Raw genomic sequence first — 43,090 nt, 5'->3', positions numbered from 1 at the left:
GCCCCCACCGTTGTCACCGCCGCCGTTGTCGCCCCCGCCGCCGTTGCCGCCGCCAGGCGTGCCCGGCTCGTCATCCCAGACGTTGCAGTTCGGCTGTGCCGGTGGGCACTCGGCACCCGGGTCGGCCGCGCTCGCCGACAGCACCGGTGCGGTCACCAGCATCAGGGCCAGGGCCAGACCGAAGATCACCAGCCGGTTGCCAGCGATCCGGTGGCGCCGACGCTGCGGCCGGGCCGGGGCGCGGTTGCTCCGACCGGCTGGGTTGTGGGTGCTGCGGCGGGCCAGGTCGCGGTCGTTCCGGCCGGCCGGGCGGATGTCGGCCGGGGTCAGCACGGCTGGTCCTGGTAGGCCGCGCCGGCGCTGATCCGCCAGCGGCCGTCGGGATGGCGGGTGGCGGTCGCGGTGGCCAGGTGCCGGGTGCCCCGGGTGCCGGGCACGCCCTTGCCGCCGTCGAGGTAGACCAGCCGGTAACCGGTGGCGTCCACGCAGTCCTGGATCTCCACTGTGGGCGGTGTGGCATCCAGCGCCACCGAGATCACAGTGGGGTCGGAACGCAGCGTGCCCACGCTGACGGCGCCGTGCTCGCGGGCCTGTTGCAGGTTGAACCGGACCCGGGTCAGCAGCGGATCGGCGAGGAACCGGGTGAGGTCCGGGTGGTGCGGGTCGCTGCGCTGGCTCGCCGTACGGGAAGCGGCGAGGTATCCGGCGTACGCCTTCAGCGCCGCCTGTTCCGCCGCCTGCTCGTCGGCGACCTGCGCCGCGTCGACGGGCCTGCTTCGTTCCTTGCCGTCGCCGGTGGCCACCTCCTGCGGGCCGCCGCACGCGGTGGTGGTGCCGACCGCTGCCACCGCGACCAAGCCAGCCGTCCAGCAGCTCAGCTGCCGTGCTCGCACCGTCGTGCCCTCCTCGGTGCCGAACCGGCGATCGCCGTCGCCGGCGTTCGGGCCTGCGGCAGCGCCGCGGGAAGGGCCGCCGAGGTCCTGTCCAATACGCAGCCGCATTTACCCTTGCGGATCTTTGTGGAAATGCCAGGTGCTGGGTGATCGTGGCCGATGGACGTGGGTTTCGTCACATCCAAGGGGCGAGCATAAGCTGATGTCGGCCGATGCAACAGAGGCAATTTGCCCGAACACTCTGAGTCATGAACGGTGGTGGTCCAGGTTGGTTACCCGCAGGTTGCCGGCTGCGCCCGACGCGGCTTGGGCAGTGCGTCGGCGGCACCGCCGCCCCGACCCGGCACGTCCGGCGACGTCCCACCGGCGGGCCGTTCAGAATGGGGTGGGAAATGGTGGGTCGCCCGTTCTGTCCCCTGAATTAAGCGCGCCTTATGTGTGCCAATTGTTTCCCGTGGGAATTCCATCGGGGCGTCCGGAGTGGCTCGGCGCACGCGTCCACACCTACCGGACAGCAGGGTCACAACGGTCGGGCAATCATCCCGAACGGACGGCCAGATTACTTAACGTGGTCACCGTTGGCGGGTGGTCGGCGTGAGTCACCCACCCGCCACCGAGCAAGTGCGCGGCGCGGGCCCGACCGCCGGTCCGGCACCGCAGCGCCCCCGGCCGCTGGCCGTGCTGGCACTCACCCCACTGCTCCGGTACGTCGTCGCCCGGCACTGCGTACCGTCGGGCACCCCGCGGCGTAGTGGCTGCGATGCCTGCGGTACGGCGATCAGCCTGGCCCGCCCCTGGCCGGCGCTCGGCCCCCGGGCACGCTGCGGCGGCTGCGGTGCCCGGGTCGGCGCGCCACCGGCCGCCGTCGAGGTGACAGTCGTCGCCGCGATCGCGTTGCTGCTGCTGGCCGGGCCGCCCACCGGTGAGCTGGCCGCCACGGCCTGGTGGCTGGCCTTCGCGGTGCCGCTGACCTTCGTGGACGTCGCGGTGCACCGGCTGCCCGACCGGCTCACCCTGCCGGCCGCAGCCGGCACCTGGCTGCTGCTCGGCATCGCCGCCCTGGCCGGTGCCGGAGCGGCACCGTGGTGGCGGGCCACCGCCGCCGGGCTCGGGTTGGCGTTCTTCTTCGCCGCCACCACGCTGCTGCTCGGCGCACGCGGCTTCGGCATCGGTGACGCCAAGCTCGCCCTGGGCGCGGGCGCGCTGCTCGGCTGGTACGGCTGGACCGTGCCGCTGCTCGGGCTGCTGCTCGCGCTGACCCTCTCCGGCCTGGTCGCCCTGGTGTTGCTCGTCACCCGGCGGGCCGCCTGGTCCAGTCACCTGCCGTTCGGGCCCTACCTGGTGCTCGGCACCCTCGGTGCGCTCCTGCTGGTCTGGTGAGCCGGAATCGGGTGTGCCGGACCGGCCGTCGGGGAATTTCGGTGGCACTGGCGTAATTCCCTGGAGGACGCTGTGCACCGTACCCCCGATCGGCCATCACCCGACGAGCGCTGGCGGATCCGGCGTAGCGCCGACGATCTGGACCGGCTCGGCGAGACCGAGTCGATCTTCGCGTTGAGCAACGGCTGGTTGGGCTGGCGCGGCACCCTCGACGAGGGGTGGCCGTACGGCATGCCGGGCACCTACCTCAACGGGTTACACGAACGGCGGAAACTGAACTACCCCGAGGAGGGGTACGCGTTCCCGCAGTTGAGCGACACGGTGATCAGCCCGCCGAACGCCACGCTCATCCGGCTCTGGGTGGGCGACGAGCCGCTGGACCTGCGGACCGGGACGCTGCGCAGCCACGAACAGGTGCTGGACCTGCGCGGTGGCGTGGTCGAGCGGTGCACCGAGTGGATCTCACCGGCCGGGCACGGGGTGCGGGTACGCAGCACCCGGCTGGTGTCGTTGCCGCGTCGACGGGTCGCCGCCGTCGACTGGACGGTGGAGCCCCTGGACGGGCCGGTCGAGCTGCGGATCTGCGCCGACCTGCTGGCCAACGAGCGGATCCCGGAACGCGCCGACGATCCCCGCGCGGCCTCGGTGATCTCCGAACCGCTCATCGCCGAGCGGCACCACGCCGAGGGTGTCGACGGCGTACTCGTGCACCACACCGAGCACAGTGGACAGCGGGTGGCCGTCGCCGTCGCGCACTCGCCGTCGACCCCGGAGCACTTCGCCACCGACCTCGACGCCACGCCGGACCGGATCCGGCTGAGCCTCACCGGCACCCTCGCCACGGGCGAGCAGGTCCGGCTCACCAAGTTCGCCGCGTACGAGTGGGCGGTGGTCGACGAGTCCTCGCCCGAGGAGCTGGCAGCCGAGGTGACGGCAGAGGCGGACGCCGCCCGACAGGAGGGCTTCGCCGGGCTGCTCGCGGCGCAACGTGCCGCCCTGGACGCCGCCTGGCACACCGCCGACGTGCTCCTCGACGGCGACGCCGAGTTGCAGCGCGCCACCCGGTTCGCGCTGTTCCACCTGATTCAGGCGGGCCGGTCGGACGGCGACCGGACCATCCCGGCCAAGGGGCTGACCGGCAACGGCTACGACGGGCACGTGCTCTGGGACACCGAGGGTTACGTGCTGCCGGTGCTGACGTACGTGGCACCCGCTGTGGCCCGGTCGGCGCTGGCCTGGCGGCACGCGCACCTGCCGCAGGCCCTCGACCGGGCGGCGGAACTGCGGCTGGCTGGGGCGAGCTTCCCGTGGCGGACCATCGGCGGCGAGGAGTGCTCCGGCTACTGGCCGGCGAGCACCGCCGGCCTGCACGTCAACGCCGACATCGCCGACGCGGTGCTGCGTTACGTCACCGCCACCGGCGACCAGGAGTTCCTCGCCGGCCCCGGCCTGGACCTGCTGGTGCAGACCGCCCGGTTGTGGCACCGCTTCGGGCACTTCACCGACGACGGCGGCTTCCACATCTTCGGCGTCACCGGCCCCGACGAGTACGCCGCACTCGTCAACGACAACCTCTTCACCAACCTGATGGCCCGCCGTAACCTGAACGGCGCGGCCGACGCGGTGCAGCGGTATCCGCAGGCAGCAGCCCGGCTGGACGTCGACCCGACAGAGGTGGCCGGCTGGCTGGCCGCAGCGGCGGCGATGACCTTGCCGTACGACCCCAAGCGCGAGGTGCACCAGCAGGCGGCCGGCTTCACCGACCAGCCGGAGTGGGACTTCGCCAACACCAGCGACGACGAGTACCCGCTGCTGCTGCACTTTCCCTACCTGGAGCTGTACCGCCACCAGGTGGTCAAGCAGGCGGATCTGGTGTTGGCCATGCTGCGCTGCCCGAACGAGTTCACCGAGGCGGAGAAGGCGGCCAACTTCGCGTACTACGAGGCGCGTACGGTCCGGGACTCGTCGTTGTCGGCCGGGCCGCAGGCGGTGCTCGCCGCCGAGCTGGGCCACCTCGACCTGGCGTACGACCTGTTCGCCGAGTCGGTGATGCAGGACCTGGCGGACCTCGGCGACAAGACCGGCGACGGGCTGCACCTGGCCGCCCTGGCCGGGGCGTGGCTGGCGCTGGTGCAGGGTTTCGGCGGCATGCGCGACGACGGGGAGCTGCTGTCGTTCGATCCCCGGCTGCCCGACCGGATCGACCGGCTGGCCTTCAGCCTGTGCTGGCACGGCCAGCGATTGCTGGTCACCCTGACCGCCGACGAGGCCCGCTACGAGCTGCCCGACGCCGACCCGGGCACCGCGGTCGAGTTGCTGCATCACGGCGAGCGGCTGCGGATCACCGCAGGTGCGCCGCTCACCCGCCCGATGCCACCCGTTCCTGACTGGGGCCCTGCGCCGCAGAGTAAAGGAGGGTCCCCCTCTTAACGCCTCGTGTATAGGAGGGGCCCCCTATTAACATTCCCCGCTCGCCGCGCCGGTGCGGTGCGCCAGGGGTCGTCGATCGTCATCCGGTGCGGCGAGCGGGGCGGCGGGCGCAGGCTGGGGAGGATCGGCAAGTGCCTGCCTCCGGACGCCTCGGACGATCAGGTAACCGAGGATCCAGAACTCGCCGACGGTCGCCGGGATTGGACGTTGGCGGCGGCGTCGCCGACCGGGACGCTCGCCACCTCGGTGGCGGTGGCGAGCAGGGCGGCACTGCCCAGGATCGCGACGGGGTTGACCATGCCGACGGCGTTGACCATGCCGACGGCGGCGATGGCACGGCGGCGGTGGCGGCCTGGAGCGTGTCCGGCAATGACGCTGGCGAATTGATCTGGTCAATCTATCAAGTGTGTCGTTTTGAGATTGGTGAAAACCCGGGACGCCGAGAAACCGATCCACGGCATTTGAAGCTCGGCTAGCCTGTTCCGGTGTCAATCGTGATCGTTTTTGAGACCCACTCCTGGAGTGAGGACAATCAACGCGGTGTCGCGACCGGTTGGTCGCCCGGCCGGTTGTCGGAACGCGGGCGGGAGTTGGCAGCGCAGCTCGGCGAGCGCCGCCGCGCCGACGGCACCGACGTGGTCTTCACCTCCGACCTGCGGCGCTCGGTCGAGACGGCGGAACTCGCCTTCGCCGGCAGCGGGGTTCCCATCCTGCACGACTGGCGGCTGCGGGAGTGCGACTACGGCGCGCTGACCGGCATCCCCGCCATCGAGTTGCACCAAGGCCGCGACAACTATCTCGACCAGCCCTATCCCGGTGGCGAGAGTTGGCGGCAGGCGGTGCACCGGGCCGGGCGCTTTCTCGCCGACCTGCCGACCCGCTGGGACGGCTGCCGGGTTCTGGTCATCGGTCATGTGGCCACCCGATGGGCGATGGACCATTTCCTCGACGGCGTGCCGATCGAGGAACTCATGGCCGCTGACTTCGGTTGGCGCGAGGGCTGGGAATATCATCTCCAGGCGGTTCCGGAAACGGCGTCAGGCCGTTGGCACTCACACGCCTGACGGTCCGACGCGCCGTCGCCAGGCTGCCACCGGCGGGATGACGGGCGTCGGGGTGCAGCCGCCCGCGTCGGCGTACGGGATGATGGGTCGATGCAACCGCGACCGCCCCGGGTATTCGCCGCGGACGACATCCTCTCCGGTCGGGTGTCGCTCGACGCCTATCCGTTCCGGTACATCTACGTCACCCCGTCGCTGTCGTCGGTGTTCGCCGGCCGGTTCAACTACCGCTTGAAGACCGGCAACAACGGGCCGCCCGACGAGATGCTCACCGCCGTCGAACTGTTGGAGACCCGTGGCTGGGAAGTGGTGACGGTGGACGCCAGCGGCCACGTGACAGTCATGCGGCGGGTCATGCACCGCTGACCCGACCGCGGTGGCGGGAGCCGACACCAGCGGTGGCGGCGACTCAGCGGCGGCACCGGCGGCGGATCAGCCAGTAGCTGACCCCGGCGACGGTGAGCGCCACGACGAGGCCGCAGATCACACCGCCGACCAGGGCCACCCGCCCGCCGATCCGATCGAGCAGACCCTCGCTCGGCGGGCCCGGATCACCGAGCGGATTCGTGGTTACCGTCGGCCGCTGCGCGATCAGCGCCGTCGCCGCGTCGACCACCCCGGCGCCGAACGTGCTGTCCGGGCCGGGCGGCCCGAGATCCTCGGCGGTGCCGAGCAGACGGTCGAGCACGGATGCCGCGTTGAGCTCGGGATGTCTCTGGCGTACCAGCGCGGCGACGCCGGCGACTATGGCACACGCCTGGAGGTCACCCTGCGCGGCGATCGGACCGTACCGCTCGTCGGACGACGACTCGGCGCTGAGCCCGACCAGGCCGAGCGTCGCCCCTGGCGCGGAAAGGTCGATCCGACTGTCGAAGGAGGCGGCACCGTCGCGTTCGTCCTGTGCGGTGAGGCCGCCGACCACCAGCACCCCGGTGCTCACCGACTCGGCCAGGCCGTCGGCGCTGCGGGCGTCCATGATGACGACGACGTCCCTGGCCAGGGCGTAGCGCACGCCGTCGAGGTGGTCGGTGTCGTCGTCCACGGTGAAGCCACCTGACATGTCGATCACCCTGGCGCCCTGGTCGACAAGCCAGCGCAACGCCTGCGAGACCTTCTCCGCACCGACCGGACCGCTGATCGGCTGAATCTCGGCTCGTGGGGCCACGCCGAGGACACCGTCGCCACCCCGGGCCACGACCAGGCCGGCCAGGGCGGTGTCGGCGGCCCGTCCGGCCGCGGTGTCGGCGTCTGCCGGTCGCTGTCTGATCGCGCCGTCGGCGCCGACGTACCGGCCGGGCCGGACCCGCCCGTCGAGGTCGGGATGGCCGGCGTCGACGGAGGAGAGGAACATCCCGACAAGTACGCCGTCACCCTGCGCCGTGGCGTGCGCCTCGACGATGCCGATCCGGTCCAGATGCCACTGCCGGTCCCGGGCCGGCTCGGCGGCGACCGGCTGAGCCAGCAGCACGGTCACGGCCGTGGCGGTCAGGGCCGCCGCGACCCGCCTCGGCGCCATCCGTTGCCCACGCATCCTGGTATCTCTATCGGCTGACGGCCTGCGGCCAACTCCCACCTGGGAAGAAGTCGTTGTTGTTGAGGATCCCCCGCGCCTCGGAGAGCTTGCTCATGCTGTCGAACATGTGCTTGGTGGCTTCCTGGACCATCTTCAGGACGGCGCCGATGCTGTCGGCGATGGCAGCCGCCACCGTGTCGATCGCCTCCAGGATGCCGAACACCGTGGCGATCTCGATGGCGGCCTCGATGATGGCCTCGATCACGTCGATGACCGGGTCGGTGATGTCGACAAGGAATTTGGCGTTGAGCGCCGCGACGTCGATGAGCCACTGCCCGATGTCCTTGACGACGTTCGTGGTGCCCTGGAGCCCCTTCTCCTGGCCCCACCGCTTCTCCATGTACGCGCGACCCGCCTCGCCGCCCCACGCGTGCAGGCCGTTCGGGCGGATGTCCCGTGCGGTGCCCACCGCGCCACTCACCTGCGGCAGGACCTGCTCGGTCCAGAGGAAACCCTTGTGCAGCAGGGAGAAGACCGGAGTGGAGGCGGAGAGGAACTTGCGGATCTCCTGGGCCAGCTCCCGCAGCTTGTCGAAGAGCCCGTCGAGGCTGCTCTGCACCTTCTTGGCGAACAGGTAGGCGCCGATCGGCGTGACGAAGGACGCCGTCCGTAGCGCGCTGTTTATCGCATTGATCAACTTCTGGGTCTCCGGATCGATCCGGTCGACCTCGGTGGTCAACTTGGTGACTGCCGATTGCAGGGTGTTCTCGGCGGCGGCCTGGTCAGCTCCCGGAGCCATGGGCGGCCTTCCTCTCTGCGCTCACTGCTACTCCCCGTAGATCTTCACGAAGTCGGAGGCGCTCATCTGGTCGCCCTCGTCGTACAGGTCCCGCGCGATGATCAGCGCTTCGGCGATCTGCTCGAACTCCGTCTTCGCGTCCTTCATGAGCGTGTCGACAAGAGAGTGGATGTCGTCGTACGCCTTGCCGAGCTGCTGCGCGGTCATCGGATTGCCGCAGAAGAAGGCCGGCGAGTCCAACACCAGATTGGCGGCCACGCCGCGCAGGTTGCCCATCAGGGTGGCGAGTTCACGCCATTTCTGGGACTCCCCGTCGAAGGCGCTGAGGATGACCCTGAGGTCGTCGTTGTCACCCGGCATCTCACACGCTCCTTGTGGCGTCGTCCTGGCTCCGCGCCGCGCGCAACGCGAGCACGACGTCCTCGCCCAGCGTGGCGGCGCGGTCCCGGCGTACCCCGTTGGCCACGGTGATCTCGGCGATGTCGCCGCCGCGCACGGTGACCGACACCATCCGGTGTGGCCCGTGCACCACGCGCGCCTGCGGTCTGTCGAGCTGCCGGAGTCTGCGTCGCCGCTCCCGCTCGTACTGCCGCTCCTCCAGGTCGTGCAGTGCCGCGCGGACGTCCGCGAAGGAGGGTGCGACGAGGGTCGCCGGTCGCTCGGCGTCGCTCGACCGGCCCGCCGCCTCGGCCGCAACCGGCGGGGGCGCCTCGCGCTCCGCGGCCGACATCCGTTCGGCTACGGCGTCGAGCACCGCGACCATCGCCGCCTGGTACGCCTCCAGCAGCGCGGGACCCACGCTGCTGGCGGGAGTGCGGGCGAACCATTCCCGGTCGATGTCGACGGACTCCACCTGCCCCGCGCCGTCCGCCACGACGCTCACCACGCCATGGGCATCGCTGCCCCGGTGGTGACCCTCCACCCGGGTCCCGGCCCGGACGGTGTGCCGCAGCGACCGCACCGACGCGGCAAGTCGAGTCAGACCCGCGACCGGGTCATCCCGTTGGCTGTGTGTGGACATGTGCCATGACACGGACGCCCTCCCCCGTACAGCGTCAGCAGAATCCGCGCCGAGACGTCGAGGACCCGACCGCGTGCCGACATAGTAATGACTGCTGGCAGCCGTGGGTGCCCCGTGCGGGGCACCAATGGTCCGCGGGCGTCTTCCTTCCTCCATCGCCAGGTGATGGATCGCCCACATCCGTCGGTCGTTGCCGTCGATCGCGAGCAGCGCCCCGGCGTCGTAGACGTAGAGAACGCTTACGCGACTGCCTGACCGGACCCGCTCAGCGCCTGGGCGTCGGCGGCGGCCATTTCCGCCCGTGCAGCCGCGATCTCCTCCACGGTGAACGCCCCGTGTTCGGCCTGCCAGTCCGCGATCAGTCGCCGCCCGACGGGTCGCCGGAGTTCATTCTCAGCTGCGCTGGCGACCAGCCGGGACAGCGGAATGCCGTCCTCACGAGCTGCCGTGCCGAGTGCCTCCACCAACTCTTCGGGCAGGGTCACCGTTACCTTCTTCGCCGCCGTACACCCACCATGCGCTGGTATGGCCGATCGGGGTGTGGTGTCTGTCGCCATCTGGCGCGCGGCGCTCAGGTGCGGAGGGTACGCAGGATGCGGGCCAGTTCGGTGCGGTCGGTCGGGTCGAGGTGGCCGAAGAAGCGGTCCGCCTCGGTCCGCCGGGCGGTGCGGATGGCGGCGCTGACCCGGTGGCCCTCCTCGGTGAGCGCGACCAGGGTGGCCCGCCGGTCGGCCGGGTCAGGTCGGCGTTCGACAAGCCCCCGGTCCTGAAGGTCGTCGACGACCTCGGTGGCCGAGCGGGGCGCGATGCGCAGGTGCTCGGCGAGCGTGCCGGGGCGTACCTCGCCGTGCCGCGCCAACACCCCGAGGGCCCGGGACTGGCTGGGCGTCACGTCCCACGGCGCGAGGGCTTCCCGGGTCTGCCGGCGCAGGTGGGACGCCACCGCCCAGAACGTCTCCGCCAGGCTCTCGTCGTCGGCCCGGTCGGTGTGCTCCGGGGTGGGTTCGGTCACGGGAATACCGTAACAGGAAGTGCTGTTGCTCCCTCATGATGAGGTAACCTCAGCATATCTGGACCCGACCGAAGGGCAGTGCCACTTGGAACCCATCCCCACCGGCCGCGACCGCGGCCACCGCACCCTCACCGCCGAGGAGAAGGCGCAGGCCCGCCAGGTGTCGCTGCGCCGGATCGGCCGCCTGTTCACCCCCCACCGGGCCGCGCTGGCCACCGTCACCGTGATCATCGTGGCCTCCTCGATCGTCGCGATGGCCAGCCCGTTCCTGCTGCGTACGGTGATCGACCGGGCCCTGCCGCAGGGCGACCTGACACTGCTGGTCTGGCTGGTGCTCGGCATGGTCGCGGTGGCCGCCGTGACCGCCGTCCTCGGCGTCGTGCAGACCTGGCTCTCCACCCGGGTCGGTCAGCAAGTCATGCACCGGCTCCGCACCGATGTCTTCCGTCACCTCCAGCGGCAGTCGCTCGGCTTCTTCACCCGCACCCGCACCGGCGAGGTGCAGTCCCGCATCACCAACGACATCGGCGGCATGCAGACGGTGGTCACCTCCACCGCCACCGCCGTCGCGGCAAACCTCACCACGGTGATCGCCACAGCGGTCGCCATGCTGGCGCTCTCCTGGCAGCTCTCCCTGGTCTCGCTCGTCGTGCTGCCCCCGGCGATCTGGCTGACCCGGCGGGTCGCCCGGATGCGGCGCGAGATCACCGCCCAACGCCAGCGCGAACTCGCCGACCTCAACGTCACAGTCGAGGAAGGACTGTCGATCAGCGGCGTGCAACTGGCCAAGACCCTCGGCACCGGCCCCGCACTCGTCGACCGGTTCACCGCCTCCTCGACCCGGCTCGTCGACCTGGAGCTGCGCAGCGAGCTGGCCGGCCGCTGGCGGATGGCCTCGATGAGCATCATCTTCGCCGCCGTGCCGGCGGTCATCTACCTCGCCGCCGGCCTGCCCGGCGCCGCCGGCACGCTGAGCATCGGCACCCTCGTCGCCTTCACCGCTCTCCAGAGCGGCCTGTTCCGGCCGCTGATGGGGCTGCTCAACGTGGGCGTCTCCCTGGCCGCGTCGCTGGCGCTGTTCGCCCGGATCTTCGAGTACCTGGACCTGCCGGTCGACGTGGCCGACCCCGCCGAGCCGGTCCGGCTCGACCCCGTCCGGGTACGCGGACACCTGCGCCTGGATGACGTGACCTTCAGCTATCCCGGCAGCGACACCGCGGCGCTCGCCGGGATCACCCTCGACGTGCCGGCCGGCACCAGCCTCGCCCTGGTCGGCGAGACCGGCTCCGGCAAGAGCACCCTGGCCGGGCTGATCAGCCGGCTGTACGACCCGACCGCAGGCCGCGTCACCATCGACGGCGTCGACCTGCGTGACCTGCGCCTGGTCGACCTGGCCGGGATCGTCGGCGTGGTCAGCCAGGAGACGTACCTGCTGCACAGCACCGTCCGGGAGAACCTCCGCTACGCCCGCCCGGACGCCACCGACGCGCAGATCGAGGCCGCCGCCCGCGCCGCCCAGATCCACGACCTGATCGCGGCCCTGCCCGACGGGTACGACACCATGGTCGGCTCGCGCGGTCACCGGTTCTCCGGCGGCGAGAAGCAGCGGCTCGCGATCGCCCGTACGCTGCTGCGCGACCCGCGCATCCTGGTCCTCGACGAGGCCACCAGCGCACTGGACACCGAGACCGAGCGGGCCGTGCAGCGGGCGTTCGACGTGCTCGCCGAGGGGCGTACCACGATCACCATCGCCCACCGGCTCTCCACCGTCCGCAACGCCGACCAGATCGTGGTGCTCGATCACGGCCGGGTCGTCGAGGCCGGCGACCACCGCAGCCTGCTGGACCGCAACGGCCACTACGCCACCCTGGCCGCCTGACCGCCGCCCACCGCCACGGCCGGTTCGTCGGCAATCTGGAAAAGTAGAACGTTTAGTTCTACGCTCTGATCCATGGAGCGCATCGGGGTGCGGGAGCTGAACCAGAACACCAGCCAGGTGCTGGCGCGGGTGAGTGGCGGTGAGACCGTCGAGATCACCGACCGTGGGCGGCTGATCGCCCGACTTGTCCCGGTAGGTGACGACAGGTCAATGTTGGCCAGGTTGGTCGCCGCCGGACGGGCGGTCGCTCCGATCGGCGGCGGCCCTGTTCCGCTTCCGCCGAAGCTCGGTGACGAGAACGTGAACGTGGCCGCCACCCTCGCCGCAATGCGGGAGGAGGAGCGCTGGTGATCTACCTCGATTCCGCTGCCGTCGTCAAGCTGGTGCGGCAGGAGGAATGCAGCGCTGACCTCGTCGCCTGGCTGAACAGTCACGACGACGTACCGCTGGTCTCCTCCGCCCTGGTCGAGGTGGAAGTGCCCCGAGCGTTACGACGCTCCGCTCCGCAAGCCCTGATCGGAGTGCCGGCCGCTGTCGGCCGGCTCTTCCGGCTGGAGATCGACAGCACGATCCGCGCGACCGCAGCGGCCTTCGCCGAGCCGGCGCTCCGTAGTCTCGACGCCATCCACCTGGCCACCGCACAGGTGCTGACCAACGAGTCCGGTACGGCACTTGTCGCCTTCGTCAGCTATGACCGGCGACTGCTCGAACAGGCCAAGATCGCGGGACTGCCCGTCGCGAGTCCCGGCCAGGGCTGAACTCGGTCCACGGTCATCGGCGCCAACCAGCCGAGTACGTCGAACACGAGTCCGACCAGGTGCGGCCGGCCGAGCGGCGGCGGGCAGCCCGGCAACTGTCACTCTGGGATGGTCAGACTGGTCTTTTCCGCGAGGGTGCCGTTGACGAAGCAGAACCGCCACAGGTCAGGGCCGTTCTCCTCACTCAGCGCAAGCGAGTAGTAGATGCACGAGGCGCCCTCCGGCATGCCCTTCTTACCGGGGTCGCCGGCGTAGAGATCCTTGTCGGGCAGGTCGGTGAGCGGATCGGGCAGCGCGGCGCGTACCTGCGTCTCCGGCGCGCCCACCTGCTGGGCGTCGAACTGCTGGCGGGTGATGCCAGCCTTGATCATCTCCTTGCCGGTGGCGAACAGTTGGTAGGCCGAGAAGCCCAGCCCACTGCACAGGACAGCGAGCACCACCGCGATGCCGATTCCAACCTTCTTCACGGCCGTTCCTCCAAGAGGTCGTTGGGAATGCCGAGAAGCGTCGCCGGAAACGGCGGACGAGTCGTCAGTGCTTCGTGGGATCTCGGCCGTCACCGCCGTACGACGAAAGTGATATCGACGATCACGCCTACGGCAGACGTCTCCCACCCGGGTCGTTCACGACGATGATTCGCATGATGACGACGCTTCCCCAGCAGCCGGCACCGGGCGTGACGCCCGCGCCGGTTCCCTATCACCGGCTCGCCCACACCGGCCGGCACCGCTGGTGGCGACCGGCCCTCGGTACGCTGCTGATCCTGGCGGGCCTGCCCCTGCTCCTCGCGGGCGGCGTCGCCGCGGTCGGCTCGATCGTGGTGCTGGCCGGCGGGCCACGGGACTTCCTGGACCGCAGCGCCGAGGCGGAGTTGGCCTTCACGCTGCTGCCCTTCGCCGCGCTGCTTCCGCTGACCCTGCTGGCGGCCCGGTGGGTGCAGCGTCGCCCGGCCGGGACGGTGTCCTCGGTGGCCGGACGACTGCGCGGGCGCTGGCTCGCCACCTGCCTGCTGCTCGCCGTACCCGTGGTGGGGACGAGTTTCGGGCTGCTCGACATGCTGCCGGGTGACGGTACGGAGTTCACCTGGACGGGTTGGCCACGGGTGGCGGCGGGTCTCGCTCTCGTCGTGCTTCTCGTGCCGTTGCAGGTGGCCGGCGAGGAGTATTTCTTCCGCGGTTGGCTGGTGCAGGCGTTCGGGTCCTGGATGCGCTCGCCGTGGCCTGGAGTCGGCCTGTCCTCAGTGGTGTTCGGGCTGGTGCACGGCCTGGACAGCGGCTGGAGCCTGGTCGCCCTGATTTTCTACGGTGTGGTGTCGGCGGTGCTGACCATCCGGACCGGCGGGCTGGAAGCCGCACTCGGCCTGCACATCGTCAACAATGTGTCCGTGATCGCGCTCATCGTCGTCACCGGCACGATGGATGCCAATTCGGTGACCACCGCGCCGGCGGCCATCGTCGACATGGTCGCCGTGATGATCTACGCCGAGGCGGCGCTGTACCTGGCCCGGCGGCATGGCATCAAGTCCGGCGGGGCGGTCCGGAATTGAGCGGGGGCGCGATGGCCACGGCGACCGTAGGGTGGGCCACCGGGTGGCGCGAGCGGGCAGGCCAGGTCGGGGCCTGGCGGCTGGTCTACGAGATCGGCCTGATCGTGCTGGTGACCCTCACCGCGACGATCACGTCGGCCACCGTGAGCTGGTACCCGGCAGCGCCGTGGCTGGTCGCGATCTCCACGCCGGTCCTGCTGGCGCTGCGGCTGCGGATGCCGACGACCGCGTACGTCGCGATGTCCGTGATCGGGCTGGCCACCGGAGGACCCAACACCCTGGTCCTGCTCGTGCTGAGCGCCGCTGCCGGTTACCGCGTCGCGCGCTGGTGGCAACTGGCAGCCGCGCTCGCCGTGGGCTGGGTGTGTTACGTCGTCTCCCTGGTCTGGATGCAGCCGCTGGATGTGCAGTGGGCGGTCCTGTTCTCGAGCATGTTCGTGGCGCTGGCGGTTCTGCCGGCCGGCGTGGCCCGGTTGGTGCGGCGGCGGCGGATGCTGCTGGCGGCGATGAACCGCCGCAACGTGCAGTTGCACAACCAGCAGGACGAGATCGCCCGGCAGGCGCAGACCCGGGAGCGGGCCCGCATCGCCCGGGACCTGCACGATTCGCTGGGACACAAACTGACCCTGATCTCCCTGTACGCCGGAATGATGCGCGCCGAGCAGGACGGGCGTGCCGAGCAGGACGGGCGTGCCGAGACCGTCGATCTGGTGCGGCAGACCGCGTCGGCAGCGATGACCGAGTTGCGGCAGATCCTCGGCATCCTCGGGCAGGACGACACCCAGTCCCTGGTCCGGCCGCTGTCCGGCCTGAACGAGTTGGCCGAGCAGGCGCGCGCCTCCGGCGCCCAGGTGGAGATCGTCCAGGAGGGGGAGTCACGGCCGCTGGCGACGCTCACCGAGCACGCGGCGTACCGGGTGATCCAGGAGGGCCTGACCAACGCGCTGCGGCACGCCCAGGGCGGCACGATCGTGCTGACCCTGCGGTACGAGTCGGACGCGCTTGTCGCAGGCGTGACGAACACCGCCGGGCAGCGGGTCGTACGGGTCACCTCCGGGCAGGGGCTGCTGGGTCTGGCCGAGCGGGTCCGGGTCGCCGAAGGCATGCTTTATCACGGGCCGACGCCGGACGGCGGGTTCCGGCTGGCGGCGACGCTGCCCTACGTGAGCGACGAGTCCGCCCCGCTCGGCGCCGGTCAGCGACCGGTGCCGCCCGGCCCCGACTTCGCGGTGCTTGTCGACCGGGAGCGTCGCCGCTCGCGGCTCGTCCTGGCGCTCAGCGGCCTGGGCATCGTCGGTCTCCTGGTGCTGTGCCTGGCCGGGGTCGCGATCTGGGTCACGTTGAGCGACGGTTCCGTTGACTCCGAAACCTACGCCGCCGCCCGCGTCGGCGCCGCGGAACGTGACGTCCGTGCGCTACTGCCCGGCGCTGACCACGCGGTCACCGGAGTGGCCGGAGGCCGACCGGTGCCCGGTGCCACCTGCGTCGACTATGCGGCGTCGGCCCTGGCCGAGATCCGCGCCGAGAGCACCGGCATGATCTACCGGTTCTGCTTCCGCGACGGCGTGCTGGCCGACAAGCAAGCCTTCGAGCAGGAGTGACAATCACCGTACGACGGCGAGGGACGATGCCATGACGGATGCTCTGCGGGTGGTGCTGGCCGACGACGACTCGTTGATCCGTACCGCTATCGACGCGATCCTGCGGCCGGCCGCCGACATCGACCTGATCGCGCAGGCCGCCGACGGCCGGGCCGCGATCGACCTGGTCATGCGGCACCGGCCGGACGTGGTGCTGCTCGACATCCAGATGCCGGTCCTCGACGGCCTGGCCGCGCTGCGGGAGATCCGTCGCCTGGTGCCCTCGGTGCAGATCGTGGTGCTCACCACCTTCGGCCAGGACGAGTACGTCGCTCAGGCGCTCGGCGACGGAGCAGCCGGGTTCCTGCTCAAGGAATCGGCCGCCGAGGAACTCCCGTACGCCATCCGCGCCGCCGCCGCGGGCAACGCCTTCCTCTCCCCGAAGATCACCCGGCAGGTCCTCAACAAGCTGCCCACGGCGGCCGTCCGGCCGGAGCGCGACCTGGCCCAGATCGACCTGCTCAGCGCCCGGGAGCGCGAAGTCCTGATTCTGCTGGCGCAGGGCCTCTCCAATGCCGAGATCAGCCGGAGCCTCTTCGTCTCCGAGGGGACCGTCAAGACCCACGTCTACCGGGTGTTCGCCAAACTCGGTTGCGAGAACCGGGTGCAGGCCGCCATGTTCGCCCAGCGAGCCGGTCTGCTGGAGCCTGGCGCGGGCTGACTCCCCCATACGGTCCGCAGGCGGTCACTGAGAGCCTGACTCTGGCCACCCGCGACGCATCGATTGGGCTGTACGACGTGGACGTCCGCAAGGTGTGACCAGGCTGGGCGACCACACCAATCTCGTCGATGACCAGCCAGAGTAGGGTGCCCGATGGCACCTTGGCGCACGACAGGTGGTGGTGGATGATCCCGGCATGACGATGGTCGGCCGGGCTCGGGAGCTCGGTGAGATCCTTGCCGCGGTGCGCGAACCACTGACGGATGTGGTCCTGGTCACCGGCGAGGCCGGCGTGGGCAAGACCCGACTTCTCGACGCCGTCTCCACCTCTCTTCCCGCCGTCCGCGCCTGGGGCACGCGCGGACTGTCGCACGTCCCACTGGCGGCTCTGGCTCACCTGGTCGACCCGGCGACGACGTCACTCGCGGAGATGGTCGCCCAGGTGCTCCGAGCGGTCCCCGCCGGCGCCGTGCTCGCGGTCGATGACCTGGACGGGTGCGACGAGGTCTCCCTGGCCGTCGCGGTGCGGGTCGCCCGCGACGCCGGCCGCACACTGGTCGGCACGGTGCGGACCGCCGACGGTCGGGTTCCGTCCGTGCTGGCCGAGCTCGCGGCAGCATCGGGCACCGTCGTGCTGCCGGTCGCGCCGTTCGACCGGACGACGACGGAGGAGTTCGTCGACACGCTGCTCGACGGACCGGTGGACGCCGGAGTGGTCGCCGACGTGTGGCGGCGTACCGGCGGGAATGCCCTGTTCGTCACCCAGTTGCTCGACGGCGCGCGACGCTCCGGCGCGTTACGCCGTTCGACGGCCGGCTGGCACGCCGTCGGACCGCTGCCGGTCCCGACGGGGCTGCGCAGCCTCCTGCCGACCCGCCTGGCGGGTCTGCCCGACGACGCTGTCTCCGCCGCCCGCTTCCTGGCGGCCACCGGCCGGGCGACCGACGGCGAGGTCGAGCAGGCCGGGCACCTTGGTGGAACCGAGCACCTGGTCACGCACGGGATCGCGGTCTGGGCGGCCGAGACCGTGCGGTTCGTCCATCCGTTGTTCGCCGAGGTGCTGTGGGACGGGCTGTCGCCCGCCCAGCGGCGGGCGGTGCTCCGCGAGCACCTGGCGGTCGCCCGGACCCTCGCGCCACACGACCACGTACGGTGCACCGTACTGAGCCTGGACGCCGGCGAGGCCGTGCAGCCGGGTCCGCTGCTGGCCGCAGCGCGGGTCGCGGCGGCGGGCGGCGCGACCGACGTCGCGGTACGGCTGGCTCGGGCGTGCCTCGACCGGGCCCCCGATGTCTGGACCACCCACCCGGAGGTCGCCGTCGGCGCCGCCCTCGTCTACGCGGTCACCCGCTGGGAGACCGGGCGCGCCGATGAAGCCGTGACCGCTCTGCGTGACGCGCTGGACCGCACCCCGCCCGGCGCGGACGCCGCTTTGCTCGCGGTAACCCTGCACAAGGTGATCCTTTGGGGTCGCTACGACCTGGCTGGCGCCCGGAACGTGCTGCGGCAGCAATCCGCCCGATACCCCGCCGGGGCACCGGTTGAAGCCCTCTTCGCGGTCGCCGAGGCCGACGCCCTGGCGTACGCCGGATTCCCGGACGAGGCGCTGGCCCTCGCGTCGGTCATCTCCGACGGCACCAGGCTGCCGCTGCCGGTCCGGACCATGCTGGCGACCAGCCGCAGCAACGCCCTGGCGCACATCGGACGGACCGGCGAGGCGGTCGCCGTCATCGAGGAACTGCTCGACCAGGTCCCGGCCGCCGGGCCGGAGGCGGCCGCCGGGACCCGCGACAAACTTCTCGTGTACGCGAGCCACGCCCTGCGTGAGCACGGTCGCCTCGACGACGCCGCCGACACCGCCGAGCGTGCCTACCACAGCGCGCTGGCCAACGGCGTCGTCTTCGAACGCGCCTGGGCCGCCTGCTGCGTCGGCGCGGCCCGGATGCAGGCGGGGCACCTGGACGATGCGGCGCGCTGGGCGCGGCGCAGCCTGGTGACCTCGGTGGCTGCCGGGATGACCGACTGCACCCGGGTCTGCCTCTCCGTGCTGACCGTGGCCTACGGCTCACGCGGCCTGACCCCGGATCCGGCGTGGGTGCGGTATCTGCGCTCGCCGGAGGCGGGCCTGGGATTCCTGCGCCACACCGTCCCGATCGCGCTGGGCTGGGCGGCGTACGCCGAGGGACACCATGCCCTCGCCTGTGACCTGCTGCGGCAGGGCCAGGCCAGGGCCGCGCAGGAACGGGCGGTGGCAGCCGAGTCCTGGATCCTGCACGAGCGTCTCCGGATGCACGATGGCACCGGGGTACGCGCCCGGCTGACCTCGCTCGCCGTCGGGTCCGCGGTCGGCGCGGCGCGCCTGGCCCTGGCCACCGGGCTGGAGCAGGCCTCCCCCGAGACCCTGCTGGCGGCCGCGGCGGCCTTCGAGGCCGTCGGTTCGCCGCTGTACGCGGCCGAGGCCGCAGCGGCGGCGTCCCGATGCGCGTCCGGTCGGGCCGCGGCTGCGGCCCGACGACGAGCCGACGAACTCGCGCACGAAGTGGGTGACCCGCCCACCCCCCTCTTGGGCAGGTCACCCGTGCCCGCCGACCCACTGACCTCCCGCGAGCGCCTCGTCGCCGAACTCGCGGCGGGCGGGGCGACGAACGCCGAGATCGCCAAGCGGCTGGTCCTGTCGGTGCGGACGGTGGAGAACCACCTGTCCCGGGCCTACGCCAAGCTCGGCATCACCTCCCGGGGTGACCTCGCCCGGTACGGGATCTCGAACCGGTAGTCACCCGCTCCGACGGCGGACGGCTGCGACGACATCCGCGTCGCCGTCGGACAGCGGTCTCAGCAGGTGCCGGGGCCGGACGGACAACCTCCGCCGGGGCCCCCGATGCCGGTCGCCCCGTCGAGCGGGCTGGGCAGGTCGGGACGGGTCTCCGGCTTGGCCTTGTTCCAGCCGGTCCCGAAGACCATCGCGCCGACGTGGGTGGCGATGTCGTCGCCCGAGAACAGCGAGATCAGGTCCCGGCGATTCAGGGCCGCCTTGACGTCGTCGTCGGTCAGCACGCCGATCACGGACGGGGCATCCTGCACCGGGGTGACCGTCGCGCCCTTCATCGTGAGCACCTTGGCCAGCGCGGCGGTCGCCTCCTGGTGCGAGAGCCAGGCCGTGCCGGGCAGGACCAGTCCGGTGAAGTCCTCGCCGGTGGTCATTCCGTCGGTGCAGTTCTCACCCTTGGCGTCGCACTTCTGGGTCGTGGTGGTCGATGAGGTCTCGTTGCCGTCCTCGTCGACCGTGCGCTCGGTGTGGGTCTTCTTCGTCCCGGTGGTCTTGCCGTTCTCGTCGCGCTCGTACTCCGTGGTGTCCTTCGTGATCGTCGTGCTGCCGTCCTTGTTTCTCTGGTGGACGGTGTGCGTCTCCTTGACGACGTTCCCGTTCTGGTCGCGCTGCGTCTTCTCGGTGTGGTACCTGCCGCTCAGGTCGTAGTACGCCTCGTCGGTCGACGTCCCCGCCGTGTTCAGATCCTTGTCGTAGTACTCGGTCCGGCTGCTCGACGTGCACAGGTCCTCGCACCCCGGCGTGCCGGGAAAGGTTCTCGACGAGGACCCGTCGCCGTACCCCTGCACCCACGTCCCGTTGTCGGGGGCCGTGCTCGTCACGCCGCCGTGGCTGGCTGCCCACCACGCGGTCGCGCCGTCGTACGCGCCGTACCAGCTGCCGTTGAACCGGCCGAGGTCGATGTCCATTTTCTTGCCGGAGCTGCCGAGGGTCAGGCCGAAGGTCAGACCGGTCTTCCAGGGCGCTTCGATGCCGAGGCCCTTCAGCAGCCCGTCGTCGATCCCGGCGAGCGCGAGGCTGTCCCTGCGCGTGGGGATCCCGAAGACCTGCGACGGCAGGCTCGACCCGACACCCCCGAGCTGATGGGCGTACCACTTCTTTTCCAGGCCCTTGACGAACTCCTCCGGGAACACGGCCCACGTGCCGTACCCGAGCTCGTAGGTCGGCAGCTTCCCGTCGAGCGTCGCGTCCAGGACCAGGCGCAGCGGCGGGGTGCTGGCCGGGTCGAGCGGGTCGTAGCCGAGGGCGATCTCGTCGGCGTCGGCCACCCCGTCGCCGTCGGAATCGACGACACCTAGCGCGAGGTAGCAGGCGGACAGATCGCATATCTGCAGGTCGGAGAGGTTGTCGCTGCGTCGATCGTCGTCGGCGCTGGCCGGCGACGCGAAAATCGTTGGAAGCAGAAGGGCGCCGCAGGCCAGGGCCGTCAGTGTGCGCCTGAACCAGGTATTGGATGCAGAGACGGATTGAGAGCACATCATGAGGGCGAACCTAGGGACCCGTCGGGTGCACGTCCTGAGTGGTACGTACTCAAACGTGCGACGCGGCCGCCTGAGTGTGCAAGACATTCGCGTACGGTCCGAAACGCGACTCTGCACTGGTGCCCGGCGAGCCTGTGCGGCAACGTCCACGGCCGATGGGGGAGGGGTGTCGCGGCCGCATGAGCCGGAAACTCGCAGACGTGCCGGCGGATCGGGTCGTCGCACTGCCTGAGGCACCTACCGACGCGTTGGCCATGCTGATCGCCCGCGACCAGGGGGAACTGGCCGCCGTGGTGCATCATCCGGTCGTACGCCATGCGATGCCGGCGGAGTTCGCGCACGCCGCGGTGAACCGGCTCGAACAGGTAGCTGTCGAACTCCTGCCGGCGTGGCTGCCGGAAGCGGCGGAGGAGGTCCGCCCCGACACCGCCGGCCTGGCCGCGATCCGGCTCGCCGCCACCGCCCTCGCCCGCCGCGACCGCTACCCGGGTTCCTTCCTGCCGGACCTGGCCACCTTCGCGGTGACCGCACGACGGACCACCGCCACCACCACCCTGCCGTTGCGTGTCCGGGCGGCCGCGCTGGCGCGCCTCGTCGCCGACGCGTTCGGCCGCCGCAAGGTGGTGCTGCTCGTCGAACCGACCCAGGCCGACGGTGCCGTGGTCGCGGCGGGCGCCGCGTGGCTCGTACACCATGGCGGCCCGGCGGTCTGGCTGACCGGAACCGGCGCGGCGCGGCTGGAGGGAGTTCCGGTCGCCCGGATCGACCTGCCCGCACCTTCCGTGCCTGCCCCGGCACCTGCGGTGATCGGGAAGCCTCATCCGGCGAGCGCCGTCGAGCAGCGGCTGGAGGCGGCGCTCGCCGCCGTGAGCTGGTCGGCCGGGCGGATGTGGAACCAGAGCTACCAGTCCCATCCCTTGGCCACGCCGGTACGGCTCGATCTACTGTGGCCGGACGAACGGTGCGTGGTGGAGATCGACGGTCCCGAGCACTGCCGCCCGGACCGCTTCGAGGCCGACCGGCAGCGCGACGTCCAACTGCAACTGGACGGACACGTCGTCCTGCGTTTCACCAACGCCCGGGTAACCCACGACGTCGGCGCCGTGGTTCAGCAGATCGGTGCCTGTCTGCGGAACCGCCGCCGAGACATAGCGGAAGGACGCCTTCATGGCTGGCGATGACCTGACTGCATCGGAGAGCGCGATCCTCGTCGTGCTGATGGCCGAGGCGCGGGAGGTGCTGAACACCGAACTGCGCGACCGGTACGGCCTTGACGTGCGCAAGCCCCAGCGCGACAAGCTCACCCGCCTGCACTACGTGGCGGCCCGCAAGAGCGGATCCACGTACGCCCTGCAACTTGACGACAAGGGCTGGGTACGGGTGCAGCACGACCTTGATTTCACGCTCCGTGGCGCGGCGGCGCTCGGCGCGGCGTTGACCGCCCTACAGAACAGCCTGCGGGAGCGGGTGCTCGCCCGCAGCGGCTGCGCCACGCTCACCGAACTCTTCGCGTTGAGCGACGTACGCGCACCAGCCACCGCCACGCCCTCCGCACCGGCCGGGTCGCTGCCGGCGCGCGTGGTCAGCGCCTACCACGCGCTCGCGGCCGAGCCCGGGGCCTGGGTGAGCCTGCGCCGGCTGCGCCCGTTCTTCGCCGACCTGCCCCGGGAGGAGCTGGACGACGCGCTGCGGCAGCTCAGCCGCTCCGACGGCGTGCACCTCACCCCGGAGTCGAACCAGAAGACGCTCACCGAGGCGGACATCAAGGCCGCCCTGCACCTCGGTGGACAGGAGAACCATCTGCTGGCGATCGGCGTGTGATGAACGAGGCGGAACGCGCCGCCCTCGCGGCACTGCGGTTCAACTGGGCACCGGTACCGGACGACGTGTGGCGACCACTGCCGTTCCACATCGAGGGCCTGCACGCCCCGGTGCTCCGGGAGGTGCTCGCCGGTGTGGCCGAGGCCGCGTCGAGCACCGCCGGCAGCCCGCTCGGCCTGGTGATTCAGGGCCGGCGCGGGTCCGGCAAGACCCACCTGCTGGGCTGGGTCCGGCAGCAGGTGCAGCAACAGGGCGGCTACTTCTTCCTGGTGAGCCTGCTCGACACCGGCACCTTCTGGGACAGCGTGCTGGCTGCGATGTTGGAGGGCCTGGCTCGGCCGGTGCCCGGTGGCCCGCAGACACAGCTCACCCTGCTGTTGCAGCGGTTGTCGGCGCTGGTGGGCGCACCTCGGACGGCCCGCCGGGCGGTGATGGGCGAGACCGAGCTGACCCGGCCGGCGCTCGACGCCTTCCTGAACGGACTCGGCGACTTCGACAGGCACGCCGCCCGGATGTGCCAGGAGACCGCCCGGGCGCTGGCGCTGAGCGCCTCCGAGGACCTCGGCCACCGCGACCTCGCGGAGAACTACTTCCTCTCCGGGACGGAGGTGGTTGCGGGTGAACGCGCGGCCTGGGGCATGCGCCGCGTGCCGCGTTCCGCCCAGCAGATCGTGCAGGACCTCTCCTGGCTGCTGGCCCTCACCGGCCCGTCGGTGGTGGCGATCGACCAGGTCGACACGCTTGTCGCCCAGTTGGCGATCCAGGGCGACCCCACCGTGGTGGGCGCCGCCGCGATGAGCCCGGAACAGGCGCTGATGCTGGCCCGGATGGCGGACGGGTTGATGTCGCTGCGGCAGAGCACCCGACGGACGCTCACCCTCCTCGCCTGCATCCCCAACTCGTGGACGATCATCAAATCCACCGCCGCCGACACCGTCGCCGACCGGTTCCGGGAGACGCCGATGCTGCGCCGGATCGACGACGCGGAACTCGGTCGGGCGATCATCGAGAAGCGGTTCACCCTCCGCTACCAGGAGATCGGATTCACCCCGCCGTACCCGTCCTGGCCGGTGTCCCCGCGTGCCTTCGCCGGGGCAGAAGATTTCACGCCGCGTCAGTTGCTCATCGAGATCGACAAGCACATCCGCGCCTGCATCGCCGACGACGACCTCCGGGAGCTGGTGAGTCTCGGCGGACCACCGGCCGCGGAGCCCCGCGCGCCGCTGCCGGCCCCGATCGCCACCAGCAGCGCGGAGATGGCACAGTACGACGCCCGCTTCGCCGAGCTGAGGAGCAGCGCCGACAGCACCGGCCCGCTGCGGCGGGCGTCCGAGGACGAGCTGATGCCGGCCCTGCTCAGCGCCGGGCTCACCGCCTGGATCCTGGAACGTGGCGACGCCGGGGAAGCGTTCAGCGTCGACCCGCCACCGAGCACCGACCCGCCGCTGCACGCCCGGCTCCGCCTGACCCTCGACGAACACACCGAGGACCAGGTGCACTGGTGTTTCCGGGCGATAAGCGACGACCACCACGGCAACGCGGCGCTGGCCCGGCTCCGCAAGGCATGTGTGGCCTCCGCGCTCACCACCGGCCTGACCAGACGCAAGCTGTTCCTGTTGCGCAATCGCGAATGGTCCAGCAGCGCGGCCACCCAACGGGCCGTCGGTACGTTCACCGAGGCCGGTGGGCAGACCATCGGCCTCGACGACGAGGACCTGCGGATTCTCTCCGCGCTGCGGGTGATGCTCGCCGAAGCCACGATGGACCTTCAGGGGTGGCTGGTCGCACGCCGGCCGACCCGGGACCTCAAGTTCCTCCAGCACGCGTTGGCCGACGTCGACGGCTGGACGTCGGCCGGTGGCCCGCCTCCCCCGGCCCCGGCAGCCGCCGGCCCGACCGAGCCGGCGTTGGTGATCGGGTACGGGTACGACGACGACAAGCCGGCCGCGTTGGCGCTCGAGACGCTCCGCAAGCACACCACGATCTTCGCCGGCTCGGGTTCCGGCAAGACGGTGCTGATCCGCCGGATCGTGGAGGAGTGCGCGGTGCAGGGGGTCTCCGCGATCGTCCTCGACCCCAACAACGACCTGGCCCGGCTCGGCGAAAGCTGGCCCACCGCGCCCACCCAGTGGCGACCGGGCGACGCGGCCAAGGCACAGGACTACCTGGCCCACACCGACGTCGTGGTCTGGACGCCCCGGCGGACGGCGGGCCGCCCGCTGAGTTTCCAGCCATTGCCCGACTTCACAAGCGTGCGTGACGACCCGGACGAGTTCGCCGAGGCGGTGGAGGCGGCCGTGGCGTCGCTCGCGCCCCGGGCCATGGTCACCGGCCGGGCCAGCCGGGCCCACCTGGGGCTGGCGGTGCTGCGCAAGGCCGTCGAGCACTACGGCCGCCGTGGCGGGACGCGGTTGAAGGGCCTGATCGACACGCTCGCCGACCTGCCGGACGGCATCATCGACCTGGACGACGCCGACAAGATCGGTCTCAGCCTGGCGCAGACGTTGACCGCCGCCATGGTGAACGACCCGCTCTTCGGTGGCGAGGGCACGCCGATGGACCCCGGGATCCTGCTCACCCCCGAGCCGGGCAAGCGGGCCCGGATCTCGGTCATCAGCCTGATCGGCCTGCCCTCCGACGACGTACGCCAGAGCTTCGTCAACCAGCTCCAGATGGCGCTCTTCGCCTGGATCAAGAAGAACCCGGCGGGCGACCGGCCGTTGCTGGGACTGCTGGTGATGGACGAGGCGCAGACCTTCGCCCCGTCGGGCGCGATGACGGCCTGCACGCAGAGCACCCTGGCGCTGGCCGCCCAGGCCCGCAAGTACGGCCTCGGACTGATCTTCGCGACGCAGGCGCCGAAGGGGCTGCACAACCGCATCCCCGGCAACGCGGCGACGCAGCTCTACGGCCTGATGAACAGCCCGATCCAGATCGAGGCGGCCCGCGAGATGGCCCGGGCCAAGGGCGGCGACGTGCCGGACATCTCCCGGCTGACCGTCGGCGAGTTCTACCTCGCCGCCGAAGGCGCCGCGCCCCGGAAGGTCAGAACCCCGCTGTCGCTGACCCACCACCCGCGCAGTCCGCTGACCGCCGAGGAGGTGCTGGCCCGCGCGGCACAGCGCGGGTAGCCGCACGCATGCGTTCGCCCAGCTCATCGGAGCGTACCGGGACGGCAGCGGGTCGAGTTGGCTAAGCTGTTAGCTAAACGAGGAGGTCGAATGATGTCGGCTGAAGCTGTGCATTACAACATGCACGATGCCAAGACCCATCTGTCGCGCATCATCGAACGAGTGGAACGCGGCGAAGAGATCATCATCGACCGGGCGGGTACCCCGGTGGCGAAGGTGGTACCACTGGTGCGCCGGGCCAACCGCACCGCAGTGGGTTCCCTCGCCGGGCAAGTGGACCTCTCCGGCGACTGGGACTCCCCACAGACCAACGCCGAGATCGCCAATGACTTCGGCATCGGCGCATGACCCTGCTGCTGGACACCCATGTCGCGCTCTGGGCCATCACCGGCGATGCCACCCTCGACGCTGAGTTCCTTGACCAACTGCGCCACGATCCGGACATTTTCCTCTCCCCGGTCAGCCTGTGGGAGATCACCATCAAGCAGAGCGTAGGGAAGCTTGCCGGACCCGCTGACCTTGCCGAGCAGGTGCGGGACATGGGCTTCCGTGAACTCCCGGTGACCCATGCCCACGCCATCGCTGCCGGCCACCTGCCGCCCTACCACCGCGATCCCTTCGACCGCATGCTCGTGGCACAGGCGATCACCGAGAATCTGACCCTGGCCACCCGAGACGCATCGGCAGCGCTGTACGACGTGGACGTCTTCAAGGTGTGATCAGGCGGGGCGACCACCGCCAGGACCGGTCTTGGCATGAAGGAGCGATGGTCATGAGAAGCGTGATCTCAGTGTGAAAACGTCGTCCTTGGTGATTCGGCACACCAGCCGGTGTTCGCGGTCGATCCGGCGGGACCAGAAGCCGGACAACTCGCCCCGATGCCAACCGGGTGGCTCGAAGTCCGCTTAGGGCGACCGGCAATAGGGGCGGTCGGCTCTGCCCACGAGATGCCGCAACTCGTGGGTGGGCGCACGAGATGCCGCAACTCGCGGCCTCAGCGGGCCCGGACAGCCCGACATACCGCAACTCGTGCCGCTCACCGCCGAGGAGGTGCTGGCCCGCGCGGCACGGGGGTGACGTTGCGATTCAATTCGCGTCGGTCCTCCTCGCTAGGGTGCTGCCGTGGAAGATGATCGTCGTACCCTGCCGACTCCGCTCTCCGAAGCTCATCAGGTCGGCTTCGACTACCGGGATGGTGCCGGCGTCGACTTCGAGCCGTACCGGCACTTCCTGGACGCCGCTGAGACCGCCGAGTGGTGGCGGGCCTGGACGGGGAACGCGGAGCTTGACGGCTCCGAGTTCCGGGTCTTCGGGCAGGACGGCACGGGCGGCCTCGCCGCCTTCTGGCTGGTGCGTCCCGGCGAGCCGATCGAGCAGCAGCCGGTGGCGTTCCTTGGTTCAGAAGGTCAGCGGAGTGTCGTGGCGCGGGACCTGTGGGCCTATCTCTGGCTGCTCGCCGACGGCTGCGGTCCCTGCGAGGCCACCGAGTACCCCGACCACGAACATGAGCCGCGTCCGGAGGCTCGCCTCATCGAGATCGCCGAACGCTGGGCACCGGCACACCGCCAGTCGGCGGGTGACGTCATCTCCGCAGCGCGGCAAGAGTTCCCCGGCTTCGACGAACTGATCGACTCGATGTGCCGGTAGCCACCGAGCTGTGATCAGGAGGGTCAGCGACCGTCAGGACGCCGCGAGCAGTCGGATCTCACAGCGGACGCCGCTGGCCTTGGCGAGCCGACCGTCACCGGTCACGAGTGGGCAGGCCATCAACTCCGCCGTCGCGACGTACGCCGCGTCGTACGCCGTGATATTGGTCCGTAACTGCCACATCCGGTCAAGTAGCTGCGCGACACCAACCTCGTCGATGACGAAGGAGGAAAGGGTGTCGATCGCCTCCTGAGCCCGGGCGAGGCCGAGCTTCCCACCGAGAACCTTGCCTCCGATCACCGACATGACCTCGACCAGAAGATGCCCGGGCGCGGCCCAGTGCGGATCTCGGGTCAGTTCCGCCCGCGCCGCGTCGCCGACCGGCCCGTCGTCGACCAGGGCATCGGCCAGAACCGACGCGTCCACGACGATCACGCGGCACTTCCCCACGGTCCGCCGCCCCGCTCCCGCTGGTCGTTCAGCTCCGAGGCACTCTCCCCGGGCAGGGACCGCGTGCCGTCCGATCGACCGGCGAAGCGGTCGAGGGTTGCGGTGTTGCGCAGTCGCCGGGCCTGGGTCTCCACCAGCTCCAGCAGGTACGCCTGGAGTGACTGTCCGCGCGCCTTGGCCTGGGCGGCCAGGGCATCGCGTACTTCTTCCGGCACGTCCCGAATCTGAAGAGCAACCATGCATTCATTATGCATGCAGCAGTTCTCGCCGCCCATAAATGATGAGTCTGCGGATCGCAGGCGACCCGCCAACTGTCGTCTCGCCGTAAGGCGGGGCTGCGAAGGGGGATTCATGTTGGATAGTGTCTGCCTCGCTACCGCAAGTGATGGACCCCAGCATTCCGCGAAGCGGACCGGAAGGACGGCATGGCCAGCATCGAGCAAGTCAAAGCCGAACTTGCCCAGGCAGCCGAGCAGTGCAACGCGACGACGAACCAGATCCGAGCCGCCATCGAGGGCACCGAACAGGTGCTCTCCCGGCTTCGCGCAGTCGCCGCCGGCACCGGACATCCCACGATCTCGGAGGCGATCAGCCGAACCGAGCAGAGCAAGCAACGGCTGATCGAGGCGGCGACGGTCCTTCAGGGCAGCGCCCAGGCGGCCCGGCAATACATCAGCATCCTTGGCTGACCCGTGAGCATCGGTGAGGTCAAGGCCGCCCTCGGAGAGGCCAACTACCTGCTTGAGCAGGGCAAAACGACAATCGAAGGGGTCGGCACGACCCTCGACGAGGTCTCCACGCTCGTGCTCGCCACCCTGCACGACAGCCAGCGGACCGAGGCACAACAGGCCCGCAAGGCCATCGCCGACGCCGTACGCGAGGTGAAGTTGACCCTGCGGGCCATCGCCGCGGCGCAAGAGAGCGGCAACGCGTACCGGGAAGTGCTGGGATGAGCGGCCTGCTCGCCCAGGTCATCGCCCAACTCAAGTCCGCTATGGACCAACTGGACGCAGTCGCGGTACGCGCCACCCGCGCGGCAACAGGCGTCGCCGAGGCGAACACCCGGTACGTGGCGGCTGGCAGGGGTTCCGATCATCCGACGCTCCGCGCGGCGGTGGCCAACAGCCGCACCGGCACTGACAAGGCACACCGGTTGGCCCGGCTCAGCAGCGAAGCTGCCCGGAATGTCAGCGCGTACCTCAATGCCATCGCCCCGGGCTCGGCACCTCAAGCAGCCGCCGCATCCACGCCACCGTCCGGCGAAGAACTCGTGGCCGACAGCGACCGACGTGACCTCGCCCGCGACCGAATGCGGGGAGTGCTCCACCGGGCCGCGCGGAAGGCCGACGAACTACAGGAGCGAGCGGCCGAAGCAGTCGACTCCTCACATAAGTTGATCAAGCTTTTAAAGGATCCGAAGGGGCCTTCCGGGACTCAGTCAACGGGAACTGGTACCCCCGTAGTTTCAAGCCCGGCACCACGGCCGAAGATTGATGGCGCGGAGGCCGCAGGCAATCTCGTGGTGGTCGGCCTACTGGCAGGCATGGGGGCACGGTGGTTCATGATCGCGGCCGGCAAGACGATAGCGAGGTTGAAGAGGTGAAGGTTCAAGCGCTCAGCGATCTAGTCCGTGCGTTGGCCCGAGCTGACTGGGATGCCGCCGAGGCCCTCGTCGCAGAGATCGGCCGTGGCGGCTGGGTCGGCGGCCTCCAGGTCATTGGGGCGGCATTCACCCTTGCTGTCAACCGGCACTTCGAACCGGATGCCAGTCCCAGCGATGTTGCCGCATGGGTGTCCACAACCCGTTCCCAGTACCAGGACGGGGACACCCTGCCGGCCCTTGAGATGGAGGGTCTTATCCGCGCCGCCCTCGGCGAACCGGCGCTGGTCGACAACATCCCCGCCGAGACCATGATCGCCGCCGAGATCTTCGTCCTTGGGCAGCTACTGCAAGAGAAGAAGCTGACCCCAGCCGAGCTTGATGAGTTCGTGGCGGAAGCGGAGGAAGTCGCTGCGGAGTACATGTAGGCACCGCCGACGCACGCCGGAGGCATACCCGCGGGCGACAAATTGTCCGTAGACAACCCGAGAGTCCAAAGTTAATCTGTAGAGATTTGCCGGGTCGCAAGGCCCGCTCCATGCCGCCACAGGGCCGCAAGTAGCCTTCTGTCAGACGACAGTTGGAGATCCGGTGGACAACGCGAGCGACCCGACGATAAAGCACAGCGCCGAGACCTTCGCCGCCGAACTCAGGCGCAGGATCAGGGAGGGCGTCCAGGGTTACGAAGCTGGCGCAAAGCTCCCTACGCTACGCGAGCTTGCCGCGACCGAAGCGGGTGTGGCCCGGGGCGTTGCGGAGAAGGCTATCGATCGCCTGCGCGCTGAAGGGTTGGTCGAGTCACGCCGGGGTTCCGGCAGCTACGTCCGGGCGGGCCGAATCCCTCGCTCCTCTCCTGGTCGACTGTCGTCGAAACAGTGGGGGCGCGGGCTGTCGATCCAGGCGCACGACGCACCGAATCCGCCGAAGGCGGTAGATGTCGAGGTGGGCGATGTCGTGCCACCGCCGCATATTGCCGAAGCGCTCGGGGTGCCGCCCGGTGAGGCAGTGTTGTCGAGGTACCGCCGCTTCGTGCGGGATCGACGCTCCGTCCAGCTCGCCACCGCCTATCTTCCGACAGGTTTGACCCGTGGGACTCGCATCGAACACACCGATACCGGACCGGGTGGGACGTTCGCCCGGCTCGCCGAGATGGGATTCGCGCCCACGAGATTTGTCGAGCGGGTGATCAGTCGCGCACCCACCCCGGAAGAGATTGACGGGGTGGACGGCCGGGACGGGCTGGGTCTACGTCGAGAAGGGAGCCTGGTCTTCGAGATCACCAGGTACGCCTACGCAGGTGACCGCTGCGTTGAGGTATCGCTGATGGTGCTCGACGCCGAGGCGTACGAACTGGTGTATGCCTTTCCGGCCGACGCGTAACGTCGGAATATTGTCAGATGAAGACTTGATTGTCTGCTGACAATACGCCACGCTTGGTTCTGTAGGGATAGTCCCACGCCGGTCATTTGGTCGAAGAAGTCCTGGTGTGGGAGTCCATCTCCCGAAGGGACCTGACATGTGTGCTACTTCCCCTGCACGAGGCTGCCCTGCTGCGGCTTCTGCGAGCAGTCGCCCCCATCCAATGTGTCGTCACCCGTGGGCTCTGTCGCTGCGCTCTGGCTCGACGGAAGGTGAGCGCTCGTGGGTGTCGAGGTGGTGATGATGATCCTCAGTGGGGTGCTGCTGGGGTTCGTGACGGGGCTGTTTGCGTTCAGGGTGAAGTCGCGGTGGTGTCCGCGTTGTGGGGAAGCCACCGACGCCATGCCGCCGGTGCGGGGGGAACGATGAACCGGCCGCACCGCCGCGACCACAACTCCGTACCCATCGGGCGGCGGGTGGCTGAGTTGCGGACCAACCGGGGAATGAGTCAGCAGGCGTTCGCCGACCGGCTCGGCAAGTCGAAAAGCTGGGTCGACAAAGTGGAACGCGGGGTACGTCGGCTCGACCGCTACTCGGTGATTCGGGACATCGCCGACGTGCTGCGCCTGGACCCGGAAGTGCTCCTCGGCCCGCGCCGGCCGGCACCGGCCACACCGAGCGTGGAAGGAGTCGACGCGGTCCGCGCGGCCCTCGCGTCGTACCACGATCGACCGCTGCGCACCGTCCCGGCGCAGCAGGCCAGCCAGCAGGTCGGGCACGCCTGGATGAGCTACCAGCATGCCCGCTACCCGCAGCTCCTGGGCGCACTACCCGGCCTGCTCGACGTGACGCGCGGGCCGCGGAGCCTGCTGGTGTCCACGTACCGGATCACCGCTGCGGTCCTGGTCAAGCTCGACCACGCCGAGCTTGCCTGGCTGGCCGCCGACCGGGCCGTCACCGCCGCCGATGGCGGCCCCACACTCACCGCCGCCGCCACCATCGACGTCACCCAGGCCCTGCGCGCGCTCGGCCACCACCAACTCGCGCTCACCGCCGCCCTCACCGCCGCGGACACCACCGACGACCACACCGTACGCGGAACCCTCTTCCTCCAGGCCGGACTCGCCGCCGCCAGCCGAGGTGACCGCCGCAACGCCCAGGACCTGCTCGACCATGCCGCCGGCCTGGCTCATCGGCTCGCCCGCGACACCGACGCCCAGCACACCGCCTTCGGACGGACGGCCGTCCAGGTGGCCCGCTCACTCGCCGCCCACCACCTCGGCAACCCCAGCGAAGCCATCGAACGACACGAACACGCCATCCGCAGCGACGGCTGGCGACGACTACCACCCGAACATCGCGCCGCCCACCTCATCGACACCGCCCACGCGCACCTCGACACCGGCGACCCCACCCAGGCCGGGCAAGCCCTACTCGACGCCGACAGCCTCGCGCCCGCCGAGGTCCGCAGCCGCCCTGTCGCCCGTACCCTCCTCGCCCAAATCATCCACCGCGGACCGGCAGCGGCCGACATCGCGCGACTGGCCACCATCGTCGGCCTGACCCGCCAACCCTGACCCGCACGACCGCCGATCGCGGCGCTCCACACACCCATTCGATGAGGCACTCGACATGAACGAACAACCATTGAGCGACGTAATCCGAGCCATGGCCCGAGCTGACTGGGACGGCGTCGACGCCATTCTTGAGGAGATCCGCCGTAGCGACCAGCTCGGCAACCCCCTGATCATCGGTGGAGCGTTCGCGCTCGCCGTCAATCGGCACTTCCCACCCAACACCACCCCGAGCGACGTAGCCGCCTGGGTCTGCGCCACCCGCCTCCGGTACAACGACCGCGACACCCTGCCGGCCCTGGAGATGGAAGGGCTCATCCGCGCCGCCCTCGGTGAACCGGAACTGGTCGACAACATCCCCGCCGAAACCGCGCTCGGAGTCGAGGTGTTCATTCTCGGAGAGCTACTCCTGCAGACGAACCTGAGCGCGACGGAACTCGACGAGCTGGTGGCTGACGCAGAGGAACTCGCCGCCGAATATCGCCCGCCTTCGTCGGCTTGACCCGACAACCCTGACCCGGACCCGCCGCACGCGGCACTCGACGAACCGCAGGACTGACCGATCTCTGAACTGGGCAGAAGCGAAGAAGCCTCCTGGTCGTTGAACACGAACATGAACGACACAACGGTCCGGTGCACTCTTACACCAGGCCGGTGTGCTATTACACCAGCCAACGCCTACCACTCGGGCGAATCGAGGGCGAATGGAACAAGCCTCAACAGCCCGCTCCAGCACGTGAGGGGCACCGCATGATCAGCTCGGGCCGCCACCCGAAGAAGGAGATCGCCGATGAGCTCATGACAACATACGCATTCACCGTCATCCTTGACCGGCAGCCTGTCGGCAGTGAACTGGACGCACTGTTCGAAGCAGGCTGCGACGATGCGGCGTTCGGCACGGAGAACGGCCTTCCGGTCGCGGAGTTCGACCGGAACGCCGAGACCATGGCGGACGCGATCGCGTCCGCCGTACATAGTCTCGATGAGGTCGGCCTGACTGCGCTCCGCGTCTTGGATCAGGACCGGGTGACGCTTGCCGACATAGCGGAACGGGTCGGACAGAATCGTGAGTCGGTACGGCGATACGCGGCAGGCGACCGAGCTTCGGGCGACTTCCCACCACCAGTCAACCCGAGCAGAGACGGCACGGTGTTCTATCGGTGAAGCGAAGTAGCTCCGTCGCTGCGGAAGCCCGATGGCGGGTCTACGAGTCGTCGAAGACGTCGTCGAGCACGAGTCTCGCCCGGCCTGGGACCTCCTCATCCGGGAAGACTTCCGCACACAGGGCGAGGACCTGCTCCGCGCTGGTCAGCCGGAGGTGGTCGACCAGGAAGCGGATGTCCTCGGCGTCTCGCCGCCGTGCGGCAAGCACCTTCATGGCCAGCAGATGCTCCGCAGACGCCGCAGCCACCCGCAGGCCGGGGTGGTCGAAGACGCGCGGAGCCGTCGCGTCGCCTCCCGGAGCGACATAGGCACTCGCCTGCTCGTTGAGCCACCAGTGCGGCAGGCCGAGTTCATCCGCCACCGCACGAGCCTCGTCGAGCACGATGCCATGGGGTTGGAACACCGCGTCGATGTCCCGAGTAGCCCGTCGAGCGTCGTAGGCCAAAGCCATCGCCGCCCCGCCGAAGATGTAGAGGTCCGCGACAACACCTCGCCTCGACAGCCGATCCCCGAGCCGCCGGAAGGCATCCTCGATCGCCGCGCGGTCCAGCAATGGATCATTGATGCTCACGCGACGTTCAGCTCCTGCGCCGAGACGTACACGCCCCGACGACGGAACGCTGCTGGCGCGTGCACCACCGCGTCGACCCGGGCGGCACGGGTGTTGAAGGGAAACCAGAACCGCCGGAGCGACCGTGCCTCGACCCACGTCGGCGCGCCCCGCCCATCCTTGGCTGCCAGGTGTTCCGTCAGTGCCGCGAGGAATACGTCCCAGCGCTCGTCGCCGGTAGACGTTGGTTCCTGGTCCAGTAGACCGGCGCGTATCTCGGCCGGTTCCCAGCGGTACTCCTCAAGAAACTCCGCCACCAGCCGCCACCGTCGCGTCTCGTCGGATCCGACCAGCAGAGCCCCTAGGCGTGCCACCGTCAGTGGCTCGTACCTCGCGGCGCGCTTCTTCATTCCCTCGACGCTAGTACATCCGGCGACGGATCCGTGGCTAGCCACAGTCCGCATCGGGCAGCCACACAGAGAGCGGCACGACCGACGCGGTCAGCTGGTTCACCCGCAAGATCAACTTGGTGGGCGGCCAGGGACTCGAACCCTGAATCCGGCCGGTCTCACGAGTATGCGCCGCGACTAAACAGATCGGGCGGCTGAGCATGGCATCCGTTCACGGCGCCTGACAACGTTTGACAGCCCTTGTCGCCCTCTATCGTGCCGGAGTTGTGCCCGTTAATCTTGTCACAAGGGGAGGCGGGCGTGCCCGGCCGCAGGGCTACTTGAAGACGCCGATGATCCCGGTAACCGTGCCGACGATGCCGCTGACCGTTGCGAGCTTCGCTGACGCGCCGGTCCAGATGCCCTTGGACTTCTCCCGCCAGCCAAGTCCAGCTGACAAAACGACCACTTCTGAAGTAGTGTTGATATCATGTCGATGCCGTTGGAGTCGGTGCCGTTCTCGGAGTTGCTACGTCAGCCAGTGGAGACGACCGAGCGGCTGTCCCGCGCTCGCGCAGTGCGGCTGCGCCGCCGTGACGCCGCTGACCTGGTGCTGATGTCCGCCGACCGGGCGGCGGCCGAGGGCGAGGTGGTGGACCTGACCGCCCGACTGCTGGCCAGCGTGGTGCGCCGGGAGCCGGCCCTGGTGCGCGAGGTGCTGCCCACCGTGCTGCCCTGGGTGCGCTTCCTGCCGCCTCAAGACGTCGAACAGATGGCCGACGAATTCGTCGCCACGGCGGAGGCAGCCGCGGCATTGGGCAGCACTGCGGCCCTGTCGCAGCTCCTCACCGAGTGGCGGCACTCCGCCGAGATCCACGCGGACCCTGACCTGCATCGGATCCTCGCTGAGCCGAGTTCCGACGACTTCGGGCCGGTCACGCGCCCGGCCGGCGAGTGAGCGCCAAGCGAGGCGACCGGGCCGCGCCGCCACCACGACCCGGCGGCTACACCCTGCGATTCGCCACCAACGACGCGGCAAAAGGCTGGGAGGAACTGTGCCGCCAGGCCGCAGCCAGCACCCGGGTCGCCTTCGACGCCATCGAGTCTGATCCCTGCCCCTCCCCGCCGACCAGCCGTCAGCATCCCCTCAAGGGCTCGCTCGCCGCCGCCACACACAGCGGGAAGACGTTGCCGCAGTGGCAGTATGAAGTCACTGCGGGCGGGCGCATCTGGTATCTGCCTGACCACGACACCAACACCTGCTGGATCAAGCACGCCGGCACCGGGCATCCCAAGGCCACCGACTGACTTGGCCTGTTGCGCATGTGTACGGATCCGACCACGACGAGACGCGAGAGATCGGCGACATCTTGGCTCGCCTCCGGATCTCCAGACCTTGATCTCGTGAGCGCAGCAAACCTGATCCCCGGTTGTGCCCTCGATGCGCCCGATGATCTTCGCTTGGCGTTGTCGCAGCTCATCGGCGGTGTGTGGTGGGCCGGAGGTACCACCACTGCCGCTTCCACGCCGGTCCGTTACCGGTCGCCGTAGTGGTATCGGCAGGCGATGATTTCGACGTCGTCCTTGGTGATTCGGTACACCAGCCGGTGTTCGCGGTCGATCCGGCGGGACCAGAAGCCGGACAGCTCGCCCCGCAAGGGCTCCGGCTTTCCGATGCCCTCGTACCCGTTGCGCATCACATCGGCGATGAGATCGTTGATGCGCTTGACCAGCTTGCGGTCGGTGTGGCTGAGGTACTGGCTCCATGCTGTCGCGGTGAAGACCAGCCTCACGCGACGTCTCGCGCGGTGTCCGGGTCGGCCAGCTCCCGCTCGGTCGTGTCGCCCTGCTCAAGCTCGGCGATCGACCGGCGAAGGACTGCGGCGTTGCTGGGGCTACGCAGGAGGTACTCGGTTTCCTTCATCGACTCGTACTCGGCCAGCGACACGATCACCACCGGCTCATGGCCCGAGCGGGTCACCACCACTTCCTCGGCGTCGTCGATGACGCTGTCGAGTTCGGCAGCCAGGTTCTGGCGTAGCTGGGTGAAGTTCACGGTCCGCATGACCACCTCCAGGGCAAGTACAGGAAACTGTACCTCAGATGTCCTGCCTTGCTCCTGGGTGATGCTGTACTTCGCTGCTGTACGAGCCACGCAGACAAAGACAGCGGCCCCGCAAAGGGCCGCTGAGCTGGAACGGAGTGGGCCGCCAGGGACTCGAACCCTGAACCTATGGATTAAAAGTCCACAGCTCTGCCATTGAGCTAGCGGCCCGCGCGCTCAGGTTACCGGACACCTGTGGGGCCGGGCTCGCCGCTTCCCGCCCGGCGGGTGAGCAGTGCGGCTCCGCAGCGGGTGACGCGTGGTCGAGATGGTTGATCGGGGCTGGCAGGATCGGCGTGGTCGGCTGTGCCACGGGGAGGTCAAGCATGCCGGAAGTGATGCTCGTTGTTGTGCTGGCCGGGGCCACCCTCAGCACCGGGTTGGTGGCGGGGCTGTTCTTCGCGTACGCCTGCTCGGTGTTGCCGGGTCTGGCCGCGACCGACGATCGAACGCTTGTCGGCACCATGCAGTCGATCAACCGCAAGATTCTGAACGGCTGGTTCCTGTCGGTGTTCCTGGGCGGGCCACTGCTGGTCGCGGTGGCCGTGGTGGCCGAGGTCGGGCGGTCTGGTGCCGGCGGTGCGGTGCTGGGCTGGCTGGTTGCCGCGCTGGTCGGGCATCTGGTGACGTTCGGCGTGACGATGCGCTGCAACGTGCCGCTCAACAACGAGTTGGATGCCGTCGGGCCGGTCGACGGGATCACTGACCTGGCGGCGGTTCGGCAGCGGTTCGAGGGGCCCTGGGTGCGCTGGAACCTGGTCCGGACGGTCAGTTCGGTTGCGGCCTTCGCCGGCCTGATCGGTGCCCTGCTTGTCCGCTAAGGCGGGGATAAATCCGACAGGTCGCTGATCTGGAATCGGAAAACAATGGTCTGGATCAGGCGATCCGCGTCGCGTTTTCGGGTCCGGAAGCGCTCGTCGCGACGTATTGGAATGTCCGTCGGAGTGGCTGGCCATCCCAATCGCCGGGCTTGCTGCCGGCTGCCCGACAGGGCTCATATTACCTGGTAGGAACGGTTTAGTCGGAGCTGGATGAGACCTGCGTCATAGGAAATCCCGGAGAAACGTGGGCTGGCTAGCGTCCCGCACGTTCAATATTTCCACTCCTTTTCCGGGAGAATATGTGTCGCACGTACGAACGCGGAGGAGCACGCGGTTGCTCCTCGCGGTGGTCGCCTCGCTCGCGGCCCCGGTAGTGCTGACCTCGCCGGTGACGGCGGCCCCAACGACGGTGCCGCCGGTAGCCGCGACCCCCACTGTGACCTCGGCGGACCTGCCCGACCCGACGGCCCGCGGGCCGTTCGGCTACCAGGCCATCCAGGAGGTCAAATTCGGCCTCGCCACCATCCAGGAGCCGAACTCCGCCGGAGCCGACCCGACGGCCGGTACGGCACAGGCAGCGGAGCAGATCGAGATCCGCGGCCAGCTCTACACCCCCGACTGGACCCGGCGTACCAAGCCGTCGCCGCTGATCGTGCTGGTGCACGGCAACCACGGCTCGTGCGACTCCGGGTTGAACAACGCCGCGCTCACCTGTGCCGTGTTCAAGCACAACGAGAGCGGCTACGCCTACCTCGCGGAGAACCTCGCCACCTGGGGTTACACCACGTTCTCGGTATCCCAGGACCAGCTGATGATGCGGCAGGACAGCGCCAAGGGCAAAGGCATGCACAACCGCCGCCTGCTCATCGCCGCCACCCTGGACGCGATAAGTGCGGCGAACCGCGCTGGTGGTCTGCCGGTCGACGAGCACACCACCATCGGCACCACGCTCTCCGGCCGCCTCGACCTGACCCGCATCGGCCTGATGGGCCACTCACGCGGCGGTGACGCGGTGTCGAGCTTCATCGACTACAACCGCATCCGTACCGACGGGCCGCGCTATCCGCTGCGCGGTGTCATCTCGCTCGCGCCGGTGGACTACGAGCGCAAGGCGCCGTACGGCATGCCGTACATGACGATCCTGCCGATGTGTGACGGCGACGTCTCCAACCTGCAGGGCGCCCGGCTGTACGAGCGCAGCCAGTACGTCAACCCGAACGACCCCTTCCCGCGGATCCAGGTGGAGCACCTGGGCGCGAACCACAACTGGTACAACTCGGTCTGGTACGCCGACGGCAGCGCGGACGGCCAGAACAACAACGACGCGGCATGCGGCAACTCGGCACCGTTCGCGACGAACAACATCCACCCGAACAACCTGCGGCTCAGTGGTGCCGCCAGCTCCACCGACCCGAGCCGGAACTACCAGATCGACAACTCCGACCAGCTCAACCCGGCGGTGAACACCAAGTTCTCGGGTGACCCGGCGCGCATGGGTGACCAGGAGAAGCTCGGGCTGGCCACGATGGCCGCCTTCTTCCGCCGCTACATCGGTGGCGAGGGCGCGTTCCAGCCGTACCTGACCGGTGAGTTGGCGGACACCTCCACCGGTTTGCAGGTCCCGCCGACGGCCTGCCCGACGAGCCCGTCCGGCATGGCCATCCCCTGCAACGAGCGGGTCAACACGAGCTACTTCGCCGCGCCGCAGGAGCGGGTGGACGTGATCCGCCCCGAGGTGACGAATCCGCTCACCCTCAACGCGCTCGGTGGCTCGTTGAACGGCAACGGCTTCGCCGACCCGTACGCGCAGGCCGCTGGGGTTTCGCCGAAGCCGGCGGCGACCGAGGGTGGTTACGACTGGTGTAACCCGGAGCCGGGGGAGTTCGCGCCGTCGCAGCTCGGCAAGAGTGGGCTGCCGACTGCCGCCAAGCCCTGTCCGTTGCCGGCGGCGGGCGCGCTCGGTGGGCAGAACGCCACCCGGGAGAACAGCCCGATCAACCACTCCTATGGTCGCCAGCTCACGCTCGCCTGGGAGCAGGGCTCGACGGCCACTCTCACCGCGCAGATTCCGGCGGCGTCGAAGGACCTGCGCGGCCTCAAGGCGCTGACGATGGGCGCTGCCGTCAACTTCTTCGATCTGCGTAACCCGGGGGCCGACAACCGGGGCGACAACACCCGGGACACCACTGTGAACGGCACCCCGGCGAGCCCGGTCTGGCCGAACGAGCTGCCCACCTCGTACGACCCGACGTCGACGACCCAGCGCTTCCTGATCGCGCTTACCGACACCTCCGGCCGCGAGGCCACCGTTGACGCCGGGGACCCACGCTGGGGTAACGCCCTGCACATGTCGACCGGCACGAACACGCCGAACACGCACATCGTTCTCGACCAGATCCGGGTTCCGCTCAGCGAGTTCGCGGCGCAGGGCGTGGACCTCGGCTCGCTGGCCCAGCTCGAGTTCCGGTTCGGCGTGGGTGACCTGCCGAAGTCCGGCTCGATCCAGCTGGCTGACGTGCGCTTCCAGGAGAGCACGGCCGGGGCGAACCTGCTGTCGGACGGCAACCAGGCGAACGGCGCCGGTTACGGCCGGTCCGCCCTGGGCGGTCCGGACCCGGCGACCTACCTGCGGGCGTACGACAACACGCCGGGCAACGTCGCGCTGATCGACCCGGTCGCGAACCCGTTGGGGAACACCACCTGGACTGTCGACGACGACCGGAAGCAGTGCCCGGACGCCCAGTTCACCTCGATCCAGACGGCTGTCGACTACGCGTCGCCGTGGGACACGATCGTGGTCTGCGCGGGTGTCTACCAGGAGTCCTCGACTCCGGTGCACCACGCGTCCAACCCGGTCCAGGCCGGTGCACGCAACGGCCTGACGATCAACAAGCCCTTGAAGATCAAGGGTGCCGGCGCGGACAAGGTGATCATCAAGCCGGACCAGTCGCTCGGCACCCTGGCGGGCGATCAGCCGTACCTGCGGGACGGTGGCGGCAACGTGATCACCGTGTCCCGGCAGTCGCTCGGCTCGACCGACACCAACGAGATGTTCGTCGACATCTCGGGCGTGACGGTGACCTCGGGCAACGTCTGGGCCGAGGCGGGCATCGCCTTCTTCGGCGCGGCCGGCCGCATCGCGAACAGCGTCGTCGGCCCGATGAAGGTCGCGACAAACGCGCAGGAACTCGCCGAGCACCCGCACGGCTGGGGCATCGTCAAGACCGGCGTGATCCGGGGGACGAGTTCCGCCACGGTCGAGAGCGAACTGACCGTCACCGGCAGCGTGATCTCCGGCTACCAGTCGGGCGGCATCCTGTTCGACGGCGCGCGGGGCACGGACGGCAACCCGGACAACACCGTACGGACCGGCATCCGGTACCGCGGTTACGTGACCGACACGGTCGTCAAGGGTGTGCCGAACAGCGTGTACCCGCAGACCGGCATCAAGTACGCCAGCGGGGTGACCGGCTTCGTGAACGACAGCCGGATCACCGGGAACTACTACCTGCCCGAGCCAGCCAAGTCGTACGGCATCCTGCTGACCGACGCCGGTACCGACACGGCCGGGGCGCTCACCGCTTCGGGTGACATCCTCACCGGCAACGGCTTCGCCGCGTACAACGCCAACGCCGACAACAGCGCCGTCCGCGAGGGCGCGCCGTTCGTGGTCTCCGGCAGCTACCTCGGCAAGGGGAAGCCGGTGCCGGGCGGCCCGGCGGTGCCGAGCACCGGAGTCGAGGCCATCTCCGGCCCCGACAGCACCGGCGCGGCCACTGTCACCCTCACCAAACTCCAGTCGTCGCCGCCGCGCGCGGTGCCGACCGGGGTGGGGCGCACCGTCGACCTCGCGCCGTCGGCCGAGGTGGCCGACCCGGGGCGGGGCTCGGTGTTCCAGGTCGGGACGCCGGTGTATCCACTGGTCCGGGGCACCGATGACTTCGCCATCGCCTCGGCCAGTCTGCTGGTCAACGGCACCAAGGTCGGCACGACCAGCACCGCTCCGTACCAGTTCAGCTGGACACCGGGCCCGAAGGACGCGGGCAAGAAGGTCACCTTCCAGGCGCTGGTCGTCGACTCGGCCGGGCACAAGACGCTGTCCAAGCCGGTGGTCAGCACGGTGGCACCGGTCACCCCATCGCCCACCGTGAAGATCAACAAGGTGGAGGTCAACGCCAACGCGGGTACGGCGACGGTCACCGCCACGGTGAACACGGCCGGTGTGGTCACCATCTCGGCCGCTCAGGTGGCCACGGCCACTAAGCAGGTGAGCAAGGGGAGCACCGTCACGATGACGGTGTCGCTCACCCCCGCGTACCGGCAGACGTTGATCAAGACGGGCCGGCTGGACGTGAAACTCACAGTCGCGTTTGCCAACGCGACAGGTAAGACCGCGAGTCAGTCCGTGGACGTGAAATTCATCAAGAAGGGATGACCCGGCACTTCAGGCACTGACGGGAAGGGCTCTCCGGGCAGGGAGGGCCCTTCCCGCTCGTTCGCCGACGGACAGGCGTGGAAAGCGACTGACCGGGTACGGGTCGGACATGCGGATCGTGGTGGTGGGGGCGAGTGGCAACGTCGGCACCGCGCTGCTGCGCCGGCTACGGCGAGAGCGCGGCGTCGATCTGGTCGGGGTGGCGCGCCGGTTGCCGCACGCAGGTGCCGGTGAGCCGTACGACGGGGTGCGCTGGCACTCCTGCGACATCGGGTCGCCGGGCGCGGCCGACGCGCTGGCCGGGATCTTCGCCGGTGCCGACGCGGTGGTGCACCTGGCCTGGCAGATCCAGCCCAGCCACGACCAGCGCCAGTTGCGCCGCACCAACGTCGGTGGCAGCCGGGCGGTGGTCGACGCGGTGCTGCGGGCCCGGGTGCCGGCGCTGGTGTACGCCTCGTCGGTGGGCACCTACGCGCCCGGCCCGAAGGACCAGCCGGTCAGCGAGCGCTGGCCGACGACCGGGGTGGCCGGATCGTCGTACAGCCGGGACAAGGCGGCGGTGGAGGAGATGCTCGACGGGATCGAGCGGACCCATCCGGCGCTGCGGGTGGTGCGGCTGCGGCCCGGTTTGATCTTCCAGCGGGAGGCCGGTACGGAGATCAGCCGCTACTTCCTCGGGCCGCTGGTGCCGGTGCGGCTGCTGCGGTTCGGTCGGCTGCCGCTGGTGCCCAGCAACCGCCGGCTGCGGATGCAGGCGGTGCACGCCGACGACGTGGCGGACGCGTACGCCCGAGCGGTGTTGGGTGAGGCGCGCGGTGCCTTCAACGTCGCCGCGGACCCGGTGCTGACCTCGGAGCTGGTGGCCCGGCACTTCCATGGTTGGACCGTGCCGGTGGCCGCCCCGGTGCTGCGCGCGGCCGCCGCGCTGACCTGGCGGGCCCGGTTGCAGCCGGTCGACGCCGGCTGGGTGGAGTTGGCGCTGAACGCACCGCTGATGTCCAGCGAGCGGGCCGAAACGGAGCTGGGCTGGCAGCCCACTGTCAGCTCGGTGGCCGCGCTGAAGGAACTCCTTGCCGGCATGGCGCATCGCGCCGGCACTCCCAGCCCTGTCTCTTATACACACCTGACGCTGCCGACGATAAGG

49 protein-coding genes, 1 tRNA gene and 1 pseudogene are annotated in these 43,090 nt (G+C 69.7%); 32 read left to right on the top strand and 19 right to left on the bottom strand.

Features of this window, described 5'->3' with window-relative positions:
* Both C1I93_RS32270 and C1I93_RS05670 read right to left on the bottom strand, forming a co-directional pair.
* Positions 1-333: pseudogene (locus tag C1I93_RS32270) on the bottom strand (hypothetical protein); the annotation flags it as partial.
* Positions 327-893 carry a hypothetical protein gene (locus C1I93_RS05670; protein WP_111242157.1) on the bottom strand — a complete coding sequence of 189 codons (567 nt, stop codon included), beginning with the start codon at positions 891-893 and terminating at the stop codon, positions 327-329. The gene C1I93_RS05670 and the pseudogene C1I93_RS32270, both read right to left, overlap by 7 nt.
* 621 nt (positions 894-1,514) lie before the next feature.
* Here C1I93_RS05670 and C1I93_RS05665 point away from each other — a divergent pair.
* The 5 genes from C1I93_RS05665 to C1I93_RS05645 all read left to right on the top strand — a co-directional run bounded on the left by C1I93_RS05665 (position 1,515) and on the right by C1I93_RS05645 (position 6,130).
* Positions 1,515-2,273, top strand: coding sequence for a prepilin peptidase (locus C1I93_RS05665; RefSeq protein WP_111242153.1), 759 nt, complete (start codon positions 1,515-1,517; stop codon positions 2,271-2,273).
* A gap of 72 nt (positions 2,274-2,345) precedes the next feature.
* The gene (locus tag C1I93_RS05660; protein WP_111242152.1) at positions 2,346-4,703 is read left to right on the top strand and encodes a glycoside hydrolase family 65 protein; all 2,358 of its coding nucleotides are present in this window, start codon (positions 2,346-2,348) and stop codon (positions 4,701-4,703) included.
* Between the two features lie 200 nt (positions 4,704-4,903).
* Positions 4,904-5,179, top strand: coding sequence for a hypothetical protein (locus C1I93_RS31390; RefSeq protein WP_181445024.1), 276 nt, complete (start codon positions 4,904-4,906; stop codon positions 5,177-5,179).
* Between the two features lie 9 nt (positions 5,180-5,188).
* Positions 5,189-5,767, top strand: a complete 579-nt coding sequence (locus tag C1I93_RS05650) for a histidine phosphatase family protein (protein ID WP_111242151.1) — start codon at positions 5,189-5,191, stop codon at positions 5,765-5,767.
* A 90-nt stretch (positions 5,768-5,857) separates the two neighbouring features.
* On the top strand, positions 5,858-6,130 hold the full coding sequence (locus C1I93_RS05645) for a hypothetical protein (protein WP_111242150.1): 273 nt from the start codon (positions 5,858-5,860) through the stop codon (positions 6,128-6,130).
* A gap of 43 nt (positions 6,131-6,173) precedes the next feature.
* Here C1I93_RS05645 and C1I93_RS05640 read toward each other — a convergent pair whose 3' ends face one another.
* The 6 genes from C1I93_RS05640 to C1I93_RS05615 form a co-directional block, all read right to left on the bottom strand.
* On the bottom strand, positions 6,174-7,295 hold the full coding sequence (locus tag C1I93_RS05640; RefSeq protein WP_111242149.1) for a S8 family serine peptidase: 1,122 nt from the start codon (positions 7,293-7,295) through the stop codon (positions 6,174-6,176).
* Between the two features lie 10 nt (positions 7,296-7,305).
* The gene (locus C1I93_RS05635) at positions 7,306-8,076 is read right to left on the bottom strand and encodes a hypothetical protein (RefSeq protein WP_111242148.1); all 771 of its coding nucleotides are present in this window, start codon (positions 8,074-8,076) and stop codon (positions 7,306-7,308) included.
* A gap of 27 nt (positions 8,077-8,103) precedes the next feature.
* The gene (locus tag C1I93_RS05630) at positions 8,104-8,436 is read right to left on the bottom strand and encodes a hypothetical protein (RefSeq protein ID WP_111242147.1); all 333 of its coding nucleotides are present in this window, start codon (positions 8,434-8,436) and stop codon (positions 8,104-8,106) included.
* A gap of 1 nt (position 8,437) precedes the next feature.
* A complete protein-coding gene (locus C1I93_RS05625) occupies positions 8,438-9,097 on the bottom strand; it encodes a YbaB/EbfC family nucleoid-associated protein (protein ID WP_181445023.1) in 660 nt (219 codons plus the stop codon).
* Between the two features lie 239 nt (positions 9,098-9,336).
* On the bottom strand, positions 9,337-9,582 hold the full coding sequence (locus C1I93_RS05620; RefSeq protein ID WP_212808676.1) for a hypothetical protein: 246 nt from the start codon (positions 9,580-9,582) through the stop codon (positions 9,337-9,339).
* 86 nt (positions 9,583-9,668) lie between these two features.
* Positions 9,669-10,109, bottom strand: coding sequence for a MarR family winged helix-turn-helix transcriptional regulator (locus C1I93_RS05615; RefSeq protein ID WP_111242144.1), 441 nt, complete (start codon positions 10,107-10,109; stop codon positions 9,669-9,671).
* An 85-nt stretch (positions 10,110-10,194) separates the two neighbouring features.
* On the opposite strand from C1I93_RS05615, the gene C1I93_RS05610 reads away from it, so the two are divergent.
* From C1I93_RS05610 to C1I93_RS05600, 3 genes are all read left to right on the top strand, one after another.
* Positions 10,195-11,988 carry an ABC transporter ATP-binding protein gene (locus C1I93_RS05610; protein ID WP_111242143.1) on the top strand — a complete coding sequence of 598 codons (1,794 nt, stop codon included), beginning with the start codon at positions 10,195-10,197 and terminating at the stop codon, positions 11,986-11,988.
* Positions 11,989-12,060: 72 nt separating this feature from the next.
* Positions 12,061-12,339 (top strand): type II toxin-antitoxin system Phd/YefM family antitoxin, encoded by a 279-nt coding sequence (locus C1I93_RS05605; protein ID WP_111242142.1) that lies wholly within the window; start codon positions 12,061-12,063, stop codon positions 12,337-12,339.
* Positions 12,336-12,746, top strand: a complete 411-nt coding sequence (locus tag C1I93_RS05600) for a type II toxin-antitoxin system VapC family toxin (protein ID WP_111242141.1) — start codon at positions 12,336-12,338, stop codon at positions 12,744-12,746. The genes C1I93_RS05605 and C1I93_RS05600 overlap by 4 nt, the downstream gene beginning before the upstream one ends.
* A gap of 98 nt (positions 12,747-12,844) precedes the next feature.
* Here the strand turns inward: C1I93_RS05600 and C1I93_RS05595 are convergent, their stop codons facing one another.
* Positions 12,845-13,213 carry a hypothetical protein gene (locus C1I93_RS05595; RefSeq protein ID WP_111242140.1) on the bottom strand — a complete coding sequence of 123 codons (369 nt, stop codon included), beginning with the start codon at positions 13,211-13,213 and terminating at the stop codon, positions 12,845-12,847.
* A gap of 176 nt (positions 13,214-13,389) precedes the next feature.
* On the opposite strand from C1I93_RS05595, the gene C1I93_RS05590 reads away from it, so the two are divergent.
* The 4 genes from C1I93_RS05590 to C1I93_RS05575 all read left to right on the top strand — a co-directional run bounded on the left by C1I93_RS05590 (position 13,390) and on the right by C1I93_RS05575 (position 19,366).
* Positions 13,390-14,292, top strand: coding sequence for a CPBP family intramembrane glutamic endopeptidase (locus C1I93_RS05590; protein WP_181445022.1), 903 nt, complete (start codon positions 13,390-13,392; stop codon positions 14,290-14,292).
* Positions 14,293-14,303: 11 nt separating this feature from the next.
* A complete protein-coding gene (locus tag C1I93_RS05585; protein WP_111242138.1) occupies positions 14,304-15,893 on the top strand; it encodes a sensor histidine kinase in 1,590 nt (529 codons plus the stop codon).
* 31 nt (positions 15,894-15,924) lie between these two features.
* Positions 15,925-16,593: a response regulator gene (locus C1I93_RS05580; protein ID WP_111242137.1), complete on the top strand. Its 669-nt coding sequence runs from the start codon at positions 15,925-15,927 to the stop codon at positions 16,591-16,593.
* Positions 16,594-16,789: 196 nt separating this feature from the next.
* Entirely contained in the window at positions 16,790-19,366 is a 2,577-nt protein-coding gene (locus C1I93_RS05575) for a helix-turn-helix transcriptional regulator (RefSeq protein WP_146603430.1), read from the top strand.
* 59 nt (positions 19,367-19,425) lie between these two features.
* On the opposite strand, the gene C1I93_RS05570 is transcribed toward C1I93_RS05575, so the two are convergent.
* Positions 19,426-20,688, bottom strand: coding sequence for a hypothetical protein (locus tag C1I93_RS05570; protein ID WP_111242135.1), 1,263 nt, complete (start codon positions 20,686-20,688; stop codon positions 19,426-19,428).
* A gap of 392 nt (positions 20,689-21,080) precedes the next feature.
* Here C1I93_RS05570 and C1I93_RS05565 point away from each other — a divergent pair, with 392 nt between their 5' ends.
* From C1I93_RS05565 to C1I93_RS05545, 5 genes are all read left to right on the top strand, one after another.
* A complete protein-coding gene (locus C1I93_RS05565; protein WP_111242134.1) occupies positions 21,081-22,082 on the top strand; it encodes an endonuclease domain-containing protein in 1,002 nt (333 codons plus the stop codon).
* Positions 22,069-22,722, top strand: a complete 654-nt coding sequence (locus C1I93_RS05560) for a hypothetical protein (RefSeq protein ID WP_111242133.1) — start codon at positions 22,069-22,071, stop codon at positions 22,720-22,722. The genes C1I93_RS05565 and C1I93_RS05560 overlap by 14 nt, the downstream gene beginning before the upstream one ends.
* Entirely contained in the window at positions 22,722-25,853 is a 3,132-nt protein-coding gene (locus tag C1I93_RS05555) for a helicase HerA domain-containing protein (protein WP_111242132.1), read from the top strand. The genes C1I93_RS05560 and C1I93_RS05555 overlap by 1 nt, the downstream gene beginning before the upstream one ends.
* 93 nt (positions 25,854-25,946) lie before the next feature.
* The gene (locus C1I93_RS05550) at positions 25,947-26,201 is read left to right on the top strand and encodes a type II toxin-antitoxin system Phd/YefM family antitoxin (protein ID WP_111242131.1); all 255 of its coding nucleotides are present in this window, start codon (positions 25,947-25,949) and stop codon (positions 26,199-26,201) included.
* On the top strand, positions 26,198-26,572 hold the full coding sequence (locus C1I93_RS05545; protein ID WP_111242130.1) for a type II toxin-antitoxin system VapC family toxin: 375 nt from the start codon (positions 26,198-26,200) through the stop codon (positions 26,570-26,572). The genes C1I93_RS05550 and C1I93_RS05545 overlap by 4 nt, the downstream gene beginning before the upstream one ends.
* Positions 26,573-26,623: 51 nt before the next feature.
* Here C1I93_RS05545 and C1I93_RS33045 read toward each other — a convergent pair whose 3' ends face one another.
* A complete protein-coding gene (locus C1I93_RS33045; RefSeq protein ID WP_111242129.1) occupies positions 26,624-26,722 on the bottom strand; it encodes a type II toxin-antitoxin system YoeB family toxin in 99 nt (32 codons plus the stop codon).
* A gap of 253 nt (positions 26,723-26,975) precedes the next feature.
* Between C1I93_RS33045 and C1I93_RS05535 the strand changes: the two genes are divergently transcribed.
* Positions 26,976-27,500: an SMI1/KNR4 family protein gene (locus C1I93_RS05535; RefSeq protein WP_111242128.1), complete on the top strand. Its 525-nt coding sequence runs from the start codon at positions 26,976-26,978 to the stop codon at positions 27,498-27,500.
* A gap of 33 nt (positions 27,501-27,533) precedes the next feature.
* On the opposite strand, the gene C1I93_RS05530 is transcribed toward C1I93_RS05535, so the two are convergent.
* Complete coding sequence (locus C1I93_RS05530) at positions 27,534-27,950, bottom strand: type II toxin-antitoxin system VapC family toxin (RefSeq protein ID WP_111242127.1); 417 nt, start codon at positions 27,948-27,950, stop codon at positions 27,534-27,536.
* Entirely contained in the window at positions 27,932-28,189 is a 258-nt protein-coding gene (locus C1I93_RS05525; RefSeq protein WP_111242126.1) for a FitA-like ribbon-helix-helix domain-containing protein, read from the bottom strand. The genes C1I93_RS05530 and C1I93_RS05525 overlap by 19 nt, the downstream gene beginning before the upstream one ends.
* Positions 28,190-28,375: 186 nt before the next feature.
* Here C1I93_RS05525 and C1I93_RS05520 point away from each other — a divergent pair, with 186 nt between their 5' ends.
* The 9 genes from C1I93_RS05520 to C1I93_RS05490 all read left to right on the top strand — a co-directional run bounded on the left by C1I93_RS05520 (position 28,376) and on the right by C1I93_RS05490 (position 33,647).
* Positions 28,376-28,639, top strand: a complete 264-nt coding sequence (locus C1I93_RS05520) for a hypothetical protein (RefSeq protein WP_111242125.1) — start codon at positions 28,376-28,378, stop codon at positions 28,637-28,639.
* Between the two features lie 3 nt (positions 28,640-28,642).
* Positions 28,643-28,903 carry a hypothetical protein gene (locus C1I93_RS05515; protein WP_111242124.1) on the top strand — a complete coding sequence of 87 codons (261 nt, stop codon included), beginning with the start codon at positions 28,643-28,645 and terminating at the stop codon, positions 28,901-28,903.
* A complete protein-coding gene (locus C1I93_RS31135) occupies positions 28,900-29,553 on the top strand; it encodes a hypothetical protein (RefSeq protein ID WP_146603429.1) in 654 nt (217 codons plus the stop codon). The genes C1I93_RS05515 and C1I93_RS31135 overlap by 4 nt, the downstream gene beginning before the upstream one ends.
* Positions 29,550-29,978 carry a hypothetical protein gene (locus C1I93_RS05510; RefSeq protein ID WP_111242123.1) on the top strand — a complete coding sequence of 143 codons (429 nt, stop codon included), beginning with the start codon at positions 29,550-29,552 and terminating at the stop codon, positions 29,976-29,978. Before C1I93_RS31135 ends, C1I93_RS05510 begins: the two co-directional genes overlap by 4 nt.
* 163 nt (positions 29,979-30,141) lie before the next feature.
* On the top strand, positions 30,142-30,930 hold the full coding sequence (locus tag C1I93_RS05505) for a GntR family transcriptional regulator (RefSeq protein WP_111242122.1): 789 nt from the start codon (positions 30,142-30,144) through the stop codon (positions 30,928-30,930).
* 261 nt (positions 30,931-31,191) lie between these two features.
* Positions 31,192-31,338 (top strand): hypothetical protein, encoded by a 147-nt coding sequence (locus C1I93_RS31385; protein ID WP_181445021.1) that lies wholly within the window; start codon positions 31,192-31,194, stop codon positions 31,336-31,338.
* The gene (locus C1I93_RS05500) at positions 31,335-32,486 is read left to right on the top strand and encodes a helix-turn-helix domain-containing protein (protein ID WP_111242121.1); all 1,152 of its coding nucleotides are present in this window, start codon (positions 31,335-31,337) and stop codon (positions 32,484-32,486) included. The genes C1I93_RS31385 and C1I93_RS05500 overlap by 4 nt, the downstream gene beginning before the upstream one ends.
* A gap of 91 nt (positions 32,487-32,577) precedes the next feature.
* Positions 32,578-32,985, top strand: a complete 408-nt coding sequence (locus C1I93_RS05495) for a hypothetical protein (RefSeq protein ID WP_249412385.1) — start codon at positions 32,578-32,580, stop codon at positions 32,983-32,985.
* Between the two features lie 248 nt (positions 32,986-33,233).
* Positions 33,234-33,647 carry an XRE family transcriptional regulator gene (locus C1I93_RS05490; RefSeq protein ID WP_111242119.1) on the top strand — a complete coding sequence of 138 codons (414 nt, stop codon included), beginning with the start codon at positions 33,234-33,236 and terminating at the stop codon, positions 33,645-33,647.
* 40 nt (positions 33,648-33,687) lie between these two features.
* Here the strand turns inward: C1I93_RS05490 and C1I93_RS05485 are convergent, their stop codons facing one another.
* The 3 genes from C1I93_RS05485 to C1I93_RS32265 all read right to left on the bottom strand — a co-directional run bounded on the left by C1I93_RS05485 (position 33,688) and on the right by C1I93_RS32265 (position 35,046).
* Complete coding sequence (locus tag C1I93_RS05485; RefSeq protein ID WP_111242118.1) at positions 33,688-34,218, bottom strand: DUF6036 family nucleotidyltransferase; 531 nt, start codon at positions 34,216-34,218, stop codon at positions 33,688-33,690.
* The gene (locus tag C1I93_RS05480) at positions 34,215-34,607 is read right to left on the bottom strand and encodes a hypothetical protein (RefSeq protein ID WP_111242117.1); all 393 of its coding nucleotides are present in this window, start codon (positions 34,605-34,607) and stop codon (positions 34,215-34,217) included. The genes C1I93_RS05485 and C1I93_RS05480 overlap by 4 nt, the downstream gene beginning before the upstream one ends.
* Positions 34,608-34,923: 316 nt before the next feature.
* Positions 34,924-35,046: a hypothetical protein gene (locus C1I93_RS32265; protein ID WP_258378263.1), complete on the bottom strand. Its 123-nt coding sequence runs from the start codon at positions 35,044-35,046 to the stop codon at positions 34,924-34,926.
* A gap of 30 nt (positions 35,047-35,076) precedes the next feature.
* On the opposite strand from C1I93_RS32265, the gene C1I93_RS05475 reads away from it, so the two are divergent.
* Together C1I93_RS05475 and C1I93_RS05470 are read left to right on the top strand one after the other, a co-directional pair.
* A complete protein-coding gene (locus C1I93_RS05475) occupies positions 35,077-35,544 on the top strand; it encodes a hypothetical protein (protein WP_223256752.1) in 468 nt (155 codons plus the stop codon).
* Positions 35,541-35,894, top strand: coding sequence for a hypothetical protein (locus C1I93_RS05470; protein ID WP_111242116.1), 354 nt, complete (start codon positions 35,541-35,543; stop codon positions 35,892-35,894). Before C1I93_RS05475 ends, C1I93_RS05470 begins: the two co-directional genes overlap by 4 nt.
* 227 nt (positions 35,895-36,121) lie before the next feature.
* On the opposite strand, the gene C1I93_RS05465 is transcribed toward C1I93_RS05470, so the two are convergent.
* From C1I93_RS05465 to C1I93_RS05455, 3 genes are all read right to left on the bottom strand, one after another.
* A complete protein-coding gene (locus C1I93_RS05465) occupies positions 36,122-36,379 on the bottom strand; it encodes a Txe/YoeB family addiction module toxin (protein WP_111242115.1) in 258 nt (85 codons plus the stop codon).
* The gene (locus C1I93_RS05460; protein WP_111242155.1) at positions 36,376-36,651 is read right to left on the bottom strand and encodes a type II toxin-antitoxin system Phd/YefM family antitoxin; all 276 of its coding nucleotides are present in this window, start codon (positions 36,649-36,651) and stop codon (positions 36,376-36,378) included. Before C1I93_RS05460 ends, C1I93_RS05465 begins: the two co-directional genes overlap by 4 nt.
* A gap of 138 nt (positions 36,652-36,789) precedes the next feature.
* Positions 36,790-36,861 (bottom strand) — tRNA-Lys (locus C1I93_RS05455).
* A gap of 167 nt (positions 36,862-37,028) precedes the next feature.
* On the opposite strand from C1I93_RS05455, the gene C1I93_RS05450 reads away from it, so the two are divergent.
* The 3 genes from C1I93_RS05450 to C1I93_RS33380 form a co-directional block, all read left to right on the top strand.
* Positions 37,029-37,511: an anthrone oxygenase family protein gene (locus tag C1I93_RS05450; RefSeq protein WP_223256755.1), complete on the top strand. Its 483-nt coding sequence runs from the start codon at positions 37,029-37,031 to the stop codon at positions 37,509-37,511.
* Between the two features lie 334 nt (positions 37,512-37,845).
* Positions 37,846-41,946 carry an Ig-like domain-containing protein gene (locus tag C1I93_RS05445; RefSeq protein WP_223256753.1) on the top strand — a complete coding sequence of 1,367 codons (4,101 nt, stop codon included), beginning with the start codon at positions 37,846-37,848 and terminating at the stop codon, positions 41,944-41,946.
* A gap of 109 nt (positions 41,947-42,055) precedes the next feature.
* Positions 42,056-43,090 (top strand): NAD-dependent epimerase/dehydratase family protein (locus C1I93_RS33380; protein WP_111242113.1); only part of this gene is annotated, 1,035 nt, incomplete at its 3' end.

Origin of the sequence: Micromonospora endophytica (genome assembly GCF_003236305.1) — a bacterium.
GTDB lineage: Bacteria > Actinomycetota > Actinomycetes > Mycobacteriales > Micromonosporaceae > Micromonospora > Micromonospora endophytica.
Note: the sequence above shows the minus strand (reverse complement) of the source record. Positions and strands in the feature narration are given on the sequence as shown.

What these genes read in the sequence shown, in the direction of transcription:
- C1I93_RS05645 (WP_111242150.1), top strand. Translation starts at nt 5,858, where the DNA reads ATGCAACCGCGACCGCCCCGGGTATTCGCCGCGGACGACATCCTCTCC.
- C1I93_RS05640 (WP_111242149.1), bottom strand. Translation starts at nt 7,295, where the DNA reads ATGCGTGGGCAACGGATGGCGCCGAGGCGGGTCGCGGCGGCCCTGACC.
- C1I93_RS05635 (WP_111242148.1), bottom strand. Translation starts at nt 8,076, where the DNA reads ATGGCTCCGGGAGCTGACCAGGCCGCCGCCGAGAACACCCTGCAATCG.
- C1I93_RS05630 (WP_111242147.1), bottom strand. Translation starts at nt 8,436, where the DNA reads ATGCCGGGTGACAACGACGACCTCAGGGTCATCCTCAGCGCCTTCGAC.
- C1I93_RS05625 (WP_181445023.1), bottom strand. Translation starts at nt 9,097, where the DNA reads ATGTCCACACACAGCCAACGGGATGACCCGGTCGCGGGTCTGACTCGA.
- C1I93_RS05605 (WP_111242142.1), top strand. Translation starts at nt 12,061, where the DNA reads ATGGAGCGCATCGGGGTGCGGGAGCTGAACCAGAACACCAGCCAGGTG.
- C1I93_RS05590 (WP_181445022.1), top strand. Translation starts at nt 13,390, where the DNA reads ATGACGACGCTTCCCCAGCAGCCGGCACCGGGCGTGACGCCCGCGCCG.
- C1I93_RS05585 (WP_111242138.1), top strand. Translation starts at nt 14,304, where the DNA reads ATGGCCACGGCGACCGTAGGGTGGGCCACCGGGTGGCGCGAGCGGGCA.
- C1I93_RS05580 (WP_111242137.1), top strand. Translation starts at nt 15,925, where the DNA reads ATGACGGATGCTCTGCGGGTGGTGCTGGCCGACGACGACTCGTTGATC.
- C1I93_RS05575 (WP_146603430.1), top strand. Translation starts at nt 16,790, where the DNA reads ATGACGATGGTCGGCCGGGCTCGGGAGCTCGGTGAGATCCTTGCCGCG.
- C1I93_RS05565 (WP_111242134.1), top strand. Translation starts at nt 21,081, where the DNA reads ATGAGCCGGAAACTCGCAGACGTGCCGGCGGATCGGGTCGTCGCACTG.
- C1I93_RS05560 (WP_111242133.1), top strand. Translation starts at nt 22,069, where the DNA reads ATGGCTGGCGATGACCTGACTGCATCGGAGAGCGCGATCCTCGTCGTG.
- C1I93_RS05555 (WP_111242132.1), top strand. Translation starts at nt 22,722, where the DNA reads ATGAACGAGGCGGAACGCGCCGCCCTCGCGGCACTGCGGTTCAACTGG.
- C1I93_RS05550 (WP_111242131.1), top strand. Translation starts at nt 25,947, where the DNA reads ATGTCGGCTGAAGCTGTGCATTACAACATGCACGATGCCAAGACCCAT.
- C1I93_RS05545 (WP_111242130.1), top strand. Translation starts at nt 26,198, where the DNA reads ATGACCCTGCTGCTGGACACCCATGTCGCGCTCTGGGCCATCACCGGC.
- C1I93_RS05525 (WP_111242126.1), bottom strand. Translation starts at nt 28,189, where the DNA reads ATGGTTGCTCTTCAGATTCGGGACGTGCCGGAAGAAGTACGCGATGCC.
- C1I93_RS05520 (WP_111242125.1), top strand. Translation starts at nt 28,376, where the DNA reads ATGGCCAGCATCGAGCAAGTCAAAGCCGAACTTGCCCAGGCAGCCGAG.
- C1I93_RS31135 (WP_146603429.1), top strand. Translation starts at nt 28,900, where the DNA reads ATGAGCGGCCTGCTCGCCCAGGTCATCGCCCAACTCAAGTCCGCTATG.
- C1I93_RS05500 (WP_111242121.1), top strand. Translation starts at nt 31,335, where the DNA reads ATGAACCGGCCGCACCGCCGCGACCACAACTCCGTACCCATCGGGCGG.
- C1I93_RS05495 (WP_249412385.1), top strand. Translation starts at nt 32,578, where the DNA reads ATGGCCCGAGCTGACTGGGACGGCGTCGACGCCATTCTTGAGGAGATC.
- C1I93_RS05490 (WP_111242119.1), top strand. Translation starts at nt 33,234, where the DNA reads ATGATCAGCTCGGGCCGCCACCCGAAGAAGGAGATCGCCGATGAGCTC.
- C1I93_RS05480 (WP_111242117.1), bottom strand. Translation starts at nt 34,607, where the DNA reads ATGAAGAAGCGCGCCGCGAGGTACGAGCCACTGACGGTGGCACGCCTA.
- C1I93_RS05475 (WP_223256752.1), top strand. Translation starts at nt 35,077, where the DNA reads ATGTCGATGCCGTTGGAGTCGGTGCCGTTCTCGGAGTTGCTACGTCAG.
- C1I93_RS05460 (WP_111242155.1), bottom strand. Translation starts at nt 36,651, where the DNA reads ATGCGGACCGTGAACTTCACCCAGCTACGCCAGAACCTGGCTGCCGAA.
- C1I93_RS05450 (WP_223256755.1), top strand. Translation starts at nt 37,029, where the DNA reads ATGCTCGTTGTTGTGCTGGCCGGGGCCACCCTCAGCACCGGGTTGGTG.